Consider the following 57,671-nt stretch of genomic DNA (forward strand, 5'->3'; position numbering starts at 1 on the left):
TCAGCGGCGCCAGCATCAGACGCGCCAGCAGGCGACGCGCCCCGAGCATTTTCGCCAGCAGCGGCGCAAACAGGCCGATAAACCCGATGATGCCGACTGCGTTTACCAGCAGGGCACTCAATACAATCGCCAGCGTCAGCGCCGCCAGACGAGCCAGCGACAGCGCCAGCCCCAGGTTACGCGCCACGCCATCATCCAGCCCCATGAGCGTCAGGGGGCGCAGGAGCAGCAGCGTCAGCACGACGCCGCCAGCCAGCTGCGGCCAGAGGTGTTCTACAACGCTCCAGTCGGTCTGGGTGAGCGTGCCGGTACTCCACAGGAACATGCTTTGCAGCCGATCGTGATGGAACAGCACCAGCAGCTGGTTAATCGCCCCGCAGTACAGGCTCACCACCAGCCCGGCCAGAATAAGCGTCACAGGAGAAAGGCGCTTGCCCCAGGCCACGCCAAAGACCAGCGCCCCCACCACGCACGCTCCCGCGAGTGCCGCAAACTGCGAGGTTAACGCTCCCGGCAGCGCCCACAGCGTGGTGATAGTGATCCCAAGCTGCGCGCCGGTCGCGACGCCGAGCGTGGTTGGCTCTGCCAGCGGGTTACGTAAAACCTGCTGGAACAGCACGCCTACCAGCCCTAAGCCGGCCCCTACCAAAAGGGAGATCGCCAGACGCGGCAGCAGGCTGTAGTGGAACAGCATCTGCTGAATATTGTCGATATCCGGCGAGGCCAGAGCGGCCCCCCACTGCGCGCGTGGTAAGGCCGTGGAGAGGTTGAATCCGGTTAATACCAGCGCAACCAGAAAAAGCAGGGATAGCAGCAGCGCCGGGAAGCGGGCGATACGCGTACTCATGCTTTACCTCCCAGGGCGTTATCCAGCACGCGGGCAAAATGCATGGCCGACAGCGTCGCACCGTAGAACCAGACCGCCGGGACGCGCTGGAAGCGCCTCTCGCGCACAAACGGCATCGCCTGCCAGAGCGGGGTCGCCATCAGGGTTTGCATGTCGCGTTCGTTACCGTGGTCGAAACACAGCACGTCCACATCGCGAAACGCCGCCAGACGATCGATACCCACGGCGGTACTGCCCCAGAAGGTCATCTCTCCTTCCCAGGCATTGCGAATGCCGAAGCTGTCCAGCACCTCCTGGAACAGACAGTTTTTACCGAAGACCAGCATATGGCGGGCATCCAGCAGCGTCACCATCAGCAGTGGACGATCGCCCCGGTGAGCAAAGCGCGGCTTCAGGGAGTCTATCAGGGCATCAAATTCGTCGAGATGCCTTTTAGCCTCCGCTTCGCGGTTGAGGAAATGCGCCATCTCGTTAATCGAGTTTTTCGCCACAGCCAGCGGTTTTTTACCGTCGCTGAAGGCGAATCCACGTCCCGGCGCAATGCGCGCCAGGGTCTCCTCTGACGGGCCGTAGCCCGCGGACCAGAACAGGAACGAGGGTTTCATCTGGGTGAGCAGCTCAAGGTTTGGCTCCGTTCGCAGGCCGACGTCGATTACCGAGTCCGGCAGCTTTGGCTCATTCACCCAGAGGTTATAGTTAGGAATGTCCGCCACGCCATAGGGCGTGACGCCGAGCGCCATCATCAGTTCGACCGGCAGCCATTCCAGGGCCACAATACGGTGCGGATCGACGGCGGCAGCACGCGCCGTATTCATTTTGAACAGCAGCGGTGAGAGCGCCATCGCCGTCAGCAGGCGACGGCGGCTAATGCGTGTGTTATTAAGCATCAGTAGACAAAGCTCACCGGTGCAGCCCCGGCCGGGTGAGGCAGAATACCCATCGGAATACCGTAAATATGTTCCAGCGTTTCGCTGCGCATCAGCTCTGCCGGTGTCCCCTGGGCAATCATCTCGCCCCCGCGCAGCGCGACGAGGTAGTCACAATAGCGCGCGGCCATGTTGATATCGTGCAGGACCGCAATGACCGTCAGGCCACGCTGCTGGCTCAGGCGATGCACCAGCGCCAGGACGTCGACCTGATGCGCGATATCCAGCGCAGAGGTCGGTTCATCCAGCAGCAGACAGCGGCTGTCCTGCGCCACCAGCATCGCAATCCACGCGCGCTGACGTTCGCCGCCGGACAGGCTATCCACCAGACGGTGCGCCAGCGGTTTTAGCCCGACCAGCGCAATCGCCTCTTCCACCTTCTCTCTGTCGGCGACGCCAAAGCGCCCAAGCGCACCGTGCCACGGATAACGCCCAATCGCCACCAGCTCACGCACCGTCATCCCTTCCGCCTGCGGCAGCTGCTGCGGCAGATAGGCCACCTTGCGGGCAAAGGCTTTACTGCTCCAGCTCTCCAGCGGTTGGTCATCCAGCAGAATATCGCCTTCTGAAGGCGACTGATGGCGCCCCAGCATCTTGAGCAGCGTGGATTTACCGGAGCCGTTGTGACCAATCAGGCCCGTCACTTTACCGGCAGGGAACGTCAGAGAGAGCGGATGCAGCAGCGTGCGCCCGGGTACGCGAAAAGAGAGATGGTTGAGCGTAAAGGTGGTGTCGGGTTGCGTTTGAATATCCTGCATATCAGCCAACTTAAATAAAAGGGCACGGCGAACCGTGCCCGAAGAGAGATTAGAAGCGGAAGGTCGCGGTGGCAACAACCTGACGTTCAGCACCCCAGAAGCAGCCGTAGGTATTGAAGCAGCTGGCAACGTACTCACGATCGAACAGGTTGTTCACGTGCAGCGCCACGTTTGAACCAGCCATGCCAACGCGTGCCAGATCGTATCTGACCAGCGCATCAACCACGATGTAGCTGCCCACCTTGAAGGAGTTCGCCGGATCGCCATAGCTTGAACCCGTGTAACGCACGCCGGTACCCAGCGTCAGACCAGACAGCGCACCGTCAAACAGGGTGTAATCGCCCCACAACGATGCCATGTGTTTTGGCACCTGAGCAGGCGTGTTGCCTTTGTAGGTGGTATCCGTGGTGTATTCCGCATCGGTGTAGGTATAAGAACCCACCAGGTTGACGCTAGCAGAGAGGGCCGCTTTCGCTTCCAGTTCTACGCCACGCGCGCGGATTTCACCGCCCTGAACCGAGAAGAAGGAGCCCGCCGGGTCCGCCATCAGGTTGTTGGTTTTGGTCAGCTGGTACAACGCGCCGGTGACGACGATCGGACGATCGTTTGGCACGTATTTCACGCCCGCTTCGTACTGTTTGCCTTTAGACGGCGAGAACAGTTTGCCCTGGGCATCGGTCTGCGAAGCCGGTTCAAACGATTCGCTGTAGCTAAAGTACGGAGTTACGCCGTTATCAAACAGATAGTTAACGCCACCGCGCCAGGTGAACTGGGTATCATCACGTTTGGAGGTGGTGTTCGTTACGCGGTTGTAGGATTCCTGATCGGCCCAGTCATAACGGCCGCCCAGGGTTACCAGCACTTTATCCCACTGCGCCTGATCCTGAACGTACAGCCCCGTCTGTTTCTGACGGTTGAGGATCTGATATGGGCCGGAGGTCGCGGGATCTTTTGAGCTGAAATCAAAATCGCTGTTCACCGGATTGTAGAGATCCAGCAGCGGAACAGAGTCGTCGTAACCAAACCAGGAGTTGATGTCATTCCGCATGCGCATAAAGTCAACGCCGGTCAGCAGGACGTGGTCCACCTCGCCGGTTGAGAATTTGCTCTGCAGCTGGGTATCAACGGTAAAGTTCTGCAGCTTTTCGTTATCAACAACGTATTTACGCGCCAGATAATGGCCTTTGTCCGATGGCGCTAACGCGGCACACTGTTTGTTGCCGCTGTTTGCCGGGTCGGTACAAACGCCATAACCGTATACGCTGTTTTGCGAGGTTTTGTTCTCGGCAAAGCGCAGGTTCTGACGCACGGTAAAGGTATCGTTGAACTCGTGGTCGAAGCTGTATCCCACCATTTTCTGGTTACGGGAATAGGTATTGTTCTTCGCGCCTTCGTTGAAGTTCGTCGGCAGACGATCGCCGTTCGGCAGCGGATCAACCGTTCCCTCTTTTGGCAGCCAGCCGTAGTAGCCCGTTTCAGGCTCGTTCTGGAAGTAGGAGAGGAACGTGAAGGTGGTTTTGTCATCCGGACGCCAGGAGAACGATGGCGCAATGGCGTAACGCTGCTCTTCAGCACGCTCCTGCTGAGCGTTATTAGAACGCGCAACGCCCGTTAAGCGATAAGAGTAAACGCCGTCGTCGTCGATCGCATCGCTAAAGTCGAACCCGGTCTGGAACAGGCTATCCGTGCCGACTTTGAACTGGATCTCTTTCAGCGGCTCGGTTGTTGGGCGCTTACTGACCATGTTCAGCAAACCGCCCGGGCTGCTTTTGCCGTACAGAACGGAAACCGGACCGCGCATGATCTCGGCGCGCTCCAGCATATAAGGATCAATCACCGCGTCGTTATAGAAGTTCCCCTGCATTTTCATGCCGTCGAGGTAGTTATTCTGCGTCTGGCCATCGGCCGCGAAGCCGCGAATGATCAAATAGTCATAGGTGTTAGACGCGCCGCGCGTGCCTACCGCAACGCCCGGCGTATAGCTCAGGGCTTCTTTCACCGAACGCGGCTGATGCAGCGCCATCTCTTCGGCCGTGACCACAGAAATAGACTGTGGAACCTTTTGAATCGGGGTATCCGTTTTGGTCCCGGTCGCGGATTGCCGTGCGGCGATGGTCGCAGCAGGACCCCAGGCACTTTCCTGTGCCGCAGGTGCTGCGGTTACCGTAATGGTTTCTTCTTTTTTCGGGGCTTCGGCCGCGTGAGCATAAGCAGACATGCCGGCAACCGCTGTGGCGACGACGACCGCGAGCTTACGCAGCGACGTGTTCATTGGCTGAGCAGTATTGGAAAGCGCCATGTTGAATCTCTGATGTGAAAGTGAATGATAACGTAAACGAGAATTATTATTATGAGCGCCAGAATAATATGCGAAACGCTGGTTGCATAGCAAGCAGTAAGCGGCCCTATGAGAATTAAGGGTTTAAGAAATCATCAAGAGAAAACGAAGGGTTAATCAGAGTTAAAGCGAGGGTTAACGAAATGAGGTTTACGGGTAAAAAAAGCCCCCTTCCAGGGAAGAGGGCTTTAAAAGGTTAGTTACCGCCGAACATGTCTTTAATCCAGCCCGCGACACCGTCGCTGTCTTTCTTCTCATTCTGCTGCTGCGGCTGTTGCTGCTGCGGCTGCTGTGGTTGAGAAGACTGGTCGAACGGGTTACCCGTTGGCTGTTCTGGCTGGCTTTGCTGGCACAGCGAGTCCGGGTTTGCGGTCCAGACAGGCAGCGTACGCATTCCGCCACCGCAGACGAAGTTACCGGAGCTGTCCACGCCCATATCGACGATATCTTCCGGCGCGACCAGATTCAGCGGCACAGGAGACTGATTCGCCAGATAGCGCTGGTAAATCGACATCGCCCCGCTCGCGCCGTACAGCTTGGTCGGCTGGTTGTTGTCGCGGCCTACCCAGGTGATCACCACTTCGCGGCCATCAATACCGGCAAACCAGGTATCGACGTTGTTGTTGGTGGTCCCGGTTTTACCCGCAAGATGCAGACCCGGATACTTCGCGCCCAGCTGACGCCCGGTGCCGCGCTGCACGACCTGCTGCATCGTCCACAGCGTCATATAGGCAGCCTGAGCAGGAACGGCACGCTCCGCCTGCGGGAAGCTCTGATACAGCACGGAACCATCTTCGGCAATCACTGAGCGCAGGGCAGACAGCGGCGCGCGGTTGCCCCCGCTGGCAATGGTCTGGAATGCCTGGGCGACTTCGATCGGCGTCAGGTTAAGCGCGCCGAGGATCATCGCCGGCACCGGGTGCAGCTGATCTTTCGACACGCCCAGTTTTTGCCAGGTATCGACAATCGCCGGCAGTCCCAGCGACATGCCCAGGTTCACCGTTGGCACGTTCATGGAACGGGTTAACGCATCCACCAGCATGACCTGGCCGCTGAACTGTTTATCATCGTTCTGCGGTGACCAGACCTGGCCGTTAGGCTGGCGCAGGGAGATCGGCGCATCCGCAATCCAGGTATTCAGGCGATACTGATTTGGCTGGCTCAGGGCAGTGAGGTAGGTTGCCGGTTTTGCCAGAGAGCCGATTGAGCGACGCGCCTGCATAGCGCGGTTGTAGCCTGCAAACTGCGGCTCGGCACCGCCCACCATGGCGCGAACTTCGCCGGTGTTACGGTCAACCACCACCATCGCGGTTTCCAGATCGCTCAGCTTACGCTGTTTCTTCAGCGCCGGAATGCCTTCCACCGCCGCTTTTTCGGCCGCATCCTGCGCCACGGAGTCAAAGGTGGTGAAGATCTTCACGCCGGAGAGATCTTTGACCTTATCACCGAGCTTGCTTTGCAGCTCCTGACGCACCAGCTGCATAAACGCAGGCTGAGGCGAAATCACGCCGCCGCGCGGCTGAACGCCGAGCGGACGCGCGCTCAGCATGTCGTACAGCTCCTGGTCAATCACCTGCTGCTGTTGCAGCAGACGCAGAACGAGGTTACGACGCTCCAGCGCCAGTTTCGGGTTACGCCACGGGTTATAAATGGACGCCCCTTTCACCATGCCCACCAGCAGCGCCTGCTGGTCCAGGCTCAGCTCTTCTACCGGACGGCCAAAGTAGTACAGGCTCGCCAGCGGGAAGCCGCGGATTTCGTTATCGCCGCTCTGACCGAGGTACACCTCGTTCATGTACAGCTCAAGGATACGATCCTTGCTGTAGCGCGCATCCATCAGCACGGCCATGTAGGCTTCGTTCGCTTTACGCCAGTAAGAGCGTTCGCTGGAGAGGAACAGGTTCTTCACCAGCTGCTGGGTCAGCGTACTCGCTCCCTGCACGGTACGACCGGCAGTCAGGTTAGCCAGCACCGCACGGCCAATCGAGTAGAGGCTGATGCCATCATGCTCGTAGAAGTGACGGTCTTCGGTTGCCAGCAGGGTATCGACCAGCAGATCCGGGAAGCCGTTACGCGCCACGAACAGGCGCTGCTCGCCGTTTGCCGACGAAAGCATGGTGATCAGACGCGGATCGAGACGGAAGAAACCGAACTGACGGTTGTTATCCATGTTCTCGATGGTGTCCAGACGATCGCCGTCAAAGGTCAGACGCGCGCGCACCTGCCCCTCTTTGCTGTCCGGGAAATCAAACGGGCGACGGATCATCTCAATGCTGTTGGACTGCACGGTAAATTCGCCAGGCCGCGTCATTTTTGACACCTGACGATACTGGGTGGCTTCCAGCAGTTTAACCATCTCGTTCTTCGTGATGGACATATCTGGCTCGAGGTTCACCATACGGCCATACACTGCCGCAGGTAGCTGCCAGACTTTACCGTCGATACGGCTGCGGATCTTCTGATCCAGATACACGCCGTAAATCGCCATCAGCACGACAAAAACAATAAACAGCTTCAGCAGCAGCCAGAACCAGCCGCGCTTGCCCCGAGGCTTACGCCCTTTGCCTTTTCCATTACGCGGCATCGGTTCTTCATCCTCATAATCGTCTTCATAGTCATCGTCATAGTCCTCATCTCTGAGGCGACGACGGCTTACCTTTTCTTTCGCCGGACGCGTTGGTTTTCCCTTACGTCCTATTGGCTCGCGGTCATTCCCCGCCATGCTTTTTCTCCGCAACTTTCAGGCGCAAAGGCCAGATTTTCTTTTCTTTCACAGGCCTGTGAAAGAAGAAATCTCTCAAAATAAACTGCAAGACTTTCCTGTCAGGAAAGTCTTTAGTGTTTTCTCCCTCTCCCCGTGGGAGAGGGCTGGGGTGAGGGCATCAGGCCGCACTTTTCAGGCCGCACTCCCCTTTTACGAATACTTCTTCGTTCGCCGCGTCGGCGCCGTATTCGCCGGATCGTCCGGCCAGACATGTTTGGGATATCGCCCCTTCATCTCTTTCTGCACTTCACGGTAGCTTCCCGCCCAGAACGCCCCCAAATCTCGGGTGATTTGTAATGGACGATGCGCAGGCGACAGCAGCTCAAGCACTAACGGCACGCGCCCTTCCGCAATGGACGGCGTGGTGGCCTCACCAAACATCTCCTGCATCCGAACCGCCAGCGCCGGCGGGTTATCCTCATGATAACGGATGGCAATCCGGCTTCCGGTCGGCACAGTGTAATGCCCTGGCAGTTCACTATCCAGACGTTGACGTAATGACCAGTCCAGTAAATTCTGTAACGCGGTCTTAACATCAAGCGCCTTAAGGGCTCGCAGAGAGTGTACGCCGCTCATTTGCGGCAGTAGCCAGCGCTCAAGCGTAGCGAGCAGCGTCTCGTCATCCACCGCGGGCCAACTATAGTCCGGTAGCCACTTCGCGGCGCAGTGCAGACGAATGCGGTACTGCTCCGCTTCCGGCGTCCAGTTCAGGGCGCTCAGCCCTTTTTCCCGAATGCCGTTCAGCATCGCCTGATGAAGCTCGTCTTCCGACGGCTTCGCCAGCGGCTTCGTTCCTAACGTCAACTTACCAACCTGGCTGCGACGAAAGGCCTTCAGCGTGCCCTGGGCGTCATCCCATTCCACGGTATCAGATTGCTGAAGCAGCTGCGGACAGGCACGCGTCAGGGCGTCAATCTCTACGGCAATCGCCTGCAGGATGCGCGCATCCGGAGAATGGCTGCCCTGCAGCAACAGCGGGGCGATCAGCCATTCGTGACGCGTCAGCGCATCATCGCTGTCCAGCATCGCCCCCATGCCGTTTGCCAGCTGGTAGCGACCGTCCAGCCCGCGCCGACGCGCGATCCTGTCCGGGAAGGCCTGGGCCAGCAGGAAGGCAATCTTATCGCTGTCAGGCGCACCTCCCCGGCTATTCAGGCGTTTGCACAACTGCTGCGCCCGCTGCTGCCAGTTCCCCTGGCTGCGCGAAAACGCCTGCCCCAGATCGCTGCTGCCACCGCGAGGCGGCTCCTCAAGAATAGCCGCCAGTTTTGCCGCCGTGGCAATTTCATCATCCCCTTGCGCGGCCACCAGCATCGCGGCCAGACGCGGATCGTTGCCCAGCGCCGCCATTTTCTGGCCGCGCGCCGTCAGACGCCCGCCTTCCAGCGCGCCAAGCTGCGTCAGCAACGTGCGCGCAGCGGTGAGGTTTACGACAGGAGGAGGATTAAGCCAGGTGAGCTGTTCAGGGTTCGGGCAGCCCCACTGGAGCAGATCCATCACCAGGCCAGACAAATCGCTTTGTAAAATTTCCGGCGTGCTTTGCTGTGCGGCGCGTTCAGCCTGCTCCGCGCTGGTCAAATGCAGGCATATGCCCGGCTCAAGACGCCCCGCGCGGCCCGCGCGCTGCACCATCGACGCCTGGCTGATGCGCTGCGTCAGGAGTTTAGTCAGCCCGGAACGCGGGTCAAAGCTTGCCACCCTCTCCTGCGCGCTATCCACCACCAGGCGAATGCCTTCAATGGTCAAACTGGTTTCAGCAATGTTGGTTGCCAGCACCACCTTGCGCTGCCCCGCCGGTGCCGGAAGAATCGCTTTACGCTGATCCTGTAGCGACAACGCGCCGTAGAGTGGGCAAAGCAGCACGTCGCCGCCTACGCGGGTAGAAAGCTGCTCCTGCACGCGCTGGATTTCGCCCACGCCCGGCAAAAACAGCAGCAGGGAACCGGCTTCCTGGCGCAGCAGCTCAGCCGTGGCAATGGCGACGGCCTCGTCAAAACGCTGATGGGAGGGAAGCGGCTGATAGCGGCGTTCAACCGGAAACGCCCGCCCCTCTGAGCTGATGACCGGCGCATCGGGTAACGCCTGCCGTAGCCGCTCGTTGTCCAGCGTAGCCGACATAATAAGCAGCCGGAGATCGTCGCGCAGCCCCTGCTGCACGTCCAGCAACAGCGCCAGGGCCAGATCCGCCTGCAGGCTGCGCTCGTGAAATTCATCCAGGATCACCAGCCCGACGCCGGTCAGCTCCGGATCGTTTTGCAGCATGCGGGTGAGAATACCCTCGGTGACCACTTCAAGACGCGTGGTCGGGCCAACGCAGGTCTCGGCACGCATCCTGTAACCTACCGTTTCGCCCGGTTTTTCATTCAGCAGTTCCGCCAGACGCTGCGCCACGTTGCGCGCGGCCAGCCTGCGCGGCTCCAGCAGGATAATTTTCCCGCTGATGTTTCCGTCTTTCAGAATCTGCAGCGGCAGCCAGGTGGACTTCCCCGCGCCCGTAGGGGCATTCAGCAAAACCTGCGGGGCATGGTGTAAGGCAGCGAGAAGCTCAGGAAGAATGACGGCGACCGGCAATGAGGACACTAACAGCTCCAGAGGGTTAACATTAATCGGCGTACATTGTAGCATCGGCGCATATCATTACCGAGTCCTCCGTATGCCTGAGTCGAAACGGCTGTTTTTTGCCATTGAATTGCCCACCGCGATACAGCGTCAAATTGTCCGCTGGCGCGCCGATTGCTTTCCGCCGGAAGCGGGCCGCCCTGTCGCGGCGGCCAACCTGCACCTGACGCTGGCCTTTTTGGGCGACGTCAGCGCCGAAAAGCAGCGGGCGTTAGCCGTAATGGCCGGGCGTATTGCCCAGCCGGAATTTACGCTGCACCTCGACGACGCGGGTCAGTGGCTGCGTTCGCGCGTGGTCTGGCTGGGCACGCGCCAGCCGCCGCGCGGATTGTTACAGCTGGCGAATATGCTGCGCGCGCAGGCGGCGCGCAGCGGCTGTTATCAGAGCCCACAGCCGTTTCATCCACATATCACGCTGCTGCGCGATGCCGGTCAGGCCGTTGCCATCCCGCCGCCGGGTTTTCACTGGGCCTTTCCGGTCAATGGATTTGCGCTTTACGAATCCGTCTTTGCACAGGGACGCACCCGCTATACGCCGCTACAGCGCTGGACGCTGGGCAACACCGAAAGGAATTCCGATGAAGTTTAGTCCTCCCCTGCAGCACGCCACGCTTATCCAACGCTACAAACGCTTCCTCGCCGACGTGATCACCCCCGAAGGGGTTCAGCTCACCCTGCACTGCCCCAATACCGGCGCCATGACGGGGTGTGCGACGCCAGGTGACAGAATCTGGTATTCCACATCAGAAAATAATAAACGCAAATATGCCCATACCTGGGAAATGACCGAAACCCAAAACGGGGCATTTATTTGCGTTAACACCCTGCGCGCAAATCAGCTGGTTAAGGAAGCGCTGACCCTTGGCGCCATTCCCGAACTGGTGGGATATGGCACCCATAAAAGTGAAGTGAAATATGGCGATGAAGGCAGCAGAATTGACTTCATGTTACAGGCGGAAGACAGGCCCGAGTGCTATATTGAAGTAAAATCAGTGACGTTAGCGGAACAGGAAAATGGCTACTTCCCGGATGCGGTAACGCTGCGTGGCCAGAAGCATCTGCGAGAGCTAATGAGTGTTGCGGCGGCGGGCAAACGCGCCGTATTGCTGTTTGCGGTGTTGCATTCAGCCATTGAACGTTTCTCCCCTGCCCGCCATATTGATCCTAAATACGCGCAATTGTTGAATGAGGCACAAAAGCAGGGGGTAGAGGTTTTCGCTTATAAAGCGGAACTTTCTGCCGATAATATGACTCTGAGATCGTCTCTTCCCATTGTCTTATAAGGGATTAGACGATTGACGAATAAGTGTTCTGGCCGCGTGCGCAAATACGCTTTTCCTCACAGGCTTGTCAAGTGTTACGTTTAGATAATTGCCATACGGAAAAGCATCTGCTATTTATAGCGACCTGATTTTTCCCCCAACACGGGGATCGATAGTGCGTGTTAAGGAGAAGCAACATGCAAGAAGGGCAAAACCGTAAAACATCGTCCCTGAGTATTCTCGCCATCGCTGGGGTGGAGCCGTATCAAGAGAAGCCGGGCGAAGAGTATATGAACGAAGCCCAGCTGTCGCACTTCAAGCGTATTCTTGAAGCATGGCGTAATCAACTCAGGGATGAAGTCGATCGCACCGTTACTCATATGCAGGATGAAGCTGCTAACTTCCCGGATCCGGTAGACCGTGCCGCTCAGGAAGAAGAGTTCAGCCTCGAACTGCGTAACCGTGACCGCGAACGCAAACTGATCAAAAAGATCGAGAAAACGCTGAAAAAAGTCGAAGACGAAGATTTTGGCTACTGCGAATCCTGCGGTGTTGAAATTGGCATTCGTCGCCTGGAAGCGCGTCCAACCGCCGATCTGTGCATCGACTGTAAAACGCTGGCCGAAATCCGCGAAAAACAGATGGCCGGTTAATACCAGCGCTGTTTACACACTCCAAAGGCGGGAGTCTCTCCCGCCTTGTTACTGTTGATATGTCTGAATCACACTATATTGGGCGCTTCGCGCCATCTCCTTCCGGTGAATTACACTTCGGCTCATTAATTGCCGCGCTCGGCAGCTACCTGCAGGCTCGCGCCCGCCTGGGAAAATGGCTCGTACGCATTGAAGATATTGACCCTCCGCGTGAAGTTCCCGGTGCTGCAGAGACGATTCTGCGTCAGCTGGAACATTACGGTCTTCACTGGGATGACGAGGTGCTCTGGCAGTCAAAACGTCACGAGGCTTATCGGGAACGTCTGGCCTGGCTTCGCGATCGGGGGCTTTCCTATAACTGCACCTGCACCCGCGCGCGTATCCAGAGCGTGGGTGGCGTCTATGACGGCCACTGCCGCACGCTTAATCTTCCCCCGGAAAATGCCGCCGTACGTATAAAGCAGCGCTCCCCTGTGACGCGCTTTACCGATCTCCTCTCCGGTGAGATTCATGCCGATGAACGTCTGGCGCGTGAGGACTTTATTATTCACCGCCGTGACGGCCTGTTTGCCTATAACCTGGCGGTGGTCGTCGACGATCGTTTCCAGGGCGTGACGGAAATTGTGCGCGGGGCGGATCTGGTCGAACCGACCGTGCGACAAATATCGCTCTATCATCAGTTTGGCTGGACGGCACCGGACTACATTCATCTGCCGCTGGCGGTCAATGCGCAGGGCTTTAAATTGTCAAAGCAGAACCACGCCCCGGCCCTGCCAGACGGCGATCCGCGTCCTGTTTTGATCGACGCGCTGCGATTTCTCAACCAGAATGTAACCAACGAATGGCAGGATCTGCGAATTGACGAACTGCTGAAAATGGCCGTTGCCAACTGGACGCTCGCGGCAGTGCCAAAAATCCAGCATTCTCAAATGCGTTGCGCTGAGCTATGATTAGCCGCTTTTTTCATAACAAAACACACTACGAGGTGTACCATTTTTACCCGAGTCGCTAATTTTTGCCGTAAAGTGCTAAGCCGCGAAGAGAGCATGGCGAACGATGCTATTGCACAGCCACACATGTCGGTTATTCCGCGTGAGCAGCACACTATTTCCCGCAAAGATATCAGTGAAAATGCCCTCAAGGTGCTCTATCGTCTGAATAAAGCGGGCTACGAGGCCTATCTCGTGGGCGGTGGAGTACGTGATTTACTGCTGGGCAAAAAACCAAAAGATTTCGACGTGACGACCAGCGCCACGCCTGAGCAGGTGCGCAAATTATTCCGCAACTGCCGTCTCGTTGGCCGCCGTTTCCGTCTGGCTCACGTCATGTTTGGGCCGGAAATTATCGAAGTGGCGACTTTCCGCGGCCATCACGAAGCGGGCGTATCGGATCGCACGACTTCCCAGCAGGGCCAGAACGGCATGCTGCTGCGCGATAATATCTTCGGCTCTATCGAAGAAGATGCCCAGCGCCGCGATTTCACCATCAACAGCCTTTACTACAGCGTGGCAGATTTCACCGTGCGCGATTACGTCGGCGGCATGCAGGACCTGAAAGAAGGTCTGATCCGTCTGATCGGCACGCCGGAAACGCGCTATCGTGAAGATCCCGTGCGTATGCTGCGCGCCGTGCGTTTCGCCGCCAAGCTGGATATGCGCATCAGCCCGGAAACGGCAGAGCCGATTCCGCGTCTGGCTACGCTGATTAACGACGTGCCGCCTGCCCGCCTGTTCGAAGAGGCGCTGAAGCTGCTGCAGGCTGGCCACGGCTTTGAAACCTACAATCTGCTGCGCGAATACAACCTGTTCCAGCCGCTGTTCCCGACCATTACCCGCTACTTCACCGAAAGCGGTGACAGCCCAATGGAGCGGATGATTGCGCAGGTGCTGAAAAATACCGATACCCGTATTCGCAACGACATGCGCGTCAATCCGGCGTTCCTGTTTGCGGCGATGTTCTGGTATCCGCTGCTGGAAACGGCCCAGCGAATTACCCAGGAGAGCGGGCTTGCCTACTATGATGCCTTCGCGCTGGCCGCAAACGACGTGCTGGACGAAGGATGCCGTACGCTCGCTATTCCAAAACGTATTACCACGCTGGTGCGCGATATCTGGCAGCTTCAGCTGCGCATGTCCCGTCGTCAGGGCAAACGCGCCTGGAAGCTGATGGAGCATCCAAAATTCCGCGCCGCCTTCGATCTGCTGTCGCTGCGTGCTGAAATTGAACGCAACCAGGAGCTGCAGCGCCTGGCGCAGTGGTGGGCCGAATTCCAGGTTTCCGCCCCGCCGGAGCAAAAAGATATGCTCACCGGGCTGGATGAAGAGCCGGAACCGCGTCGCCGTCATCGTCGTCCGCGCAAACGCGCGCCGCGTCGTGAAGGGACAGCATGACCCTCGCGTATATCGCCATCGGCAGCAATTTAGCCTCTCCGCTGGAGCAGGTTAACGCTGCCGTACAGGCGCTGGGGGAGATCCCGCAAAGCAAGATCGTGGCGGTCTCCTCTTTCTACCGCACGCCGCCGCTGGGTCCGCAGGATCAGCCTGATTATCTGAACGCCGCCGTGGTGCTTGAAACTGCTCTGAATGCCGAAACGCTGCTGGATAACACCCAGCGCATCGAACTGCAGCAGGGCCGCGTACGCAAAGAAGAACGCTGGGGACCGCGCACGCTGGACCTCGACATTATGCTGTTTGGGCACGAGACCATTAACACTGAACGTCTCACCGTTCCGCATTACGACATGAAAAATCGCGGGTTTATGCTCTGGCCGCTGTTTGAAGTCGCCCCCGATCTCATCTTCCCGGACGGCATCTCGCTCAAGTCCATTCTGGACAACCTCAACGCGGAAAGACCCGCCCGCTGGTGATCCGGTTCCCCTGCCGATTAACCTCAAAATAATTGTGGCTAACAGGCTACCTAAAATCATTGTTCCCCCGAATGTTACTGTTAGAATGCGCAAAGATTCGCTTTTGGGCTATCAGGAAACAGTATGAAACCAACCACCATCTCCTTACTGCAGAAATGCAAACAGGAAAAAAAACGCTTCGCCACCATCACCGCGTATGACTACAGCTTCGCCAAACTCTTTGCCGAAGAGGGTATCAACGTCATGCTGGTCGGAGATTCGTTAGGGATGACGGTACAAGGACATGATTCCACCCTGCCGGTCACGGTTGAGGATATCGCTTACCACACGCGTGCGGTGCGCCGCGGAGCTCCAGCCTGCCTGCTGCTTTCCGATCTGCCGTTTATGGCCTATGCCACGCCGGAGCAGGCATTCGAAAACGCGGCAGCGGTCATGCGTGCTGGCGCTAACATGGTCAAAATTGAAGGCGGCGCCTGGCTGGTGGATACGGTGAAGATGCTCACCGAGCGCGCCGTGCCGGTGTGCGGCCATTTGGGCTTGACGCCGCAGTCCGTCAACATCTTTGGTGGATATAAAGTGCAGGGCCGCGGCGATGCAGCCCAGACGCTGCTGGATGATGCTCTGGCGCTGGAAGCCGCAGGTGCACAGCTGCTGGTGCTGGAGTGCGTGCCGGTTGAGCTGGCGAAGCGTATTACTGAAGCCCTGTCCATTCCGGTGATTGGTATCGGTGCAGGCAACGTGACCGACGGTCAGATTCTGGTGATGCACGACGCCTTTGGCATCACCGGCGGGCATATTCCGAAGTTTGCCAAAAATTTCCTCACCGAAGCGGGCGACATGCGCGCTGCGGTCAGGCAGTATATTGCCGACGTTGAATCCGGTGTTTACCCGGGTGAAGAACACAGTTTCCATTAAGGAGTCTCGTTGTGCTAATCATTGAAACCCTGCCGCTGCTGCGCCAGCATATCCGCCGCGCGCGTCAGGAAGGTAAACGTATCGCACTGGTCCCGACCATGGGCAACCTGCATGACGGCCATATGAAGCTGGTTGACGAAGCAAGAGCCCGTGCAGATATCGTGGTGGTCAGTATCTTCGTTAACCCAATGCAGTTTGACCGCGCCGACGATCTGGCACGCTATCCGCGCACCCTGCAGGAAGATTGCGAGAAGCTCAAAAAACGCCATGCGGATATTGTCTTCTCTCCGGCACCGGCGGATGTCTATCCTCAGGGTACCGATGAGGCCACTTACGTTGACGTACCGGGCATTTCCACCATGCTGGAAGGCGCAAGCCGCCCGGGTCATTTCCGCGGCGTATCGACCATCGTCAGCAAGCTGTTCAACCTGGTGCAGCCGGACGTTGCCTGCTTCGGTGAGAAAGATTTCCAGCAGCTGGCGCTGATCCGCAAGATGGTTGCGGACATGGGTTACGATATCGAGATTGTCGGCGTACCGATTGTACGCGCGAAAGACGGTCTGGCGCTCAGCTCGCGAAATGGCTACCTGACCGCGGACCAGCGTAAAATCGCGCCGGGCTTAAGCAAGGTCATGAACACCATGGCAGAACAGCTGCTGGCGAAAGAGTTAACGGCCGAAGAGATTATTGCTCTGGCTGAACAGGCGCTGAACGATAAAGGCTTCCGCGCTGATGATATTCAAATTCGCGATGCCGACACGCTTCTGGAGCTTACACAGACCAGCAAACGTGCGGTGATTCTGGTGGCGGCATGGCTTGGTCAGGCCCGCCTAATCGACAACAAAGTGGTTGAACTGGCGTAGGTTTCTCTACCCGGAAGATGAAAGGTAAACGTAATGATTCGCAAAATGCTGCAAGGTAAGCTTCACCGTGTGAAAGTCACCCAGGCCGACCTGCACTATGAAGGCTCCTGCGCCATCGACCAGGATTTCCTTGATGCTGCGGGCATCCTTGAAAACGAAGCGATTGATATCTGGAACGTTAACAACGGCAAACGTTTCTCAACCTACGCCATCGCCGCCGAGCGCGGGTCTAAAATCATCTCCGTTAACGGCGCGGCAGCGCACTGCGCGGACGTGGGCGATATAGTGATTATTGCCAGCTTCGTGATGATGTCTGATGAAGAAGCACGCCGCTGGCAGCCGAAAGTTGCCTACTTTGAAGGCGACAACGACATGAAACGTACCGCGAAGGCGATTCCGGTTCAGGTTGCTTAAGCACTATCCCTGCGGCTGATTGCTGATCAGCCGCGACATTGTCTCCAGCGAATCCGTTCTTAAGATGTACAGGCGTTTCAGTAAGAATGGATTATCCCCCGGCTTCACCTTCCCTTTCACCGTCGTCACCGCCAGATGAAAACCGGCATCATTCGCCGCCTTTATCGCTTTATTGTCGTAGCCGCCAAACGGATAGGAAAGATAGAGCACGCGTGGATTAAACTGCGCCAACGCGCGACGCGAGCGTTCAAAATCAAACAAAATCACGTGATAGCTGCGGCTCAGTAAAATCGGGTGTTTATACCCGTCTACGCGGTGCAGGAAGTGGGTGTGAGACTGAATATCGAACACATCCTGAATCCCCTTAATCTCCTGCACGCTCATAAACTGCAGCGATTTTGGATCCCACTTCTGCGGATGGCCTTTTATACGGGAAGAGATAATAAACGCGGTAGCCTTGAAGCCGTACTCTTTCAGCACAGGATAGGCATAGCGGCTGACGGATTTCAGGCCGTCGTCAAAGGTAATCACCACCGATTTTGCAGGCAGGTTCATTTTGTTACGCACGTACCCTTCAAGCTGGTACATCGTCAGGGTGGTATAACCCTGATCGCGTAACCAGGCCATCTGGTTGTTGAACGCACGTACGCTGGTGGTCGTGGACGTATGTCGAAAACGGGTGTTCTCTTCATCACGCAGAATATGATGGTAGGTCAGAATCGGAAGCCCATTATCTTCCTGCGCATCCAGGCTGCTGATCCACGCCAGACGATTGCCGATGCGGATCTGGAACCAGGTCTGATTCAGACGGTCTTTCAGTTTATTCAGTATCGGATAGCGCAGATTGGCGCTTAACGTGCCGAAAGGCGCGCTGCCGCTCGACGGCGCGTTATACACCGGCGTGTCTTTCCAGGTAATGAGGTTCTGATTGCTCAGGGGCTTATTGAGATCCCCGAGGCTGTCCTCGACGCGCTGTTTCCCCTGAACCGGCTCCAGGTGCCCCTTGTCGATAAACCCCGTGCCAAAACCGAAGCGAAATTCGTAGTAGTCCGCCGCCGCGGGCACAACGGCCAGGATCTGCCCGGCGCGCACGTTACCGACGTTGATCACGCTGTTCCCCACCTGCGCCCAGATCGCCGCGTCTTCGGTGGTTTGCATGTACTGGGCAGGCAGCGTTTGCTGACTGAGTAAACTGGCTGAGCTGACGCCGGAAATGAGCATCAATAGCAAGAAAAGAATGCGCGGTAGCATGGTGTCTTAATCGGTGCGGAAAACTGCCGCTATTGTAACAAATGAGACATCAATACCAACGTTTAATTCTTATACAAATCGTGGAGCAGGACGAAAGGAGGATTTTTTTGCTGCTGATGCCACAAGCTGCTGACGCCCGGAACGCCCTGCGCCACGATGGCCTGGCGAAACTCAGCGCTGCTTAAGGATCCACGCTGCGGATACATTAAGGCCAGCAGGGAGAGGTTAATACCCGAGATCACTTCACAGCACGCGTGCTTATGGCTCAGCAACGCGGCTGCGCGGTAAGGCGCCGCGCCCGATTTATCGGTAAGAAAAATCACGCCATCGCCGGTGTCGGTTTCATGCAGGGCATCGCACATCATGCGGCTCAGCATGTTGGTGCTCAACCCGCGCCAGTAGTTTACCGCCCGGCACTGCACCAGCGGGCCAAATCTGGCTTCAAGCTTATCCAGCATTTCCTGCGCCTGTTCATCGTGGCAGGTGATAACCCATCCCAGCATAACTCCCTCCTTAGCAGGCAAGTAGTTTAGCGGAGTGAAGGTTAGCTTACGGTGATAACTGTCAAAGAAAGTGCCCGGCAAACAGAACGTCACCGGGCAAAAGATTAGCTGCGCAGCCCGCGTCCGCGCTGGATAAGCGACCAGCAGAGCAGGTAGAAGGCGATGATAAACACCACCAGCACAGCCACCGTGGTAAACAGCGGCACATCGCTGATGCCGAGGAAGCCAAAGCGGAACCCGCTGATCATGTAGACAATCGGGTTCAGGTGCGACAGCGCCTGCCAGAACGGTGGCAGCAGCGTCAGGGAGTAGAACACCCCGCCGAGATAGGTCAGCGGCGTCAGCACGAAGGTCGGGATCAGGCTGATGTCGTCAAACGTTTTGGCGAACACGGCGTTCAGCAGACCGGCCAGCGAGAAGAGGATCGCCGTCAGGAGCAGCGTCAGCGCGACAAAGAGCCACGAGTGGACCTGGAACGGCACAAAGAACAGCGAAATCGCCGTGACCAGGATCCCCACGCACAGCCCGCGCGCCACGCCGCCGCCGACATAACCCGCGATAATGACGTGCGTCGGCACCGGCGCGACCAGCAGCTCTTCAATATTGCGCTGGAACTTGGCGCTGAAGAATGACGACGCCACGTTGGCGTAGGCATTAGTGATCACCGCCATCATGATCAGGCCCGGCACGATAAACTGCATATAGGTAAAGCCGTGCATCTCACCAATTCGGGAACCAATCAGGTTACCGAAGATAATGAAATAGAGCGTCATCGTGATAACTGGCGGCACCAGGGTTTGCACCCAGATACGCATAAAGCGGTTAATCTCTTTCGCCCAGATACTTTTCAGCGCGACCCAGTAAAGATGCGTCATGCCTTGTCTCCTTGTTTGTCATGTACCAGAGAGACAAACAGCTCTTCCAGTCGGTTCGCTTTGTTACGCATACTTAAGACCTGAATCCCCTGCGCGCTCAGCTGTGAGAACACGCTGTTAATCCCCTGCTCGCGCAGCACTTCCACTTCCAGCGTCGAGGTATCCACCAGACGATAGTTGTAACCTTCAAGTTTTGGCAGCGCGCTTTTCGCCGCCAGATCGAGAATGAAGGTTTCGGATTTCAGCTTGGAGAGCAGATTCTTCATCGAGGTGTTTTCCACCAGCTCGCCGTGCTGAATGATGCCGATGTTGCGGCACAGCATTTCAGCCTCTTCCAGGTAGTGGGTGGTCAGAATAATGGTGGTACCTTTGTCGTTGAGATCTTTCAGGAAGCCCCACATGGAACGACGAAGTTCGATATCGACACCCGCAGTCGGCTCATCGAGGATCAGCAGCTTTGGCTCGTGCATCAGCGCACGGGCGATCATCAGGCGGCGCTTCATCCCGCCGGACAACATGCGCGCGCGTTCGTTACGCTTTTCCCACAGATCGAGCTGCTTAAGGTATTTTTCGCTACGCTCCAGGGCCTCTTTACGCTCAACGCCGTAATAGCCCGCCTGGTTAACCACGATCTGCTGCACCGTCTCGAACGGGTTGAAGTTGAACTCCTGCGGTACCAGCCCCAGCTGGCGTTTGGCGTTCACCACATCTTTTTGCAGGTCGTACCCAAAGACGCTCACCCGGCCGGACGTTTTATTGACCAGCGAGCTGATAATCCCAATGGTGGTCGATTTCCCCGCCCCGTTCGGCCCCAGAAGCGCGTAAAAATCACCGGCCTCTACTTTAAGATCTATTCCGCGTAGCGCCTGAACGCCACCCGGATAGGTTTTTTTAAGCTGCTCAAGCTCCAGTGCAATTGCCATGAAATTAACTTACCTTCAGTTCTTACACACGTTGTGTGGTTTCATTAAAAGTCGGGTTACCCTATAGTAGCGCAACGCAATAACTCGGTTACAGGTCGCTAACCTCCATGAACAACATAGATACACTCATCAGCAACAATGCACTATGGTCAAAAATGCTGGTGGAGGAAGACCCCGGATTTTTTGGAAAACTCGCGCAGGCGCAGAACCCACGCTTTCTCTGGATTGGATGTTCCGACAGCCGCGTACCGGCGGAGCGCCTGACCGGCCTTGAACCCGGCGAACTGTTTGTTCACCGCAATGTCGCCAATCTCGTGATTCACACCGATCTCAACTGTCTTTCTGTTGTTCAGTATGCCGTGGACGTTCTGCAAGTCGAGCACATCATCATTTGCGGCCATTATGGCTGCGGCGGCGTGCAGGCGGCGGTTGAAAACACGGAGCTGGGGCTCATTGATAACTGGCTACTGCACATCCGCGATATCTGGTTCAAACATAGCTCACTGCTGGGCGAAATGCCGCAGGAGCGTCGCATGGATACCCTATGCGAACTCAACGTGATGGAGCAGGTGTATAACCTGGGCCACTCAACGATCATGCAATCAGCGTGGAAACGCGGGCAGAAGGTTTCTATCCACGGCTGGGCGTACGGTATTCACGATGGCCTGCTGCGCAATCTGGAAGTGACCGCCACCAACCGCGAAACGCTGGAGCAGCGCTACCGTTCGGGGATTGCCAACCTTCAGCTTAAGCATGTGAACCATAAATAAAGCCGGGGATGTTCTCCCTCTCCCTGTGGGAGAGGGCCGGGGCGAGGGCATCAGCCCGCCATTACTCGTCCAGCAATACCACTTTCCCAACATACGGCAGATGACGATAACGCTGCGCGTAGTCAATGCCGTAACCGACGACGAATTCGTCCGGAATCGAGAAGCCCACGAACTCTACCGGCACCTGCACTTCACGACGGTCAGGTTTATCCAGCAGCGTACAAATCGCCAGAGATTTTGGTTCACGCAGGCTCAGAATCTCGCGCACTTTTGACAGCGTGTTGCCGGAGTCGATGATGTCCTCAACGATCAACACATCTTTGCCACGAATATCTTCATCCAGATCTTTCAGGATTTTCACATCACGGGTAGTGGACATGCCGCTGCCGTAGCTGGAGGCGGTCATAAAATCGACCTCATGGGGCACATGCACTTCACGGCACAGGTCTGCCATGAACATGAAAGAGCCGCGCAACAGACCGACCAGCACCATTTCGCTGCCGCTGTCCTTGTAATGTTCGGTGATTTGACGACCCAGTTCGGCGATACGCGCTTTGATCTCGGCTTCCGGGATCATCACTTCAACAGTATGTTTCATATTACTAACCAAATGATTTTAATGAAAATCTCTCAATGCTGGTGAATTCATCTCCGGCATCGATACGCAAGCCCGCCATTATATCAGCAAATGGATAACCCTGGCGTATGAGTTATAAAAAGCAAATATTGTGATTCCGATCACACTTGTTAATACCTATAATTAGTTGCTAGCAAATTATTAACAAAAACTGACGAGTACACTTTCTATGGCTGAAACAAACTCTAAACAGCCGCGTCTACTGGTGACATTAACAGCCGCATTCGCAGCCTTCTGCGCGCTGTATCTGTTAATCGGTGGCGTCTGGCTGGTCGCTTTAGGCGGCTCCTGGTACTACCCGATAGCGGGTCTGGTTATGGTTGCCGTAACCGTCCTGCTGTTGCGTAGAAAACAATCTGCACTGTGGCTGTATGCCGCCCTCCTTCTTGCCACCATGATCTGGGGCGTCTGGGAAGTCGGGTTTGACTTCTGGGCACTGACGCCGCGCAGCGACATCCTGGTATTCTTCGGTATCTGGCTGATCCTGCCGTTCGTGTGGCGTCGCCTGATTGTACCTTCCAGCGGTGCGGTGGCGGGCCTGGTTGTTGCCCTGCTGATTACCGGCGGCATCCTGACCTGGGCCGGTTTTAACGATCCACAGGAGATCAACGGTACGCTGAACGCGGAATCCACGCCTGCTGCGGCTATCTCTCAGGTGGCGGACGGCGACTGGCCTGCGTATGGTCGTAACCAGGAAGGTCAACGCTACTCTCCGCTGAAGCAGATCAACGCGGACAACGTGAAGAACCTGAAGGAAGCCTGGGTATTCCGTACCGGCGATGTGAAGATGCCGAACGATCCGGGCGAGCTGACCAACGAAGTCACGCCGATTAAAGTCGGCAATATGCTCTACCTGTGTACGGCGCACCAGCGTCTGTTCGCGCTCGACGCGGCCACCGGTAAAGAGAAATGGCACTTCGATCCGCAGCTGAACTCCAACCCGTCCTTCCAGCACGTCACCTGTCGTGGCGTCTCTTACCACGAAGCGCGCGCCGAGAATGCCAGCCCGGAAGTGGTTGCCGACTGTCCTCGCCGCATTATGCTGCCGGTGAACGATGGCCGTCTGTTCGCCATCAACGCCGAAACGGGCAAGCTGTGCGAAACCTTTGCCAACAAAGGTATCCTGAACCTGCAGACCAACATGCCGGACACCACGCCGGGTCTGTATGAGCCAACCTCACCGCCAATCATCACCGATAAAACCATCGTGATTGCCGGTTCGGTAACGGATAACTTCTCCACGCGTGAAACCTCCGGCGTTATCCGTGGTTTCGACGTGAACACCGGTAAACTGCTGTGGGCCTTCGACCCGGGCGCGAAAGATCCAAACGCGATCCCGTCGGACGAGCACACCTTTACCTTTAACTCGCCAAACTCCTGGGCACCAGCGGCGTATGACGCGAAGCTGGACCTGGTCTACCTGCCAATGGGTGTGACCACGCCAGATATCTGGGGCGGTAACCGCACGCCGGAGCAGGAGCGTTATGCAAGCGCTATCGTGGCGCTGAACGCGACCACCGGCAAGCTGGCGTGGAGCTATCAGACCGTTCACCACGATCTGTGGGATATGGATATGCCGTCCCAGCCGACGCTGGCGGACATTACCGTTGACGGCAAAACCGTTCCGGTGATTTACGCTCCGGCCAAGACGGGCAACATCTTCGTCCTGGATCGCAGCAACGGTAAGCTGGTTGTGCCAGCACCGGAAAAACCGGTTCCGCAGGGCGCGGCGAAAGGCGATTACGTCAGCAAAACCCAGCCGTTCTCTGACCTGAGCTTCCGTCCGAAGAAAGACCTCAGCGGTGCAGACATGTGGGGTGCCACCATGTTTGACCAGCTGGTATGCCGCGTGATGTTCCACCAGCTGCGCTATGAGGGCATCTTCACGCCGCCGTCTGAGCAGGGCACGCTGGTCTTCCCGGGTAACCTGGGGATGTTCGAGTGGGGCGGGATCTCCGTCGACCCGAACCGTCAGGTGGCGATTGCCAACCCGATGGCGCTGCCGTTCGTTTCCCGTCTGATCCCACGCGGTCCGGGTAACCCAATGGAGCAGCCGAAAGACGCGAAAGGCAGCGGTACCGAAGCCGGTATTCAGCCGCAGTACGGCGTGCCGTTTGGCGTAACGCTGAACCCGTTCCTGTCTCCGTTTGGTCTGCCGTGTAAACAGCCGGCCTGGGGTTATATCTCCGGTCTGGATCTGAAAACCAACCAGATCGTGTGGAAAAAACGTATTGGTACGCCACAGGACAGCATGCCGTTCCCGATGCCGGTTCCGGTGCCGTTCAATATGGGTATGCCGATGCTGGGTGGCCCAATTTCCACCGCCGGTAACGTGCTGTTCATCGCGGCAACCGCAGATAACTACCTGCGCGCGTACAACATGACCAACGGTGAAAAACTGTGGCAGGGCCGTCTGCCGGCTGGTGGACAGGCCACGCCGATGACCTATGAAGTGAATGGCAAGCAGTACGTTGTCATCTCAGCGGGCGGTCACGGTTCGTTTGGCACGAAGATGGGCGACTACATCGTCGCGTATGCGTTGCCTGACGATGCTAAGTAACTAAAAGAGCCGGGTGGCGGCTACGCCTTACCCGGCCTACGGAAAGATGCAAAACGGCAACTTCGGTTGCCGTTTTTGTGTTTGTTCCCTCTCCCCGTGGGAGAGGGCCAGGGTGAGGGCATCAGGCCGCACTGTTTTAAACAGTGAACCCGAGCATCATCCCCGTATCTTCATGCTCCAGCAGGTGGCAGTGCGCCATATAGGCAAACTCCTTCGGCGCCTCGTGGTCAAACTTCACCAGCACCTCGCTGACGCCACCCTCCACTCTCACCGTATCTTTCCAGCCCGCGCGATGCGCATCCGGCGCTTTACCGTTCTCTGTGAGAATGCGGAACTGTGTGCCGTGGATATGGAACGGATGCAGCATCATGTCCCCTTCGCCTGAAATCACCCAGCGCTCAAACTGCCCTTTTGTCGCAGCAAACATCGGCGTATTCATGTCGAACGCTTTGCCGTTGATCATATTGGCGTTGTGGAAATCAAAGCCATGGTCGCCGTGATTCATGTTTCCCATGCCGCCCATTTTGCCGTGGTCCATATTCATGTGTCCCATCATCTGGCCGTGCTGCATCCCCGCCATCGCCTTATCGCCATATTTCGCCATCAGCGCCTGCATGCCCATCATATCAAGCATCGGGTTCATGGAGAGCTGCAGCCTGCGCTGCGTAAGCCCCTCCAGCGACGGGAGAGCTGGCAAAGTGGTTAACGTATCAGGCAGCGTGCCGGATGCGGCCACCAGCAGCGGCTGAATATGCAGCACCGGATGCGGCTTATCAAACGGTGCGACCGCCATCCCCATCTGGCTCACCGGCAGCGTCACGAGGTCAAACGGCTTGCCGTCGCTGATATCCACCAGCACCTCAAAGCGTTCGCCCATGAGCATCGGCAGCTCGCTCACCTTCACCGGCTCCGGCAGCAGGCCGCCGTCGCTGGCTACCACATACAGCGGGCGTTTATCGCTGGCGGCAAAATTCAGCGAACGTGCGTTACAGCCGTTGAGCAGGCGCAGGCGCAGCCAGCCTTTCGGCGCGGCATGCTGCGGGTAGATAGCGCCGTTGGTCAGCAGCGTGTCGCCAAACAAGCCTACCGCCGCGCTCATCACGTCCAGCTGGTAGTCAATTTGCCCGTCAGCGTTGAATTTCTTGTCCTGCACAATCACCGGTACGTCGTCGATGCCCCACTGTTTCGGCAGGCGCAGCAGGCGGCTTTCGTCGTCTTCAATTAGCACCAGCCCCGCCAGCCCCATCGCCACCTGATGGCCCGTTTTGCCATGCTGATGCGGATGGAACCAGCAGGTCGCCGCGCGCTGATCGGGCGTAAAGGTGACGCTGCGCGTGCCGCCCGCGTTGATGATGCCCTGCGGCCCGCCGTCCACCTCGCCCGGCACTTCCAGCCCGTGCCAGTGCAGCGTCGTCTCTTCCGACAGTGTGTTATGGATATCGACGGTAACGGTTTTTCCTTTGCGCAGCTGGAGCGCCGGGCCAAGGAGATTTCCGTTATAGCCCCAGGTTGTGGCGGTATTTGCACCAAAGGTCGTTTTGCCCGATTGCACCACAAGCTGGATACGGCTTCGCGCATCAGCGGTCACTAAATCAGGGATGGGTAAGGCTGGCCTGTCAGCCGCGAGAACCGCGCGGCTCCAGAGAGGTAATGCGCTGGCAGCCCCCAGCACAGCGGAATATTTTAAAAAATCACGACGTTGCATGTTCATTTCCTTATTTCCTGCAGGCGATCTTTTGAGCATAAACCCTCCCCTTACCGGAAGGTCAAGTAAAGCGGCAATAATAAAGATCGTCGCACCGGCATCAAGTATGCTAACGTTAATTTTCCGTGAAGAAGTGGTAGAAGCAATGAAGACGTTTTTCAGGACAATTTTGTTCGGAAGCCTGATGGCAATGTGTGCGAACAGCTATGCGCTAAGTGAAAATGAAGCGGAAGATATGGCCGATTTAACGGCGGTTTTTGTATTCCTGAAAAATGATTGTGGCTACCAGAATTTACCCAACGGGCAGATTCGCCGCGCGCTGGTCTTTTTTGCCCAGCAAAACCAGTGGGATCTCAGCAACTACGACAGCTTCGACATGAAGGCGCTCGGCGAAGACAGCTACCGTGACTTGAGCGGTATTGGTATTCCCACTGCCAAAAAATGTAAAGCGCTGGCTCGCGACTCACTCAGCCTGCTCGCCTACGTCAAATAACCTTCCCGACGCCCCCTGTTGAACCTATAGCCGTGCAACCACGGTTATAGTTAGCTATCATGTTTCGCTCATTTTTTATGAGCGTAATGGATGTTTACACAGGAGGAGTCCGCGTATGGCCGACCACACGTTGTGGCATGAAACACTGCATGACCAGTTTGGTCAGTACTTTGCCGTTGATAACGTGCTCTATCATGAGAAAACCGATCACCAGGATCTCATCATCTTCGAAAACGCCGCCTTTGGCCGCGTGATGGCGCTGGACGGCGTGGTGCAAACCACCGAGCGCGACGAGTTTATCTATCACGAAATGATGACCCACGTTCCGCTGCTGGCGCACGGACACGCGAAGCATGTCCTGATTATCGGCGGTGGCGACGGCGCAATGCTGCGTGAAGTGTCCCGCCATCGTTCCATTGAAACCATCACCATGGTGGAAATCGACGCGGGCGTCGTCTCATTCTGCCGCCAGTACCTGCCCAACCACAATGCCGGCAGCTATGACGATCCGCGCTTTAGCCTGGTGATTGACGACGGCGTTAACTTTGTTAACCAGACCTCGCAGACCTTTGACGTCATAATCTCCGACTGCACCGACCCTATCGGCCCCGGCGCGTCGCTGTTTACCTCCTCCTTCTACGAAGGCTGCAAGCGCTGCCTGAACCCGGGCGGGATCTTCGTCGCACAAAATGGCGTCTGCTTCCTGCAGCAGGATGAAGCGCTCGACAGCCATCGTAAGCTCAGCACCTATTTCGAGGACGTCAGCTTCTATCAGGCGGCCATTCCGACGTACTACGGCGGGATCATGACCTTTGCCTGGGCGACGGATAACGACGTGCTGCGCCATCTATCCACCGAAATTATTCAGGCCCGTTTTCATCAGGCCGGTCTTCAGTGCCGATACTACAATCCGGCTATTCATACCGCAGCGTTTGCGCTGCCACAGTACCTGCAGGACGCATTATCCACTAAGGGGGTGAGCTAATTGAAAAAGCTTAAACTGCATGGCTTTAACAACCTGACGAAAAGCCTGAGTTTTTGTATTTACGATATCTGCTATGCCAAAACAGCGGAAGAACGCGATGGTTACATCGCCTATATCGACGAACTCTACAACGCCAACCGTCTGACCGAGATCCTGTCAGAAACCTGTTCCATTATTGGCGCAAACATCCTGAACATCGCCCGACAGGATTATGAACCCCAGGGCGCCAGCGTGACTATTCTGGTCAGCGAAGAGCCGGTCGACCCGAAGCTTATCGACAAAACGGAACATCCGGGCCCGCTGCCGGAAGTGGTCGTGGCCCACCTGGATAAAAGCCATATCTGCGTACATACCTACCCGGAGAGTCACCCGGAAGGCGGGCTGTGTACGTTCCGCGCCGATATTGAAGTGTCGACCTGCGGCGTGATTTCCCCGCTGAACGCGCTGAACTATTTAATTCACCAGCTGGAATCGGACATCGTCACCATTGACTACCGCGTGCGTGGTTTTACCCGCGATATCAACGGCATGAAGCATTTCATCGACCACGAGATCAACTCCATCCAGAACTTTATGTCCGAGGACATGAAATCGCTGTACGACATGATGGACGTGAACGTGTATCAGGAAAATATCTTCCATACCAAGATGTTACTGAAGGAATTCGACCTTAAGCACTATATGTTCCACACGAAGCCGGAAGATTTGAGCGAAGAAGAGCGTAAGGCAATTACTGACCTGCTCTGGAAAGAGATGCGCGAGATCTACTACGGCCGCAATATTCCGACCGTGTAAAAGTAAACCGGAGCAGGGATGCTCCGGTCTGTTATTTCTGTTTCATGAAGTCGCGGTAAGCATTTACCACCTGAAGGAAATCCTCTACGCCGCACATCGACAGACTTTCTTCGTCGTAGTAGCTCATACCCTCTTCCATCTCGTCACCTGAAAACTCGAGCTGGTTGGCACGCACCATGACCTCTTCACCATCCATCCACAGCGTATATTCATGCCCGGCGCGCTGCCAGGATCGTTCACTGCCTTTCACCGTATTTGCCGCCTGTTCAACCTCATCAAGAAGTGCGAGATTTTCTTTCACCTCTTCGTTAAACCAGTGTCCAACGGCTTCGTGGCCCATCGACATACGCACTTTCACCACTCCGGTGATGTCGCGCAGAAATTCGTAATCCATAGTGTTTTCCTCTGCAAAGCCATTAAGGTAATTATCGCAGCAGCGAGGAAGAAAAAAAGCGGGAGAGGTGGGAGGAATGAAAATAAAAAGGTGAGAGCAAGACCCTGCGGCCTGATGCCCTCACCCCGTCCCTCTCCCACAGAAGAGGGTGCAAACACTAAAAACCGTCTCATAGAGACGGTTTTGCTGTTTATACTGCCGTCTGGAAGATAACCCCGTCGGCCTTCTCGGTGTACTGAGAAAGCTGGTCGAAGTTCAGATAGCGATAGGTATCCACCGCGGTCTTATCCACCTGAGCCACAAAGGTCTGGTACTCTTCCGGCGTTGGCAGTTTGCCAATCAGCGCCGCAACCGCCGCCAGCTCCGCAGAGGCCAGGAATACGTTCGCACCGGTACCTAAACGGTTCGGGAAGTTACGGGTAGAGGTGGAAACCACCGTCGCACCGTCGGCTACGCGCGCCTGGTTGCCCATACACAGGGAACAGCCAGGGATTTCGATACGCGCACCGCTCTTACCAAACACGCTGTAGTAGCCCTCTTCGGTCAGCTGAGCCGCGTCCATACGGGTTGGCGGTGCCACCCACAGACGGGTTGGCAGCTGGCCTTTGTGGGTATCCAGCAGCTTACCGGCAGCACGGAAGTGACCGATGTTGGTCATGCAGGATCCGATGAACACTTCGTCGATCTTCTCGCCCTGAACCTCAGACAGCGGACGCGCGTCGTCAGGATCGTTCGGTGCGCAAAGGATTGGCTCTTTGATATCCGCCAGATCGATGTCGATCACCGCCGCGTACTCTGCGTCAGCATCGGCTTCCAGCAGCTGCGGATCGGCCAGCCATTTTTCCATGCCCTGAATACGGCGCTCCAGCGTACGACGGTCGCCGTAGCCTTCTGCAATCATCCACTTCAGCAGCACGATGTTGGAGGTCAGATACTCAATAATCGGCTCTTTGTTCAGCTTGATGGTACAGCCCGCCGCAGAACGCTCGGCGGAGGCATCGGTCAGCTCGAACGCCTGCTCAACTTTCAGGTCCGGCAGACCTTCAATTTCCAGAATGCGGCCAGAGAAGATGTTTTTCTTCCCTTTCTTCTCAACGGTCAGCAGGCCCTGTTTAATCGCATACAGCGGGATCGCGTGAACCAGGTCGCGCAGGGTGATACCCGGCTGCATTTTACCTTTGAAGCGCACCAGTACCGATTCCGGCATATCCAGCGGCATCACGCCGGTCGCAGCAGCAAACGCCACCAGACCGGAGCCCGCCGGGAAAGAGATACCGATTGGGAAACGGGTATGGGAGTCACCGCCGGTACCGACGGTATCCGGCAGCAGCATGCGGTTCAGCCAGGAGTGGATGACGCCGTCACCCGGACGCAGAGACACGCCGCCGCGGTTCATGATGAAGTCTGGCAGCGTGTGGTGCGTGGTCACGTCAACCGGCTTCGGATAGGCCGCCGTGTGGCAGAAGGACTGCATCACCAGGTCAGAAGAGAAGCCCAGGCACGCCAGGTCTTTCAGTTCGTCACGGGTCATTGGGCCAGTGGTGTCCTGAGAGCCCACGGAGGTCATCTTCGGCTCGCAGTACGCGCCTGGACGAATACCGGCTACGCCGCACGCGCGGCCAACCATTTTCTGCGCCAGCGAGTAGCCGCGGTCGCTTTCCGCCACGTCTTTCGCCTGACGGAACACGTCTGAGTGCGGCAGACCGAGCGCTTCGCACGCTTTGGTGGTCAGGCCACGACCGATGATCAGCGGGATACGGCCACCGGCGCGCACTTCGTCGATCAGCACGTCGGTTTTCAGCTCGAAGCTTGCCAGCAGCTCGTTGGTTTCGTGGTTACGCACTTCGCCTTTATACGGGTAAACGTCAATCACGTCGCCCATGTTCAGGTTTGACACATCCACTTCGATCGGCAGTGCGCCTGCATCTTCCATGGTGTTGAAGAAGATTGGCGCAATTTTTCCGCCGAGGCACAGACCACCGCCGCGCTTGTTTGGCACGTGCGGAATGTCGTCGCCCATGAACCACAGCACGGAGTTGGTTGCGGACTTACGGGAAGAACCGGTACCCACAACGTCACCCACGTAGGCCAGCGGGAACCCTTTTTTCTGCAGAGCTTCGATCTGTTTGATCGGGCCGACGCTGCCCGGCTGATCCGGCTCAATACCTTCACGGGCGTTTTTCAGCATCGCCAGGGCGTGCAGAGGGATATCCGGGCGAGACCACGCGTCCGGCGCCGGTGAGAGGTCATCGGTGTTGGTTTCACCGGTCACTTTAAAGACGGTAACGGTGATTTTTTCAGCCAGAGCAGGACGGTTCAGGAACCATTCGGCATCAGCCCAGGACTGCATCACCTGCTTCGCATAGACGTTGCCTGCTTTGGCTTTTTCTTCCACATCGTAGAAGTTATCGAACATCAGCAGCGTGGAAGAGAGCGCTTTAGCGGCAATTGGTGCCAGCTTGTCGTTATCCAGCGCGTCAATCAGCGGATGAATGTTGTAACCACCCTGCATGGTGCCGAGCAGTTCAATGGCTTTTTCAGGAGTAACCAGTGGGGAGGTGGCTTCGCCTTTGGCGATAGCAGCAAGGAATCCGGCTTTTACGTAGGCAGCTTCATCTACGCCAGGCGGTACGCGGTTGATCAGCAGATCTAACAGGAATTCTTCTTCGCCCTTAGGCGGGTTCTTCAGCAGCTCGACGAGCGCGGCCATTTGGGTTGCATCTAAAGGTTTGGGTACAATTCCCTCGGCGGCACGTTCTGCTACGTGCTTACGGTATTCTTCTAGCACGACGGTTCTCCTCGCTCTCATTGTCATATGCGGCGGGCGTTCTCTTCACGCTCCTGTGAGACAGCAGTTTGTAGGGTAAATGCCCGATACCGCGTCGGGCAGCATAGCAGGATTTCTGCACAGTGTTAATCCGTTTACAAAAAAGCAACATTAAAAAATTTGCTGAATCGTTAAGCATGGTGTAGCGGGAATTTGGGGGATCATTTTGCGATATCTTCTGCACCGTGACGCTTCAGTTTTTTCTTCATCAGATATAATTGTGTAATAAATACTCACACTCTTTATCCGGACGCCCCGGACGCTTCCCAATAAAAGTCAAAACAGTAAAAGACGGGTGAATAATACTCACGCCAACCGTAACGCCTCACGGCACAGCGCTTGTCTCGTTGGAGTCATTTTATGAAGTTGCCCTTTAAGCCACATCTGCTCGTCCTTTTGTGCAGTGCCGGGCTGTTTGCCGCCTCGGGCGTCATGTTTGTCAAAGGCCGCGCCACGGAGCCCGCAGCGCCGGCCCCCGTCGCACAACAACCGGCTGCACCGGCAGCGCCTGCCGCAGCCCAGCCCGCCCCTGTTGTCGCGCCAGCCTACACTGCCGCGCAAATCGATCAATGGGTTGCTCCCATCGCGCTCTACCCGGATGCCCTGCTGTCGCAAATTTTAATGGCGTCGACCTATCCGGCCAACGTGATCCAGGCGGCGCAGTGGTCCAAAGACAACCCTAAAATGGAAGGGGACGCCGCGATTCAGGCCGTTGCCAGCCAGCCCTGGGATCCAAGCGTAAAATCGCTGGTCGCATTTCCTCAGCTTATGTCCCTGATGGGTGAAAACCCGCCGTGGGTACAAAATCTGGGTGATGCGTTTCTCGCGCAGCCGAAGGACGTGATGGATTCCGTTCAGCGCCTGCGCGCGCTGGCGCAGAAGACAGGCGCTTTACAATCCACTCCCCAGCAGACGGTCACCACCGTGACAAAACCGGCGCCAGCGAAAACCAGCACCGCTGAGGCAACGACAACCACGACGTCCGCGCCCGCCCCAACGGTAATCAAAATTGAATCTGCCGATCCGCAGGTTGTTTACGTCCCCACCTATAACCCCAATACGGTTTACGGGACCTGGCCAAACGCCGCCTATCCGCCCACCTATCTCCCGCCTACACCCGGGGAGCAGTTTGGCAACAGCTTCGTAAACGGTTTAGGCTTCAGCCTGGGCGTCGCCACAACCTATGCCATCTTCAGCAGCATCGACTGGGATGATGACGATGACTGGGATCATCACCATGGCGACTGGGATAATCACGGCGGCTATAACCGCAACGGTGATAACAATATCAATATCAACGTTGAGAACTTCAATAAAATCAGCGGACAGCGTCTGACGGACGCCAACCGCAACTGGCAGCACAACCCGGCCTATCGGGAAGGCGTGCCCTACCCGACTAACCAGCTCAACACTCGCTTCCACGCCACCAACACGGCAACAGGGCTCAGCTCAACGCAGCAAAAACCGGTTAACCGCGATACCCAGCGTCAGGCCGCGCTGAGCCAGATGGAGAAGTCCACGGGTAAAACCTTCCCCCAAACGGCGCGCACCGGAACGAAAGACGTGCAGCGTCAGGCCTCAGGCGAACAGCTGAAGCAGATTTCGCAGCGCAACAACTACCGTGGCTACGACACTAAACCGCAGACGGCGAAGCGGAGCACCACGCAGCAGCGAGAAAACCGCCAGACCACCGCGCAGAGACAAGAGAAGCGGGTTGCACAGCCCGCGCAGCAACGCTCTCTCCAGCAGCGAAGCAGCCAGCCCCGGGCCAATGCACTGAGCGGTAACGACAGCCGCTCGGCGAACTGGCAGGCGCAGCAGCAGCGCGGTGCGCAAAGCAGACAGCTCGCTGCGCGCCAGCAGCAGCCGCGTCAGGCGTCTGGTGGACGTGCTGAACGCCGTGAAATTCGACATCGCTAAGGGAACCGACATGAAACGTAAACTACTCAGCGGAATGGTGTTATTCATGCTTTCGGCCTCGGTGATGGCGCAGCAGTCTTTTAGCACGCCCGATCGGGCAACCGATGCGCTGACCAAAGCCATCAGTGAGCAAAATGAGAGCGCGATGACCAACCTGCTTGGTGACAACTGGCGCGATTTTCTGCCCCCTGAGGGCGTTGATCCGGATGCTGTCGATCGCTTCCTGCGCGACTGGAACGTCCGTCATACCACGGTTGTCGAAGGGGATACGGCGCATCTGGTTGTCGGAGACAGCGGCTGGCAGCTTCCCATCCCGGTGATCAAAACCTCTGCAGGCTGGCAGTTCGACATCAAAGAAGGGGCAGAAGAGATCCTGACCCGCGAAATCGGGCGGAACGAGCTCGCCGCCATTGAAGCCTTACATGCCTATGTTGATGCGCAGCAAAGCTATTTTGCGATGAACCAGAAATACGCGCAGAAGATTGTCAGCTCGAAAGGCAAAAAAGACGGTTTGTACTGGCCAGCCTCGCCCGGCGAAGCGCCCAGCCCGCTCGGCCCGGCATTTAGCCCGAAAGAGCCTGGTACCGGCTATCACGGCTATCGCTTCCGCATCCTGCCGGATAATGACGGTTTCGCGATGGTCGCCTGGCCGGTCAGCTACGGTCAGACGGGCGTCATGAGCTTTGTGATAAACCAGGAGGATAAGGTGTATCAGTCCGATCTCGGCAGCGATTCAGAGCAGAAAGCTCGGGCGCTAGCCGCCTATAGCCCTGATAAAACCTGGCAGCCCGTGGCCCCCTAAACGCAGCGCATAAAAAAAGCGGCCATTGGCCGCTTTTTTTCATCTGAAGAAATTTATTTCTTCTTCGCTTTCGCGTTTGGCAGGTCGGTGATGCTGCCTTCAAACACTTCTGCCGCCAGGCCCACGGACTCGTGCAGAGTCGGGTGAGCGTGGATGGTCAGCGCGATGTCTTCAGCGTCACAGCCCATTTCGATAGCCAGACCGATTTCACCCAGCAGCTCGCCGCCGTTGGTACCGACAATCGCACCACCGATGACGCGGTGAGTCTCTTTGTCGAAGATCAGTTTGGTCATACCGTCAGCGCAGTCGGAAGCGATAGCGCGGCCAGAAGCAGCCCACGGGAAGGTGGCGGTTTCGTAGCTGATGCCTTTCTCTTTCGCTTCTTTCTCAGTCAGACCCACCCATGCAACTTCTGGCTCGGTGTATGCGATAGATGGAATAACTTTCGGATCGAAGTAGTGCTTCATGCCGGCGATAACTTCAGCGGCAACGTGACCTTCGTGAACACCTTTGTGCGCCAGCATTGGCTGACCGACGATATCGCCGATAGCAAAGATGTGCGGCACGTTAGTGCGCAGCTGCTTGTCAACGCGGATAAAGCCACGGTCGTCCACTTCCACGCCAGCTTTGCCCGCGTCGAGGTTTTTACCGTTCGGCACGCGGCCGATAGCCACCAGCACGGCGTCGTAACGCTGTGGTTCGGATGGGGCTTTTTTGCCTTCCATGGAAACGTAAATACCGTCTTCTTTCGCTTCAACGGCAGTCACTTTGGTTTCCAGCATCAGGTTGAATTTCTTGCTGATGCGTTTGGTGAAGACTTTAACGATGTCTTTGTCGGCAGCCGGGATAACCTGGTCGAACATTTCAACCACGTCGATCTCTGAACCCAGAGCATGGTACACGGTACCCATTTCCAGACCGATGATACCGCCGCCCATGACCAGCAGACGCTTAGGAACGGTTTTCAGCTCCAGCGCATCGGTGGAATCCCACACGCGTGGATCTTCATGCGGAATGAATGGCAGTTCGATTGGGCGAGAGCCTGCCGCGATGATCGCGTTGTCGAAGTTGATCACGGTTTTGCCGTTTTCGCCTTCCACTTCCAGGGTGTTCGCACCGGTGAATTTACCCAGACCGTTTACCACTTTCACTTTACGGCCTTTGGCCATACCCGCCAGACCGCCGGTCAGCTGAGTGATAACTTTCTCTTTCCAGGTACGAATTTTGTCGATATCGGTTTTCGGCTCGCCGAAGACGATACCGTGTTCAGCCAGCGCTTTGGCTTCTTCGATAACTTTCGCTACGTGCAGCAGCGCTTTAGAAGGGATACAGCCGACGTTCAGACAAACACCGCCGAGGGTGCTGTAACGTTCTACGATGACGGTTTCCAGACCTAAATCCGCTGCACGGAATGCTGCGGAGTAACCTGCCGGGCCTGCCCCAAGTACTACGACCTGAGTTTTGATTTCTGTGCTCATCATGACCTCTTAATTTATACCCGTCGTCCACCGGGTCGTTCTATCCGCCCGCAGTTTACAAAATTGTTAACAATTTTGAAACAACAAACGGCTCACGAATTGTCGCTTTCGCCAATAACCTCACAAACACCATGAGATTATCAGAAAAAAGCCGGCCGACTGGCCGGCTTTTCGATTACATCACCAGGCGGCGAATGTCGCTCAGCATGTTGTTGATGATGGTGATGAAGCGCGCACCATCAGCACCGTCGATCACGCGGTGGTCGAAGGACAGAGAGATTGGCATCATCAGACGCGGCACGAACTCTTTGCCATTCCACACCGGCTCCATCGCGGACTTGGACACACCGAGGATAGCCACTTCCGGCGCGTTAACAATCGGTGCGAAGTGGGTGGTACCCAGGCCGCCGATGCTGGAGATAGTGAAGCAGCCGCCCTGCATTTCGCCGGCAGTCAGCTTACCATCACGCGCTTTCTTGGAGATCACGGTCAGTTCACGGGACAGCTCAGTGATGCTCTTCTTGTTCACGTCTTTGAAGACCGGAACAACCAGACCATTTGGCGTATCAACCGCAACACCGATGTTGATGTATTTCTTCAGCGTCAGCTTCTGGCCGTCTTCGGACAGGGAGCTGTTGAAGCGTGGCATCTGCTCAAGGGCAGCGGCAACGGCTTTCATGATGAAGACTACTGGGGTGAATTTCACGTCCAGTTTGCGCTTCTCAGCTTCAGCGTTCTGCTGTTTACGGAACGCTTCCAGATCGGTGATATCGGTTTTGTCGAAGTGCGTAACGTGCGGGATCATCACCCAGTTACGGCTCAGGTTAGCACCAGAGATTTTCTGGATGCGGCCCAGCTCCACTTCTTCGATTTCGCCGAACTTGCTGAAGTCCACTTTCGGCCATGGCAGCATGCCCGGGATACCGCCGCCAGCGGCTGCAGCTGGTGCAGCTTCGGCGCGTTTCACCGCGTCTTTCACGTAGGTCTGAACGTCTTCGCGCAGGATACGACCCTTACGGCCGGTTCCTTTCACTTTCGCCAGGTTCACACCGAACTCGCGCGCCAGGCGACGAATCAGCGGGGTCGCGTGGACGTAAGCGTCGTTTTCAGCGAACTCAGATTTTTCTGCTTTAGCAGCAGGGGCAGCGGCTGGTTTAGCAGCCTGAGCCGGTGCTGGAGCAGCCGCGGCAGCCGGAGCTGCGGCAGGCGCAGCGCCTTCCACTTCGAAGACCATGATCAGAGAGCCGGTAGACACTTTGTCGCCGGTGCTGATCTTGATCTCTTTAACGGTACCCGCGAACGGCGCCGGCACTTCCATAGAAGCTTTGTCGCCTTCAACGGTGATCAGTGACTGTTCAGCGGCAACTTTGTCGCCCACTTTCACCATCACTTCGGTCACTTCAACTTCGTCACCGCCGATGTCCGGTACGTTAACGTCTTTCGCGCCGCCAGCAGCTGCTGGTGCAGCAGCCGGAGCCGGAGCAGCGGCCTGCGCAGGCGCGGCAGCAGGTGCAGCACCCGCCACTTCGAAGATCATGATAAGCGACCCGGTAGACACTTTGTCGCCGGTGTTGATCTTGATCTCTTTAACGGTACCCGCGAACGGAGCCGGCACTTCCATAGAGGCTTTGTCGCCTTCTACGGTGATCAGTGACTGCTCAGCCGCAACGGTGTCGCCCACTTTCACCAGGATTTCAGTGACTTCAACTTCGTCACCGCCGATGTCAGGCACGTTCACTTCTTTCGCGCTCGCGGCAGCTGCTGGAGCAGCGGCGGCCGGAGCGGCTTTCTTCTCTTCCTGCGCAGGTGCAGCAGCTGCTGCACCGTCGGCGGAATCGAAAATCATGATCAGTTTGCCAGTCTCGGTTTTATCGCCAACAGAGACTTTGATCTCTTTAACGATGCCAGCCTGAGGAGACGGGACTTCCATAGAGGCTTTGTCGCCTTCTACGGTGATCAGCGACTGTTCAGCTTCAACTTTGTCGCCTACTTTGACCAGGATCTCGGTGATTTCAACTTCATCAGCCCCGATGTCCGGTACATTGATTTCGATAGCCATTATTCTTTTACCTCTTACGCCAGACGCGGGTTAACTTTTTCTGCATCGATGTTGAATTTGGTGATTGCGTCCGCAACCACTTTCTTATCGATTTCGCCACGTTTAGCCAGTTCGCCCAGTGCTGCTACAACCACGTAAGAAGCATCAACTTCGAAGTGGTGACGCAGGTTTTCGCGGCTGTCAGAACGACCGAAGCCGTCAGTACCCAGAACGCGATAATCATCAGCTGGAACGTAAGTACGAACCTGCTCAGCGAACAGTTTCATATAGTCAGTAGACGCCACCGCTGGCGCGTCGTTCATCACCTGAGCGATGTACGGAACGCGTGGAGTTTCCAGTGGGTGCAGCATGTTCCAGCGCTCACAATCCTGGCCATCACGCGCCAGTTCAGTGAAGGAGGTCACAGAGTACACGTCGGAACCCACGCCGTAGTCTTTCGCCAGGATCTGCGCTGCTTCACGTACGTGACGCAGGATAGAGCCGGAGCCCAGCAGCTGAACTTTACCTTTGCTACCTTCGATGGTTTCGAGTTTATAGATACCTTTACGGATACCTTCCTCGGCACCTGCTGGCATTGCCGGCATGTGGTAGTTTTCGTTCAGGGTGGTGATGTAGTAGTAAATGTTCTCTTGCGCTTCACCGTACATGCGCTGCAGACCGTCATGCATGATGACTGCCACTTCGTACGCGTAAGACGGGTCGTAAGAGATACAGTTAGGGATAGTCAGAGACTGAATGTGGCTGTGGCCATCTTCGTGCTGCAGACCTTCACCGTTCAGAGTCGTACGACCGGAGGTACCGCCTACCAGGAAGCCGCGAGCCTGCTGGTCGCCTGCCTGCCAGCACAGGTCACCGATACGCTGGAACCCGAACATGGAGTAGTAGATGTAGAACGGGATCATCGGCAGGTTGTTGGTGCTGTAAGAGGTCGCAGCAGCCAGCCAGGATGCGCCTGCGCCCAGCTCGTTGATACCTTCCTGCAGGATCTGACCTTTCTCGTCTTCTTTGTAGTATGCAACCTGCTCACGGTCCTGCGGGGTGTACTGCTGGCCGTTCGGGCTGTAGATACCGATCTGACGGAACAGACCTTCCATACCGAAAGTACGCGCTTCGTCGGCGATGATTGGAACCAGACGATCTTTGATCGACTTGTTCTTCAGCATCACGTTCAGGGCACGAACGAAAGCGATGGTGGTGGAGATCTCTTTGTTCTGCTCTTCCAGCAGCTGAGAGAAGTCTTCCAGCGCTGGCAGTTCCAGCTTCTCGGTGAAGTTAGGCTGACGAGCTGGCAGGTAGCCTTTCAGCGCCTGACGACGTTCGTGCAGGTACTTGTGCTCTTCAGAACCTTCCGGGAAGGTGATGTAAGACAGGTTTTCTACCTGCTCATCGGTCACTGGAACGTTGAAACGGTCGCGGATATAACGCACGCCGTCCATGTTCATTTTCTTAACCTGGTGAGCGATGTTTTTACCTTCTGCGGTATCACCCATGCCGTAACCTTTGATGGTATGGGCCAGGATTACAGTCGCTTTACCTTTGGTTTCGCGCGCTTTTTTCAGTGCAGCGTAGACTTTCTTCGGATCGTGACCACCGCGGTTCAGGGCCCAGATCTGCTCATCAGTCCAGTCTGCAACCAGTGCTGCGGTTTCAGGATATTTACCGAAGAAGTGCTCACGAACGTAGGCACCGTCTTTGGATTTGAAGGTCTGGTAGTCGCCGTCAACGGTTTCGTTCATCAGCTGGATCAGTTTACCGCTGGTATCTTTACGCAGCAGCTCATCCCAACGACCGCCCCACATGACTTTGATCACGTTCCAGCCAGCACCTGCGAAGATGCCTTCCAGTTCGTTGATGATCTTGCCGTTACCGGTTACCGGACCATCCAGACGCTGCAGGTTACAGTTGATGATGAAGCACAGGTTGTCCAGCTTCTCACGGGTTGCGATGGTGATCGCACCTTTGGATTCTGGCTCATCCATTTCGCCGTCGCCCAGGAAGGCGTAAACGGTCTGCTCAGAGGTGTCTTTCAAACCACGGTGTTCCAGGTATTTCAGGAATTTAGCCTGGTAGATCGCACCGATTGGGCCCAGACCCATAGATACGGTCGGGAACTGCCAGAATTCAGGCATCAGTTTAGGGTGCGGGTAAGAAGACAGACCTTTACCGTGTACTTCCTGACGGAAGTTGTTCATCTGCTCTTCAGTCAGACGACCTTCCAGGAATGCACGTGCATAGATGCCCGGAGAGATGTGGCCCTGGAAGTACACCAGATCGCCGCCGTCTTTCTCGTTCGCTGCACGGAAGAAGTGGTTGAAGCACACTTCGTAAACGGTCGCAGAAGACTGGAAGGACGCCATGTGGCCACCCAGTTCCAGGTCTTTCTTGGATGCGCGCAGAACGGTCATGATGGCGTTCCAGCGGATTGCAGAACGGATACGACGTTCCAGATCCAGATTGCCCGGGTATTCCGGTTCGTCTTCGACGGCAATCGTGTTTACGTAGTTGCTAGCCCCTGCACCTGAAGCAACCTTCACACCGCCTTTGCGGGCTTCAGAAAGCAGCTGATCAATCAGATACTGAGCGCGCTCAACACCTTCTTCACGGATGACCGATTCGATCGCCTGTAGCCAGTCGCGAGTTTCGATCGGATCCACGTCATTTTGGAGACGTTCTGACATGGGGGTATTCCTTATCTATCTAATACGTTGATTTGTCTGGAACCTGTCCCATTGTGCTCTTGGGCAAGAACACAATAAGACAGGTTCTGCGTTTAGTTGCCGCGCTCTAAAAGTACCTGGCGCTTAATCCTTTCGTTGCTGTATGCGGCGTAATGAACGTTCGCGACGCGATTGTTCACGGCTGCGGTCCAGCAAGATTTCCTCAATGAAAGCCAGATGGCGGTGCGACGCTTCGCGCGCCTGCTCCGGTTCCCCGGCCATTATCGCCTCGAATACTCGGGTGCGATGGTTGCTTACCAGTGGGAGCATGTCCCGACGGGCATACAACAATTCAAAATTCTGACGAACGTTCTGGGCCAGCATGGGCTCCATGCAGCGTAGCAGATGGAGGAGCACCACGTTGTGGGCCGCTTCGGTGACGGCAATTTGATACTGGACGACGGCGCTAGACTCGGCGTCTAAGTCGCCGGACTGCTGTGCCCGTTCAATGGCCTGATGCAGTTCGCGGATACGCACGCGATCTTCATCAGTGCTGCGAAGGGCGGCGTAATAGGCCGCAATACCTTCAAGCGCGTGACGGGTCTCAAGCAGATCAAACTGGGATTCTGGGTGGTCAGAGAGAAGTTCTACCAGCGGATCGCTGAAGCTCTGCCACAGGCTGTTTTGCACAAAGGTTCCGCCGCCCTGGCGACGAAGCAGCAAGCCCTTTGCTTCGAGACGTTGAATCGCCTCACGCAGAGAGGGACGTGAAACGTCGAACTGTTTTGCCAGCTCGCGTTCTGGCGGAAGTTTCTCACCCGGGCGCAGAGTCCCTTCGAGGATTAAAAACTCCAGCTGCTGCTCAATCACATCAGATAGTTTTGGTTGGCGAATTTTGCTGTAGGCCATATTCCCTGTCTTACGCCTTTTTGCCCGGAGTCAATTGGTCTTACCAATTTCTATTTCGTATCGCTAAAGTAACAAAGTATTCACCTTCTGTCCATATTGGTTTTGATTGAAATCAGTAAACCCTGCACATTTTAACAACCTTACAGAAATAACGTTTCAGAAATGTAACTTTGCACAAATGAGTTGATTACTCCCAAAGAGGGAGTTTTAACCATAATGAAACGAGGGTTTTTGCAATCTGAAGCGATTCAACAAGGCAAATAATGAAAATTCGCCCACTTATGGCGCATTTCTATTCTATAGGTTGGGTTAGAACGAATTAGCGGGCCGATTTACAAATGCTTTCTTTTTATTCAAGTCGTCATCACCCTTTCATAAAGCAGGTGCATTCGCTGGCGCTTACCACTATTCTTGCGCTTACGGAAGTCATCTCCGCTTTTTTCGGTCTCGTTAACCGTAAAGAAATAAATACAGATATGGATTTTCATAATTACACACGCACAGCGTGAACATAACAACCACACACGAGGTTTCAAATGGAAGCTCAACAGCACGGCGATCAGCTAAAGCGCGGGCTTAAAAACCGCCATATACAGCTCATCGCACTGGGCGGTGCGATTGGTACCGGCCTGTTTCTGGGCAGCGCGTCCGTTATCCAGTCAGCCGGTCCCGGCATTATTTTGGGTTACGCGATAGCCGGTTTTATTGCCTTTCTGATTATGCGCCAGCTGGGTGAAATGGTCGTTGAAGAGCCGGTCGCAGGCTCCTTCAGCCACTTTGCCTATAAATACTGGGGCAGCTTTGCCGGTTTTGCCTCGGGCTGGAACTACTGGGTGCTGTACGTTCTGGTTGCCATGGCTGAGCTTACCGCCGTCGGGAAATACATTCAGTTCTGGTATCCCGAGATCCCAACCTGGGCCTCCGCAGCGGCTTTCTTCGTTATTATTAACGCCATTAACCTGACCAACGTAAAAGTGTTCGGGGAAATGGAGTTCTGGTTTGCCATTATTAAGGTGATTGCCGTAGTGGCGATGATCATCTTCGGCGGCTGGCTGCTGTTCAGCGGCAACGGCGGCCCGCAGGCAACCGTGCGCAACCTCTGGGAACAGGGCGGATTCCTGCCTCACGGCATGACCGGCCTGGTAATGATGATGGCCATTATCATGTTCTCCTTCGGCGGCCTGGAGCTGGTGGGCATCACCGCCGCGGAAGCCGACAACCCGGAGCAGAGCATTCCAAAAGCCACTAACCAGGTTATCTACCGCATCCTGATCTTCTACGTGGGCTCGCTGGCCGTGCTGCTCTCCCTGCTGCCGTGGACGCGCGTGACCGCTGACACCAGCCCGTTTGTGCTGATCTTCCACGAGCTGGGCGATACCTTTGTAGCAAACGCACTCAACGTGGTTGTTCTGACCGCAGCGCTCTCCGTTTACAACAGCTGCGTATACTGCAACAGCCGTATGCTGTTCGGCCTGGCCCAGCAGGGCAACGCGCCAAAAGCGCTGCTCAACGTTGATAAGCGCGGCGTGCCGGTAAACACCATTCTGGTTTCGGCGGTTGTGACCGCGCTGTGCGTGCTCATTAACTACCTGGCACCGGAATCGGCGTTTGGCCTGCTGATGGCGCTGGTGGTCTCTGCCCTGGTCATCAACTGGGCGATGATCAGCCTGGCGCACATGAAGTTCCGCCGCGCCAAGCAGCAGCAGGGCGTCACCACCCGCTTCCCTGCCCTGCTTTACCCGCTGGGCAACTGGGTGTGCCTGGTGTTCATGGCGGCCGTGCTGGTGATCATGCTGATCACCCCGGGTATGGCGATTTCCGTCTACCTGATCCCGGTCTGGATTGCGATCCTTGGCGTGGGCTATCTGTTCAGCCAGAAAAGCCGTAATGCTATGAAAGCACACTAAGCCTCTCTCCGCGGCGCCTGCTTTTGCGGGTGCCGCGCGTTGTTACCTCCCTCACACTTTCACGCCCACAGCGCATTTATCCATATCACCGCCCTGATACTGCAACGCATATATTCCTTTGCCAGCAAATAATTCTCTCCATACCGTAAACCGGAGAGCTGTCGATGGATAACAACACACTGTCAGTAAAAGAAAAGATCGGCTATGGGATGGGCGACGCGGGATGCAACATCATCTTCGGCGCCATCATGCTGTTTGTTAACTATTTTTATACGGATATTTTTGGCCTCGCCCCTGCGCTGGTCGGCGTGCTGCTGCTTTCCGTCCGCGTAATTGACGCCGTAACGGACCCGATCATGGGCGCGATTGCCGACCGTACCCGCAGTAAATATGGCCGATTTCGTCCATGGCTGCTGTGGATCGCCTTCCCCTACGCGCTGTTCAGCATTCTGATGTTCACCACGCCGGAGTGGAGCTATAACAGCAAAGTTATCTATGCGTTTGTCACCTACTTCCTGCTCTCTTTAACCTATACGGCCATCAACATTCCCTACTGCTCGCTGGGCGGGGTAATCACCAACGATCCAAAAGAGCGCGTGGCCTGCCAGTCGTATCGCTTCGTGCTGGTCGGCATCGCCACGCTGTTGCTCTCATTAACGCTGCTGCCGATGGCCGACTGGTTTGGCGGGGATAACAAGGCCAAAGGCTACCAGATGGCGATGACCGTGCTGGCGCTAATTGGAACCTGCATGTTCCTGTTCTGCTTCGCCACCGTGCGCGAGCGCGTGCGCCCGGCGGTACAGACCAACGACGAACTGAAAAACGATCTGAAAGACGTGTGGAAGAACGACCAGTGGGTACGCATTCTGCTCCTGACCCTGTGCAACGTCTGCCCGGGCTTTATCCGCATGGCGGCCACCATGTATTACGTCACCTGGGTGATGGGCCAGAGCACCCACTTCGCCACGCTGTTTATCAGCCTGGGCGTGGTCGGTATGATGCTCGGCAGCGTGCTGGCAAAAGTGCTGACCGACCGCTGGTGTAAGCTCAAGGTCTTCTTCTGGACCAATATCGTGCTGGCGATTTTCTCAACCGCCTTTTATTTCTTCGACCCGAAAGCCACCGTCACCATCGTAGTGCTCTACTTCCTGCTGAACATCCTGCACCAGATCCCGTCTCCGCTGCACTGGTCGCTCATGGCCGACGTGGACGACTACGGTGAGTGGAAGACCGGTAAACGCATCACCGGGATTAGCTTCTCCGGCAACATCTTCTTCCTGAAGTTGGGGCTGGCGATTGCCGGGGCGATGGTCGGCTTCCTGCTCTCCTGGTACGGCTATGACGCGGGCGCAAAAGCGCAGAGCGCGGACGCCATCAACGGGATCGTGCTGCTGTTTACCGTTATTCCCGGCGTTGGATACTTGATTACCGCGGGCGTGGTGCGCCTGCTGAAAGTGGACCGCGAAACCATGAAGCAGATCCAGTCCGATCTGGAAAAGCGTCGCAATAACTACCGCGAGCTGAATGATTATCAGGAACTGAAAGTCGCTGAGACTAAATAAGGAAAGCCGAATGCAAACCTGGCCAAACCCGTTTATTGAACAACGCGCCGACCCGTACATTTTACGCCACGAGGGGCAGTACTACTTTATCGCCTCCGTGCCGGAGTACGACAGGCTGGTGATCCGCCGCGCAGAGTCTCTGGAAGGCTTACGTAATGCCGAAGAAGTGGTGGTCTGGCGCAAACCCGACACCGGTCCGATGAGCCAGCTGATCTGGGCGCCGGAACTGCATCACATTGACGGGAAGTGGTACATCTATTTTGCTGCGACGCACACCCAGGCGCTCGACGCGCTCGGTATGTTCCAGCACCGTATGTTTGCCATTGAATGTGCCGACGGCGATCCGCTCACCGGCACGTGGGTTGAGAAAGGGCAAATCAAAACGCCTTTCGATACCTTCGCTCTGGACGCTACCACCTTTGTTCATCAGGGGAAACGCTGGTATCTGTGGGCGCAAAAAGCGCCGGACATCAACGGCAACTCCAATCTTTATCTCTGTGAAATGGAGAACCCGTGGACGCTGAAAGGCGAGCCGGTGATGCTCAGCAAGCCGGAGTATGACTGGGAGCGTCGCGGGTTTTGGGTCAACGAAGGCCCGGCGGTGCTGGTTCATGGCGATAAGCTGTTTATGAGCTATTCCGCCAGCGCTACCGACGAGAATTACTGCATGGGTCTACTGTGGATAGACCTGAATGCCGATCCGCAAAACCCGGCAAACTGGCACAAATCCCCGCGTCCGGTGTTCGTTACCAGCTATGAAAATCGCCAGTACGGCCCGGGCCACAACAGCTTTACGCAAACGCCGGAAGGGGAAGATGTGCTGGTGTATCACGCGCGGAATTACACCGAAATTGAGGGCGACCCGCTGTACGATCCGAATCGCCATACCCGACTGAAGCTCGTCCGCTGGAATGAAAACGGGATGCCTGATTTCGGCATCCCGCCCGCGGATACGTTTTAGCCTTTGCGGCGCGCTGGCCTACACCAGCGTGCCGTAAATCGTCAGCAGCGCCACGATCACCACCACCACAAACGACGTTTTCTTCGCCATGGCGACAGCGGCCTTCGGCGTTTCAATCTTGTCGGTATGCGGTTCACGCGCCAGCGAGAACTGCGCCAGACGCGTTAACACCTGGTACTGCGACGTATGGCGATCGGCAAGAGAAGCGAACCAAGCGGGCAGCGCTTTTTCACCGTGACCAATTAACGCGTACACCACGCCTACCAGACGCACCGGGAGCCAGTCGAGCACGTGCAGGATGGCGTCAATGCCGGACTGCAGACGTTCATGCGGCGTCAGATAACGGGCAAGCCAGGTCTGCCAGGCGCGCAGGAACGCATATCCCATCAGCAGCACCGGCCCCAGCGGGCCACCCACTACAAACCAGAACAGCGGCGCAAGATAGTAACGGAAGTTAATCCACAGCAGCGCGTTTTGCAGCTCGCGCAGGAATTCGCGCTCGTCGCAGTCCGGCGGCACGCCGTGGATCATGGTTAGTTCGCTCGCCATGGCACCGCGCGCATGGGCATCGTCACGGGAGGCGGCTTTCAGGTATGCGTGATAATGTAAACGCACCTTGCCCGCACCAATGCACAGCACCCCAAGCAGGATCCACACCACCAGCAGCGGCACGTTGAAAAAGAGTCCGTACAGCGAGCGCAGGAGCAGGAACGTAATGACCATCACCCCTGCCATCATCAGCAGCGTGCGCAGCATGGAAAAATGTTTGATACGGCGGAACAACACCTCCAGCCGGTGATCCAGATGCCAGTGCTCGCCGAGCTTGAACAGGCGTTCAGCGATGATAACCAGCAGCATGGTAAACAACGTCATGGTATCTCCTTATTCTGACGACGCGGTGAGCATGGCGCGAAATCGGGGCCAGTCAAAGGCCGGGCCGGGATCGGTTTTTCTCTCCGGGGCAATATCACTGTGTCCCGTGATATTGTCGGCGATAGCCGGGTAGAGGCCGATAAGCGTGCGGGTCACTGCCGCTAGCTGTTGATACTGTGAATCGGTGTAGGGCGTGGTATCCGTGCCTTCCAGTTCAATCCCGATAGAAAAATCGTTGCACCGTTCGCGCCCGTGATACATCGACACCCCGGCATGCCAGGCGCGCTTATCAAAGGGAACATACTGAACCACTTCACCATCGCGACGAATCAGGCAGTGAGCCGATACGCGCAGATGTGCAATTTCAGCAAAGAAGGGATGAGCATCGGGATCAATCGTTCCCGTGAATAACGCATCGATCCACGGGCCGCCAAATTCACCCGGCGGGAGACTAATATTATGAACCACCAGCAGTGTGGGCTTTTCATCCTCCGGGCGGCAATCGTGGTGCGGCGAGGGCACACGCCGCGCATCCACCAGCCATCCGTTTTCTAACAACATGCTGGAACTCCTTCTGTATGGTGCAATGACTCGGTTCAGAGTAGCATGTTTCAATATTATGATTCGTTACCAATTTGGAGTTTTATCATGCCGCCTCGCCGCTACAACCCCGACCACCGACGTGAAGCGCTTCTGGAACGTATTAATATGGATATTCCGGCAAGCGTCTCCCATGCTTTGAAAGAAGATCTGGGCGGTGACGTTAACGCTGATAAGGATATTACCGCACAATTGTTGCCAAAAGAGACGCGCTCCCACGCGGTCATTATCACCCGTGAAGAGGGCGTTTTTTGCGGCAAGCGTTGGGTTGAAGAGGTCTTTACCCAGCTGGCGGGTGATGATGTGCAGATTATCTGGCACGTTGAAGACGGCGATGCAATTACGGCAAACCAGCCGCTGTTCGAACTGGACGGTCCTTCCCGCGTCTTGCTGACCGGCGAACGTACCGCGCTCAATTTTGTACAAACGCTCTCTGGCGTGGCCAGTGAAGTGCGTCGCTACGTTGACCTGCTGGCCGGTACCCGCACCCAGCTGCTGGATACCCGCAAAACGCTGCCAGGCCTGCGCACCGCGCTGAAGTATGCGGTGCTCTGCGGCGGCGGCGCAAACCATCGTCTGGGCTTATCCGACGCCTTCCTGATTAAAGAGAACCACATTATTGCCTCCGGCTCCGTGCGTCAGGCGGTGGAGAAAGCCTTCTGGCTGCACCCGGATGTGCCTGTCGAGGTAGAAGTCGAAAGCCTGGAAGAGCTGGAGCAGGCGATTAAGGCCGGGGCCGATATCATCATGCTCGATAACTTCGAAACAGAGCAGATGCGCGAGGCGGTAAAACTGACTAACGGCCGGGCCCAGCTTGAAGTATCCGGGAACGTCACTTTCGAAACGATCCGTGAATTCGCCGAAACCGGCGTGGATTACATCTCCGTCGGCGCGCTGACCAAACACGTTCGCGCTCTCGACCTCTCAATGCGCTTCAAATAACGCATTCTCCCCTCTCCACCCGGAGAGGGGAATTTCAGCCCCGCTCGCAGATCCGCTGTTCTGCCCTGCAACACTGAAAAAATTCTCGGAAGCCTCCTTCCCGTTCCCTTTTTTGCCTCTCGTTTCTGCTCTTTCCCGCTGACAAAGTAGCGCCACTTTGCATAAGGAGCAGATATGAACAGACAACAAGGATTCACACTCATTGAGCTGATGGTGGTCATTGGCATCATTGCGATTCTGAGCGCCATCGGCGTTCCCGCCTATCAGAACTACCTGCGCAAGGCGGCGCTGACCGATATGCTGCAAACCTTTGTTCCCTACCGTACGGCCATTGAGCTTTGCGCACTGGATCACGGTGGCGTGGAGAGCTGCGACGCCGGCAGTAACGGTATTCCTTCCCCCACCACGACGCGCTACGTTTCGGGAATGAACGTGGCAAAAGGGACCGTGACCTTAACAGGACAGGAGAGTCTTAACGGGCTGACGGTAACCATGACGCCACGGTGGAGCGATGGCAACGGTATGACGGGCTGGACGCGTGACTGCAATATCAGCGCGGACAGCGCCCTGAAACAGGCCTGCGAAGACGTTTTCCGCTTCGACAATAACTGAGGAGCGGATAATGAATACCGATCAACTCGTGGCGCTTTGTCAGCGCCATCACGCTCTGCTGCTCACCAGCGACAGTGACATGGTCAGCATCGCCGTCGTGGGCAGCCCCGCGGCTGAACTCATGGAGGCGCTGCGTTTCGCGACCCAGAAACGGATTGATATTGAGTGCTGGAGCGCTGAGCGCATGGAAAAACACCGGCAGCTAACGTCACAATCGCATCTGCCCGTCGTTTCGCAAACACACTCGACGGTGGATATCCTCAATTACACGCTGCAGCAGGCAATCAGCCAACGCGCCTCCGACATTCATATCGAACCGATGGAGCACGCATGCCAGATCCGTTTGCGCATCGACGGGGTTCTTTGCCCCCAGCCTCCGCTTTCCGCCTCGCTGGCCAGCCTGTTCAGCGCTCGTTTAAAGGTGCTGGGTAATCTGGATATTGCAGAACGTCGTTTACCTCAGGACGGTCAGTTTACGATTGAGCTGGCAAACGCGCCGGTCTCGTTTCGGATCGCGACGCTTCCCTGCAGCGGTGGTGAGAAAATTGTGCTGCGTCTGCTGCATCAGGTTCAGCAGGCTCTTGAGCCGAAAGCGCTTGGTATGAGTGCAGAACAACTGGCCTGTTTTAATGAGGTCCTCCACCAGCCGCAGGGGTTGATTCTGGTCACCGGCCCTACCGGCAGCGGCAAAACCGTGACGCTGTACAGCGCGCTGCAGGCGCGTAACACCCCTGACGTCAACATCTGTAGCGTAGAGGATCCCATTGAGATCCCCCTTGCGGGATTAAACCAGACGCAGATTAATCCCCGGGCGGGTTTAACATTCCAGAGCGTGCTGAGGGCGCTGCTGCGTCAGGATCCAGACATCATTATGGTCGGTGAAATCCGTGACGGCGAAACGGCAGAAATTGCCATTAATGCCGCTCAGACCGGTCATCTGGTGCTGTCAACGCTGCACACCAACTCGACGACGGAAACCCTGATTCGCCTGGAGCAGATGGGCGTCGCGCGCTGGATGATATCTTCCGCGCTGTCGATGGTGATTGCCCAGAGACTGGTCCGGCGTTTGTGTCCGCACTGTCGCCGGGAAGCCAGCGAGCATGCTGAATTACCGCGCGCCGTATGGTCCAGACCACTTCCTCGCTGGCAGCCCACCGGCTGCGATCGCTGTTATCATGGTTTTTATGGCCGCGTGGCCATTTTTGAAGTACTCGCGATCGACAATGACCTGCGTCAGGCCATTGCCAGCGGGGCGGGAATCGAAGTGATAGAGGCGAGCGCCCGGCAGGCGGGAATGATTTCTCTTTTTGAGCACGGCTGCATGGCCGTCGAGCAAGGGCTGACCACGATCGAAGAGCTGGTGCGCGTGCTGGGAATGCCGGATGGCTGCTAATCAGCTCTGGCGCTGGCGAGCGCTCACCAAAGAAGGAGAACTCCGAAGCGGAACGCTCTGGGCCACAGACCGCACTGCCGCCTTCACCAGGCTGATGCGCAGCGATCTCCATCCTCTGGCGCTGACCCGATGCGCTCAGCGACACCGCTGGCGGCCGCATCACTGCTGCGAGATGTTTCGCCAGCTCGCAACGCTTCTGCAGGCGGGGCTGACGTTGTCCCACAGCCTGCAGATGCTGGCAGAGCAACATCCGTTAAAACCGTGGCAGGCGCTGCTGCAAAGCATTGCCGATGAGCTCAGTGAGGGTTCCCCCTTTTCTGATTCGCTAAAAAAGTGGCCAGCCGTTTTTAGCCCGCTGCATATCTCGATGGTGAAAACCGGTGAGCTCACAGGAAAGCTGGAGGAGTGCTGCCGCCAGCTCGCGCAGCAGCAAAAAGCGCAGCAGCAGCTCAGAGAGAAGGTGAAAAAGGCCCTGCGCTACCCGGCGATCGTCCTGACGCTGGCCGTACTCGTGGTGCTGGCGATGGTCATTCTGGTCTTACCCGAGTTTGCCGCGATCTACAAAACGTTTAACACGCCGCTCCCGATGCTGACGCAAATGGTCATGGGGATGGCCGCATTTATCCAGTCCTATGCCCTCGCGTTATTCGCCACGTCATTAACGCCCTTAGCCGCCGCCTGGGTACTGCGGCAGAACCCTCGCTGGCAGCGCATGCTGATGCACATGCCCGTGATGGGCGCGCTGGCAAAAGGACAAAAACTGGGACACATCTTTACCGTGCTGTCGCTCACGCAGCAGGCCGGTATCCCCTTTTTACAGGGCCTGGAGAGCGCAGAGGAGACCGTTGAAAGTTGTTACTGGCGGGGGATACTCTGCTGCGTTCGGGAGGACATTGAAAAAGGTCTCCCCGTCTGGTCATCCTTTCAGAAAGCAGCCATCTTTACCCCGCTGTGTATTCAGCTTTTACGAACCGGTGAAATGTCAGGTGCGCTGGACATCATGCTGGCAAACCTCGCCCGGCATCACACGGAACAGACCTTTCAGCGGGCAGATAATCTGGCGGCACTTCTCGAGCCGGTGCTTCTGATTGTGACAGGGGTCATCATCGGCACGCTAGTGGTGGCAATGTACCTGCCGATTTTCCATCTGGGGGATGCGATGAGCGCGGGGTAGTTGAACAGTGCTGGCGCACGGGCATGCGCCAGCCGAAGCCATTACAGGCTATTGAATACGCGGTTTTCCTGTTCCTGAACGCGAATAAACGTCGTACGTTTAGTCAGTTCTTTCAGGCGGGATGCCCCAACGTAGGTGCAGGCCGAGCGCAGGCCGCCGAGGATATCGCGCGCGGTGTATTCAACCGGGCCGCGCAGAGGCAGCTTAACGGTTTTGCCTTCTGCCGCACGGTATTTTGCCACGCCACCGACGTGACGGGTCATCGCGGATTCAGAGCTCATGCCGTAGAACAGCATAAATTTCTCGCCATTCTCTTCAACAACGGTACCGCCGCTCTCTTCGTGGCCTGCCAGCATACCGCCGAGCATCACGAAGTCCGCGCCGCCGCCGAAGGCTTTCGCAACATCGCCCGGCGTGGTACAGCCGCCATCGCTGATGATCTGGCCGCCGAGACCGTGCGCCGCATCGGCACATTCAATGACGGCGGAAAGCTGCGGATAACCGACGCCGGTTTTGACGCGTGTCGTGCACACGGAGCCAGGGCCAATACCCACTTTCACGATATCTGCGCCGGAAAGGATCAGCTCTTCACACATTTCACCGGTCACCACGTTGCCCGCGATGATGGTTTTCGTCGGCCAGGCCTCGCGCGCCTTGCTGACAAACTGCACAAAGTGCTCGGAGTAACCGTTCGCCACGTCAATACAGACGAAGTTGAGCGCCGGGTTAGCATTCAGGATCTGTTTGGTCTTCTCGAAATCCGCATCGGAGGTACCGGTGGAGACCATCACATGCTTCACCACGTCAACAGACGCGGACGCAACAAACGCATTCCACTCTTCAGGGCTGTAATGCTTGTGCACGGCGGTAAGAATGTCGAACTGTGCCAGGGCGGTTGCCATCTCAAAGGTTCCCACAGTATCCATGTTGGCAGCGATGATCGGCACGCCAGACCAGGTCTGACCGGAATGCTTAAAGGTGAATTGACGTTCGAGTTCAACGTCTGAGCGACTTTTCAGTGTAGAGCGTTTAGGGCGGATAAGAACGTCTTTGAAACCTAACTTCAGATCTTCTTCGATACGCATGTGCGGATTCCTGGGGTTAGAGGCAAATATGTTAAAAGCACAACTCCAGTGACGTTATCATACGCACTAATACCTGCTCCGCAAGACTGCGAAATTCTCTTTTTTTACGCTACAATCCTATAAATTTACCTGGTAAAAAGCCGGGAAACAGGACCAAACAGTTGCTGGCGCACCTAAGAGTTTTAATCAACTGATTTTAATAATGAATAATTCCCAGGATTTGAATTAATGGGGTATATCGTCGCATTAACCGGCGGCATCGGTAGTGGCAAAAGTACCGTTGCGGACGCGTTCTCTCGTTTGGGTATCACGATTATTGATGCCGATATCATTGCCCGCCAGGTGGTAGAGCCCAATACACCCGCGCTAAAGGTCATCGCAGAACATTTTGGTCAGGCAGTCATCAATGCCGATGGCACACTGAATCGCCGTCAGCTTCGCGAATGCATTTTTTCTGATTCTGCGGAAAAAACCTGGCTTAATGCCCTGCTCCACCCCATCATCCACCAGGAAACTCAACGTCAGATAGCCGCAGCCCGCTCGCCCTATGTCCTGTGGGTGGTTCCGCTACTGGTTGAAAATCAGCTGCAGAAGAAAGCCGATCGTGTGCTGGTGATTGATGTCGCACCCGAAACGCAAATCCAGAGAACCATGGCGCGCGATCGCGTCTCGCGGGAGCATGCTGAACAAATTCTTGCCGCTCAGGCTACGCGCGCTCAGCGCCTTGCCGTGGCGGATGATGTTATTGATAATAACGGCGCACCAGATGCCATTGCATCGGATGTTGCCCGTCTGCACGCGCAGTATCTGACGTTCGCCGCGCAGGCCGTTGCACAGGAAAAACCATAATGTCGACACACATCCTTTTTGAGCATCCGCTCAACGAAAAAATGCGCACCTGGCTGCGCATCGAATTTCTTATTCAACAACTTTCACAACATCTGCCTGTTAACGATCATGCCACGGCGCTGCACTTCTTCCGCAACGTGGGCGATCTGCTGGATGTGATTGAACGCGGCGATGTCCGTACAGAATTACTCAAAGAGCTGGAGCGCCAGCAGCGTAAATTGCAGGCATGGACAGAAGTTCCCGGCGTAGATCAGAGCCGTATCGACGCGCTCCGCCAGCAGTTGAAAAGCAGTAGCACCGTCCTGATGGCCGCGCCGCGCGTCGGGCAGTTTTTGCGTGAAGACCGCCTGATTGGCCTGGTGCGCCAGCGTCTGAGCATTCCTGGCGGCTGCTGCAGCTTCGACCTGCCGACGCTGCATATGTGGCTACATATGCCACAGGCGCAGCGTGACGCACAGGTGAACAGCTGGCTGGCAAGCCTGGAGCCAATGCACCAGACGCTGTCGCTGATCCTCGATCTGATCCGTAACTCTGCGCCGTTCCGCAAGCAAACCAGCCTGAATGGTTTCTTCCAGGATAACGGTGATGATGCCGATCTTCTGCGTCTCAACCTGTCTCTTGGCGAACAGCTTTACCCACAGATTTCCGGGCATAAGAGCCGCTTTGCGATTCGCTTTATGCCGCTGGACAGTGAAAATGGCACCGTGCCGGAACGTCTCGATTTTGAACTGGCCTGTTGTTAAGGAGTGCCGATGTCTGATGTCACCACCGTAAGCTGCCCAACCTGTGGCAAAACCGTTGTCTGGGGCGAAGTGAGTCCGTTCCGCCCATTCTGCTGCAAACGCTGTCAGCTTATTGACCTGGGCGAATGGGCGGCGGAAGAGAAACGCATTCCAAGCGAAGGCGATCTATCGGACAGCGATGACTGGAGTGAAACCCAGCAGTAATCTGTAAAGCCTGCTGGCGCTTCGCTCAGCAGGCCTACGGTTGTGCGACTAACCGCAGGATCACGGGCTCATTAGCCGGTGGGAATTTTTCGGCATCACTTGCCTGAAGTTCCACCCAGTTACCCGGCTGTCCCTCTTTTCCCCAGGGTTCACCCTCCCAGTTTTCCACCAGCCAGAACCACAGCGTGATGTGCCTGTCCGGGAACTGGTATTCAAGCTTATCAAACAGCGTTGCGCCAAGCGGGGTGATCCCCACCTCTTCCTGAAGCTCCCGAACCAGCGCCTCTTCCGGCGTTTCTCCTGACTCGATTTTACCGCCCGGAAACTCCCACTTGTTCGCCATATGGGCGTCGGCAGCGCGCTGGGTGATAAAGATTTGGTTTTGCGGGTTGCGAATAATCCCGACGGCAATTTGCAGTATTTTCATATTGTCACTTCCATAAAAAAGGCGCAGAAATCTGCGCCTTTTTGTTTTTTTATGAACTCAGCTCAGACGGCCGTGGCACGCCTTGTACTTTTTACCGGAACCACACGGGCACGGATCGTTACGACCCACTTTACGATCGCCGGTCTGTGCGGCGATCGCCGCTGCGGCTTCGCTGTCGTCGGTCTGATGACTCAGCTGCTGCATTTGTGCCAGACGCTCGGCTTCTTCACGACGCTGCTGCTCCATCGCTTCCACTTCTTCCGGCATACGCACCTGAACCTTGCTCAGGGTGCTGATCACTTCGTACTTCAGTGACTCCAGCATAGAGGCAAACATGGAGAAGGATTCACGCTTGTATTCCTGCTTCGGATCTTTCTGCGCATAGCCACGCAGGTGAATACCCTGACGCAGGTAGTCCATCGCCGCCAGGTGCTCTTTCCACAGGGAGTCCAGCGTCTGCAACATCACGCCTTTTTCGAAGTGACGCATCATTTCAGCGCCAACAACCTCTTCCTTACGCTTGTAGACGTCCAGCGCGGTTTCAAAGATACGTTCACGCAGGGTCTCTTCGTGCAGCTCAGGCTCTTTATCCAGCCACTCTTTGATTGGCAGATCGAGGTCAAAGTCATTTTTCAGACGTTCCTGCAGGCCTTCGATATCCCACATCTCTTCCAGAGACTGCGGTGGAATATGCGCGTCGATGGTGGCTTTAAACACATCTTCACGAATGCTGTTGATGGTTTCGCTCACGTCGGACACGTCCAGCAGTTCGTTACGCTGGGTGTAGATCGCACGACGCTGATCGTTAGCCACATCATCATATTCCAGCAGCTGCTTACGAATATCAAAGTTGCGGCTTTCCACTTTACGCTGTGCGTTAGCGATCGCTTTAGTCACCCACGGGTGCTCAATGGCTTCGCCTGGTTTCATCCCCAGCTTACGCATCATGCCGGACACGCGGTCGGAGGCGAAAATACGCATCAGCGCATCTTCCATAGACAGGTAGAAGCGGGATGAACCGGCATCACCCTGACGACCCGCACGGCCACGCAGCTGGTTATCGATACGACGAGATTCATGACGCTCTGTACCGATGATGTGCAGACCGCCGGAAGCCAGAACGGCGTCATGACGAACCTGCCAGTCGGCTTTGATCTGGGCAATCTGTTCTGGCGTTGGGTTTTCCAGCTCCGCCACTTCAGCCTGCCAGCTACCGCCCAGCATAATATCGGTACCACGACCCGCCATGTTGGTGGCGATGGTCACGGCAGCGGGATAACCCGCCTGCGCAACAATGTCCGCTTCTTTTGCGTGGAATTTAGCGTTCAGAACGTTGTGTTTGATACCCGCTTTAGTCAGCTCGTGAGAAACCACTTCGGATTTCTCGATGGAGATGGTCCCCACCAGAACCGGCTGACCATTCGCAGTACGGTCGCGAATATCTTCGATGATCGCCTGAATTTTTTCCGCTTCGGTCATGTACACCAGGTCCGGCATATCCTTACGGATCATTGGACGGTTGGTTGGAACGACCACGGTATCCAGCTTGTAGATGGAGCTGAATTCAAACGCTTCGGTATCAGCAGTACCGGTCATCCCCGCCAGCTTCTCGTACAGACGGAAGTAGTTCTGGAAGGTGATAGACGCCAGCGTCTGGTTTTCATTCTGAATATCCACACCTTCTTTGGCTTCCACAGCCTGGTGCAGACCGTCAGACCAGCGACGTCCCTGCATGGTACGGCCGGTGTGTTCATCGACGATGATCACTTCGCCATCTTTAACGATGTAATCGACGTCGCGGGTGAACAGCGCGTGGGCGCGCAGTGCGGCGGTCACGTGGTGCATCAGCATGATGTTGCTTGGGGAGTACAGGGACTCGCCCTCTTCCATGATGCCTTCAGCCACCAGCAGTTCTTCAATTTTCACCAGACCACGTTCGGTCAGGTTCACCTGGCGCGCTTTTTCATCTACGGAGAAGTGGCCTTCACCCTGGAAGGTATCCGAGTCCTCTTTCTCCTGACGCAGCAGGTGTGGAATGATTTTGTCGACTTTACGGTACATCTCGGAGCTGTCTTCAGCCGGGCCGGAGATGATCAGCGGGGTACGCGCTTCATCGATCAGGATGGAGTCCACCTCATCCACCAGCGCATAGTGCAGTTTACGCTGTACGCGCTCTTCCGGGCTGAACGCCATGTTGTCACGCAGGTAGTCGAAGCCGTATTCGTTGTTGGTGCCGTAGGTGATGTCCGCGTTATACGCTTCGCGCTTGGCTGGCGCAGGTAGGCCGGACATGTTGATACCGACGGTCATACCGAGGAATTCGAACAGTGGGCGGTTGTTTTCGGCGTCACGCTGCGCCAGATAGTCGTTGACGGTAACGACGTGAACGCCTTTACCGGTCAGCGCGTTCAGGTAAGCCGGCAGCGTTGCGGTCAGGGTTTTACCTTCACCGGTACGCATTTCCGCGATGCAGCGCTCGTTGAGCACCATACCACCCAGTAGCTGGACGTCGAAGTGACGCATGCCGAATACGCGCTTACTCGCTTCGCGCACGACAGCAAACGCTTCCGG

The 57,671-nt window shown here is 56.3% G+C and carries 49 protein-coding genes (2 of these 49 cut by a window edge); 26 read left to right on the forward strand and 23 right to left on the reverse strand.

Annotated elements, in window-relative coordinates; translation table 11 throughout:
* The 6 genes from fhuB to hrpB all read right to left on the reverse strand — a co-directional run.
* On the reverse strand, window positions 1–847 hold the start of the coding sequence (gene fhuB / locus ACJ69_RS13290; protein ID WP_059347164.1) for a Fe(3+)-hydroxamate ABC transporter permease FhuB. 1,136 nt of this gene lie to the left of the window's left edge; only the first 847 of its 1,983 coding nucleotides appear in the window; the start codon lies at window positions 845–847; its stop codon lies off the left edge, out of view.
* The gene (fhuD, locus tag ACJ69_RS13295) at window positions 844–1,734 is read right to left on the reverse strand and encodes a Fe(3+)-hydroxamate ABC transporter substrate-binding protein FhuD (RefSeq protein WP_059347165.1); all 891 of its coding nucleotides are present in this window, start codon (window positions 1,732–1,734) and stop codon (window positions 844–846) included. Before fhuD ends, fhuB begins: the two co-directional genes overlap by 4 nt.
* Window positions 1,734–2,531 carry a Fe3+-hydroxamate ABC transporter ATP-binding protein FhuC gene (fhuC, locus tag ACJ69_RS13300; protein WP_059347166.1) on the reverse strand — a complete coding sequence of 266 codons (798 nt, stop codon included), beginning with the start codon at window positions 2,529–2,531 and terminating at the stop codon, window positions 1,734–1,736. Before fhuC ends, fhuD begins: the two co-directional genes overlap by 1 nt.
* 49 nt (window positions 2,532–2,580) lie before the next feature.
* Window positions 2,581–4,830: a ferrichrome porin FhuA gene (gene fhuA, locus ACJ69_RS13305; RefSeq protein ID WP_059347167.1), complete on the reverse strand. Its 2,250-nt coding sequence runs from the start codon at window positions 4,828–4,830 to the stop codon at window positions 2,581–2,583.
* A gap of 235 nt (window positions 4,831–5,065) precedes the next feature.
* Window positions 5,066–7,591: a bifunctional glycosyl transferase/transpeptidase gene (gene mrcB, locus ACJ69_RS13310; protein WP_029741214.1), complete on the reverse strand. Its 2,526-nt coding sequence runs from the start codon at window positions 7,589–7,591 to the stop codon at window positions 5,066–5,068.
* A 192-nt stretch (window positions 7,592–7,783) separates the two neighbouring features.
* Window positions 7,784–10,213 (reverse strand): ATP-dependent helicase HrpB, encoded by a 2,430-nt coding sequence (gene hrpB / locus ACJ69_RS13315; protein WP_059347168.1) that lies wholly within the window; start codon window positions 10,211–10,213, stop codon window positions 7,784–7,786.
* A 73-nt stretch (window positions 10,214–10,286) separates the two neighbouring features.
* Here hrpB and thpR point away from each other — a divergent pair, with 73 nt between their 5' ends.
* The 9 genes from thpR to panD all read left to right on the forward strand — a co-directional run bounded on the left by thpR (window position 10,287) and on the right by panD (window position 17,225).
* A complete protein-coding gene (gene thpR / locus ACJ69_RS13320; RefSeq protein WP_059347169.1) occupies window positions 10,287–10,841 on the forward strand; it encodes an RNA 2',3'-cyclic phosphodiesterase in 555 nt (184 codons plus the stop codon).
* Window positions 10,831–11,535, forward strand: a complete 705-nt coding sequence (gene sfsA / locus ACJ69_RS13325) for a DNA/RNA nuclease SfsA (protein ID WP_059347170.1) — start codon at window positions 10,831–10,833, stop codon at window positions 11,533–11,535. The genes thpR and sfsA overlap by 11 nt, the downstream gene beginning before the upstream one ends.
* Window positions 11,536–11,711: 176 nt before the next feature.
* Entirely contained in the window at window positions 11,712–12,167 is a 456-nt protein-coding gene (dksA, locus tag ACJ69_RS13330) for an RNA polymerase-binding protein DksA (RefSeq protein WP_001155232.1), read from the forward strand.
* A gap of 59 nt (window positions 12,168–12,226) precedes the next feature.
* Window positions 12,227–13,117, forward strand: a complete 891-nt coding sequence (gluQRS, locus tag ACJ69_RS13335) for a tRNA glutamyl-Q(34) synthetase GluQRS (RefSeq protein ID WP_032642510.1) — start codon at window positions 12,227–12,229, stop codon at window positions 13,115–13,117.
* Window positions 13,118–13,159: 42 nt separating this feature from the next.
* Entirely contained in the window at window positions 13,160–14,557 is a 1,398-nt protein-coding gene (gene pcnB / locus ACJ69_RS13340; RefSeq protein WP_071886572.1) for a polynucleotide adenylyltransferase PcnB, read from the forward strand.
* Window positions 14,554–15,033 (forward strand): 2-amino-4-hydroxy-6-hydroxymethyldihydropteridine diphosphokinase, encoded by a 480-nt coding sequence (folK, locus tag ACJ69_RS13345; protein ID WP_054829714.1) that lies wholly within the window; start codon window positions 14,554–14,556, stop codon window positions 15,031–15,033. The genes pcnB and folK overlap by 4 nt, the downstream gene beginning before the upstream one ends.
* Before the next feature lie 123 nt (window positions 15,034–15,156).
* Window positions 15,157–15,948: a 3-methyl-2-oxobutanoate hydroxymethyltransferase gene (panB, locus tag ACJ69_RS13350; protein WP_023310432.1), complete on the forward strand. Its 792-nt coding sequence runs from the start codon at window positions 15,157–15,159 to the stop codon at window positions 15,946–15,948.
* An 11-nt stretch (window positions 15,949–15,959) separates the two neighbouring features.
* Complete coding sequence (gene panC, locus ACJ69_RS13355) at window positions 15,960–16,811, forward strand: pantoate--beta-alanine ligase (protein ID WP_023310431.1); 852 nt, start codon at window positions 15,960–15,962, stop codon at window positions 16,809–16,811.
* 33 nt (window positions 16,812–16,844) lie between these two features.
* Entirely contained in the window at window positions 16,845–17,225 is a 381-nt protein-coding gene (panD, locus tag ACJ69_RS13360; RefSeq protein ID WP_006810068.1) for an aspartate 1-decarboxylase, read from the forward strand.
* Window positions 17,226–17,228: 3 nt separating this feature from the next.
* On the opposite strand, the gene ACJ69_RS13365 is transcribed toward panD, so the two are convergent.
* From ACJ69_RS13365 to ACJ69_RS13380, 4 genes are all read right to left on the reverse strand, one after another.
* Complete coding sequence (locus ACJ69_RS13365) at window positions 17,229–18,476, reverse strand: polysaccharide deacetylase family protein (RefSeq protein WP_038417646.1); 1,248 nt, start codon at window positions 18,474–18,476, stop codon at window positions 17,229–17,231.
* Window positions 18,477–18,538: 62 nt separating this feature from the next.
* A complete protein-coding gene (locus tag ACJ69_RS13370; protein WP_023310429.1) occupies window positions 18,539–18,979 on the reverse strand; it encodes a PTS sugar transporter subunit IIA in 441 nt (146 codons plus the stop codon).
* 104 nt (window positions 18,980–19,083) lie between these two features.
* Window positions 19,084–19,854, reverse strand: coding sequence for an ABC transporter permease (locus ACJ69_RS13375; protein ID WP_029741906.1), 771 nt, complete (start codon window positions 19,852–19,854; stop codon window positions 19,084–19,086).
* The gene (locus tag ACJ69_RS13380; RefSeq protein ID WP_003856300.1) at window positions 19,851–20,777 is read right to left on the reverse strand and encodes an ABC transporter ATP-binding protein; all 927 of its coding nucleotides are present in this window, start codon (window positions 20,775–20,777) and stop codon (window positions 19,851–19,853) included. The genes ACJ69_RS13375 and ACJ69_RS13380 overlap by 4 nt, the downstream gene beginning before the upstream one ends.
* 107 nt (window positions 20,778–20,884) lie before the next feature.
* Between ACJ69_RS13380 and can the strand changes: the two genes are divergently transcribed.
* On the forward strand, window positions 20,885–21,547 hold the full coding sequence (gene can, locus ACJ69_RS13385; protein ID WP_008501947.1) for a carbonate dehydratase: 663 nt from the start codon (window positions 20,885–20,887) through the stop codon (window positions 21,545–21,547).
* Window positions 21,548–21,608: 61 nt separating this feature from the next.
* Here can and hpt read toward each other — a convergent pair whose 3' ends face one another.
* Complete coding sequence (hpt, locus tag ACJ69_RS13390; RefSeq protein ID WP_008501948.1) at window positions 21,609–22,145, reverse strand: hypoxanthine phosphoribosyltransferase; 537 nt, start codon at window positions 22,143–22,145, stop codon at window positions 21,609–21,611.
* Window positions 22,146–22,353: 208 nt separating this feature from the next.
* On the opposite strand from hpt, the gene ACJ69_RS13395 reads away from it, so the two are divergent.
* A complete protein-coding gene (locus tag ACJ69_RS13395) occupies window positions 22,354–24,744 on the forward strand; it encodes a glucose/quinate/shikimate family membrane-bound PQQ-dependent dehydrogenase (protein ID WP_059347172.1) in 2,391 nt (796 codons plus the stop codon).
* Window positions 24,745–24,880: 136 nt separating this feature from the next.
* Here the strand turns inward: ACJ69_RS13395 and cueO are convergent, their stop codons facing one another.
* Entirely contained in the window at window positions 24,881–26,449 is a 1,569-nt protein-coding gene (gene cueO / locus ACJ69_RS13400) for a multicopper oxidase CueO (protein ID WP_059347834.1), read from the reverse strand.
* A gap of 145 nt (window positions 26,450–26,594) precedes the next feature.
* Between cueO and ACJ69_RS13405 the strand changes: the two genes are divergently transcribed.
* The 3 genes from ACJ69_RS13405 (at window position 26,595) to speD (ending at window position 28,722) form a co-directional block, all read left to right on the forward strand.
* Window positions 26,595–26,942, forward strand: a complete 348-nt coding sequence (locus ACJ69_RS13405) for a YacC family pilotin-like protein (RefSeq protein WP_014882582.1) — start codon at window positions 26,595–26,597, stop codon at window positions 26,940–26,942.
* A 115-nt stretch (window positions 26,943–27,057) separates the two neighbouring features.
* Window positions 27,058–27,927 carry a polyamine aminopropyltransferase gene (gene speE / locus ACJ69_RS13410; protein ID WP_039265690.1) on the forward strand — a complete coding sequence of 290 codons (870 nt, stop codon included), beginning with the start codon at window positions 27,058–27,060 and terminating at the stop codon, window positions 27,925–27,927.
* Window positions 27,928–28,722, forward strand: coding sequence for an adenosylmethionine decarboxylase (gene speD, locus ACJ69_RS13415; protein ID WP_059347173.1), 795 nt, complete (start codon window positions 27,928–27,930; stop codon window positions 28,720–28,722).
* Between the two features lie 31 nt (window positions 28,723–28,753).
* Here the strand turns inward: speD and yacL are convergent, their stop codons facing one another.
* Both yacL and acnB read right to left on the reverse strand, forming a co-directional pair.
* Complete coding sequence (yacL, locus tag ACJ69_RS13420) at window positions 28,754–29,116, reverse strand: protein YacL (protein ID WP_023310423.1); 363 nt, start codon at window positions 29,114–29,116, stop codon at window positions 28,754–28,756.
* 190 nt (window positions 29,117–29,306) lie between these two features.
* A complete protein-coding gene (acnB, locus tag ACJ69_RS13425; protein ID WP_059347174.1) occupies window positions 29,307–31,904 on the reverse strand; it encodes a bifunctional aconitate hydratase 2/2-methylisocitrate dehydratase in 2,598 nt (865 codons plus the stop codon).
* Between the two features lie 399 nt (window positions 31,905–32,303).
* Here acnB and ACJ69_RS13430 point away from each other — a divergent pair, with 399 nt between their 5' ends.
* On the forward strand, window positions 32,304–33,863 hold the full coding sequence (locus ACJ69_RS13430) for a DUF3300 domain-containing protein (RefSeq protein ID WP_059347175.1): 1,560 nt from the start codon (window positions 32,304–32,306) through the stop codon (window positions 33,861–33,863).
* 10 nt (window positions 33,864–33,873) lie between these two features.
* Window positions 33,874–34,665 carry a DUF2950 family protein gene (locus tag ACJ69_RS13435; protein WP_059347835.1) on the forward strand — a complete coding sequence of 264 codons (792 nt, stop codon included), beginning with the start codon at window positions 33,874–33,876 and terminating at the stop codon, window positions 34,663–34,665.
* A 53-nt stretch (window positions 34,666–34,718) separates the two neighbouring features.
* On the opposite strand, the gene lpdA is transcribed toward ACJ69_RS13435, so the two are convergent.
* The 4 genes from lpdA to pdhR all read right to left on the reverse strand — a co-directional run bounded on the left by lpdA (window position 34,719) and on the right by pdhR (window position 41,768).
* Window positions 34,719–36,143 carry a dihydrolipoyl dehydrogenase gene (gene lpdA, locus ACJ69_RS13440; RefSeq protein ID WP_003856313.1) on the reverse strand — a complete coding sequence of 475 codons (1,425 nt, stop codon included), beginning with the start codon at window positions 36,141–36,143 and terminating at the stop codon, window positions 34,719–34,721.
* A 175-nt stretch (window positions 36,144–36,318) separates the two neighbouring features.
* Window positions 36,319–38,202 (reverse strand): pyruvate dehydrogenase complex dihydrolipoyllysine-residue acetyltransferase, encoded by a 1,884-nt coding sequence (gene aceF / locus ACJ69_RS13445; protein WP_059347176.1) that lies wholly within the window; start codon window positions 38,200–38,202, stop codon window positions 36,319–36,321.
* A gap of 14 nt (window positions 38,203–38,216) precedes the next feature.
* Entirely contained in the window at window positions 38,217–40,880 is a 2,664-nt protein-coding gene (gene aceE, locus ACJ69_RS13450; RefSeq protein ID WP_023310418.1) for a pyruvate dehydrogenase (acetyl-transferring), homodimeric type, read from the reverse strand.
* A 123-nt stretch (window positions 40,881–41,003) separates the two neighbouring features.
* Entirely contained in the window at window positions 41,004–41,768 is a 765-nt protein-coding gene (gene pdhR, locus ACJ69_RS13455) for a pyruvate dehydrogenase complex transcriptional repressor PdhR (protein WP_008501960.1), read from the reverse strand.
* A 536-nt stretch (window positions 41,769–42,304) separates the two neighbouring features.
* On the opposite strand from pdhR, the gene aroP reads away from it, so the two are divergent.
* The 3 genes from aroP (at window position 42,305) to ACJ69_RS13475 (ending at window position 46,198) form a co-directional block, all read left to right on the forward strand.
* A complete protein-coding gene (gene aroP / locus ACJ69_RS13465) occupies window positions 42,305–43,675 on the forward strand; it encodes an aromatic amino acid transporter AroP (protein ID WP_054829520.1) in 1,371 nt (456 codons plus the stop codon).
* 164 nt (window positions 43,676–43,839) lie between these two features.
* Window positions 43,840–45,237 carry a glycoside-pentoside-hexuronide (GPH):cation symporter gene (locus ACJ69_RS13470; RefSeq protein ID WP_059347178.1) on the forward strand — a complete coding sequence of 466 codons (1,398 nt, stop codon included), beginning with the start codon at window positions 43,840–43,842 and terminating at the stop codon, window positions 45,235–45,237.
* Window positions 45,238–45,247: 10 nt separating this feature from the next.
* Window positions 45,248–46,198, forward strand: coding sequence for a glycoside hydrolase family 43 protein (locus tag ACJ69_RS13475; protein ID WP_059347179.1), 951 nt, complete (start codon window positions 45,248–45,250; stop codon window positions 46,196–46,198).
* 18 nt (window positions 46,199–46,216) lie between these two features.
* On the opposite strand, the gene ampE is transcribed toward ACJ69_RS13475, so the two are convergent.
* Entirely contained in the window at window positions 46,217–47,071 is an 855-nt protein-coding gene (gene ampE, locus ACJ69_RS13480; RefSeq protein WP_059347180.1) for a beta-lactamase regulator AmpE, read from the reverse strand.
* A gap of 9 nt (window positions 47,072–47,080) precedes the next feature.
* On the reverse strand, window positions 47,081–47,632 hold the full coding sequence (gene ampD, locus ACJ69_RS13485) for a 1,6-anhydro-N-acetylmuramyl-L-alanine amidase AmpD (RefSeq protein WP_047646641.1): 552 nt from the start codon (window positions 47,630–47,632) through the stop codon (window positions 47,081–47,083).
* An 87-nt stretch (window positions 47,633–47,719) separates the two neighbouring features.
* Between ampD and nadC the strand changes: the two genes are divergently transcribed.
* The 4 genes from nadC (at window position 47,720) to hofC (ending at window position 51,792) form a co-directional block, all read left to right on the forward strand.
* Window positions 47,720–48,613 (forward strand): carboxylating nicotinate-nucleotide diphosphorylase, encoded by an 894-nt coding sequence (nadC, locus tag ACJ69_RS13490; RefSeq protein WP_038417651.1) that lies wholly within the window; start codon window positions 47,720–47,722, stop codon window positions 48,611–48,613.
* A 174-nt stretch (window positions 48,614–48,787) separates the two neighbouring features.
* Window positions 48,788–49,225 (forward strand): prepilin peptidase-dependent pilin, encoded by a 438-nt coding sequence (gene ppdD / locus ACJ69_RS13495; RefSeq protein ID WP_029741237.1) that lies wholly within the window; start codon window positions 48,788–48,790, stop codon window positions 49,223–49,225.
* A gap of 10 nt (window positions 49,226–49,235) precedes the next feature.
* Window positions 49,236–50,618: a type II secretion system protein GspE gene (gspE, locus tag ACJ69_RS13500; protein WP_054829519.1), complete on the forward strand. Its 1,383-nt coding sequence runs from the start codon at window positions 49,236–49,238 to the stop codon at window positions 50,616–50,618.
* Entirely contained in the window at window positions 50,608–51,792 is a 1,185-nt protein-coding gene (hofC, locus tag ACJ69_RS13505) for a protein transport protein HofC (RefSeq protein WP_059347181.1), read from the forward strand. Before gspE ends, hofC begins: the two co-directional genes overlap by 11 nt.
* Window positions 51,793–51,833: 41 nt before the next feature.
* Here the strand turns inward: hofC and ACJ69_RS13510 are convergent, their stop codons facing one another.
* Window positions 51,834–52,877 carry a GMP reductase gene (locus tag ACJ69_RS13510; protein WP_054829518.1) on the reverse strand — a complete coding sequence of 348 codons (1,044 nt, stop codon included), beginning with the start codon at window positions 52,875–52,877 and terminating at the stop codon, window positions 51,834–51,836.
* Between the two features lie 228 nt (window positions 52,878–53,105).
* Between ACJ69_RS13510 and coaE the strand changes: the two genes are divergently transcribed.
* Genes coaE through yacG form a run of 3 tightly spaced genes read left to right on the forward strand, consistent with a single transcriptional unit; the run spans window position 53,106 to window position 54,673 of the window.
* Window positions 53,106–53,726, forward strand: coding sequence for a dephospho-CoA kinase (gene coaE / locus ACJ69_RS13515; RefSeq protein ID WP_054829517.1), 621 nt, complete (start codon window positions 53,106–53,108; stop codon window positions 53,724–53,726).
* Complete coding sequence (gene zapD / locus ACJ69_RS13520) at window positions 53,726–54,469, forward strand: cell division protein ZapD (RefSeq protein ID WP_029741233.1); 744 nt, start codon at window positions 53,726–53,728, stop codon at window positions 54,467–54,469. Before coaE ends, zapD begins: the two co-directional genes overlap by 1 nt.
* Before the next feature lie 9 nt (window positions 54,470–54,478).
* A complete protein-coding gene (gene yacG, locus ACJ69_RS13525) occupies window positions 54,479–54,673 on the forward strand; it encodes a DNA gyrase inhibitor YacG (protein ID WP_023310404.1) in 195 nt (64 codons plus the stop codon).
* Between the two features lie 34 nt (window positions 54,674–54,707).
* On the opposite strand, the gene mutT is transcribed toward yacG, so the two are convergent.
* The gene (gene mutT / locus ACJ69_RS13530; protein ID WP_023310403.1) at window positions 54,708–55,100 is read right to left on the reverse strand and encodes an 8-oxo-dGTP diphosphatase MutT; all 393 of its coding nucleotides are present in this window, start codon (window positions 55,098–55,100) and stop codon (window positions 54,708–54,710) included.
* Window positions 55,101–55,157: 57 nt separating this feature from the next.
* Window positions 55,158–57,671, reverse strand: partial view of a preprotein translocase subunit SecA gene (secA, locus tag ACJ69_RS13535; protein ID WP_023310402.1) — the 3' portion only. The gene runs 192 nt beyond the window's last position; 2,514 of the gene's 2,706 nt are visible here — the last part of the coding sequence; its start codon lies off the right edge, out of view — the gene reads right to left on this strand; its stop codon occupies window positions 55,158–55,160.

Origin of the sequence: Enterobacter asburiae (genome assembly GCF_001521715.1) — a bacterium.
Lineage (GTDB): Bacteria > Pseudomonadota > Gammaproteobacteria > Enterobacterales > Enterobacteriaceae > Enterobacter > Enterobacter asburiae.

Bases quoted from the DNA above. Each gene is read 5' to 3' on its own strand.
- fhuD (WP_059347165.1), bottom strand. From the start codon at position 1,734: ATGCTTAATAACACACGCATTAGCCGCCGTCGCCTGCTGACGGCGATG.
- fhuC (WP_059347166.1), bottom strand. From the start codon at position 2,531: ATGCAGGATATTCAAACGCAACCCGACACCACCTTTACGCTCAACCAT.
- fhuA (WP_059347167.1), bottom strand. From the start codon at position 4,830: ATGGCGCTTTCCAATACTGCTCAGCCAATGAACACGTCGCTGCGTAAG.
- mrcB (WP_029741214.1), bottom strand. From the start codon at position 7,591: ATGGCGGGGAATGACCGCGAGCCAATAGGACGTAAGGGAAAACCAACG.
- thpR (WP_059347169.1), top strand. From the start codon at position 10,287: ATGCCTGAGTCGAAACGGCTGTTTTTTGCCATTGAATTGCCCACCGCG.
- sfsA (WP_059347170.1), top strand. From the start codon at position 10,831: ATGAAGTTTAGTCCTCCCCTGCAGCACGCCACGCTTATCCAACGCTAC.
- dksA (WP_001155232.1), top strand. From the start codon at position 11,712: ATGCAAGAAGGGCAAAACCGTAAAACATCGTCCCTGAGTATTCTCGCC.
- gluQRS (WP_032642510.1), top strand. From the start codon at position 12,227: ATGTCTGAATCACACTATATTGGGCGCTTCGCGCCATCTCCTTCCGGT.
- folK (WP_054829714.1), top strand. From the start codon at position 14,554: ATGACCCTCGCGTATATCGCCATCGGCAGCAATTTAGCCTCTCCGCTG.
- panB (WP_023310432.1), top strand. From the start codon at position 15,157: ATGAAACCAACCACCATCTCCTTACTGCAGAAATGCAAACAGGAAAAA.
- panD (WP_006810068.1), top strand. From the start codon at position 16,845: ATGATTCGCAAAATGCTGCAAGGTAAGCTTCACCGTGTGAAAGTCACC.
- ACJ69_RS13365 (WP_038417646.1), bottom strand. From the start codon at position 18,476: ATGCTACCGCGCATTCTTTTCTTGCTATTGATGCTCATTTCCGGCGTC.
- ACJ69_RS13370 (WP_023310429.1), bottom strand. From the start codon at position 18,979: ATGCTGGGATGGGTTATCACCTGCCACGATGAACAGGCGCAGGAAATG.
- ACJ69_RS13375 (WP_029741906.1), bottom strand. From the start codon at position 19,854: ATGACGCATCTTTACTGGGTCGCGCTGAAAAGTATCTGGGCGAAAGAG.
- ACJ69_RS13380 (WP_003856300.1), bottom strand. From the start codon at position 20,777: ATGGCAATTGCACTGGAGCTTGAGCAGCTTAAAAAAACCTATCCGGGT.
- can (WP_008501947.1), top strand. From the start codon at position 20,885: ATGAACAACATAGATACACTCATCAGCAACAATGCACTATGGTCAAAA.
- hpt (WP_008501948.1), bottom strand. From the start codon at position 22,145: ATGAAACATACTGTTGAAGTGATGATCCCGGAAGCCGAGATCAAAGCG.
- ACJ69_RS13395 (WP_059347172.1), top strand. From the start codon at position 22,354: ATGGCTGAAACAAACTCTAAACAGCCGCGTCTACTGGTGACATTAACA.
- cueO (WP_059347834.1), bottom strand. From the start codon at position 26,449: ATGCAACGTCGTGATTTTTTAAAATATTCCGCTGTGCTGGGGGCTGCC.
- ACJ69_RS13405 (WP_014882582.1), top strand. From the start codon at position 26,595: ATGAAGACGTTTTTCAGGACAATTTTGTTCGGAAGCCTGATGGCAATG.
- speE (WP_039265690.1), top strand. From the start codon at position 27,058: ATGGCCGACCACACGTTGTGGCATGAAACACTGCATGACCAGTTTGGT.
- yacL (WP_023310423.1), bottom strand. From the start codon at position 29,116: ATGGATTACGAATTTCTGCGCGACATCACCGGAGTGGTGAAAGTGCGT.
- ACJ69_RS13430 (WP_059347175.1), top strand. From the start codon at position 32,304: ATGAAGTTGCCCTTTAAGCCACATCTGCTCGTCCTTTTGTGCAGTGCC.
- ACJ69_RS13435 (WP_059347835.1), top strand. From the start codon at position 33,874: ATGAAACGTAAACTACTCAGCGGAATGGTGTTATTCATGCTTTCGGCC.
- lpdA (WP_003856313.1), bottom strand. From the start codon at position 36,143: ATGAGCACAGAAATCAAAACTCAGGTCGTAGTACTTGGGGCAGGCCCG.
- aceF (WP_059347176.1), bottom strand. From the start codon at position 38,202: ATGGCTATCGAAATCAATGTACCGGACATCGGGGCTGATGAAGTTGAA.
- aceE (WP_023310418.1), bottom strand. From the start codon at position 40,880: ATGTCAGAACGTCTCCAAAATGACGTGGATCCGATCGAAACTCGCGAC.
- pdhR (WP_008501960.1), bottom strand. From the start codon at position 41,768: ATGGCCTACAGCAAAATTCGCCAACCAAAACTATCTGATGTGATTGAG.
- aroP (WP_054829520.1), top strand. From the start codon at position 42,305: ATGGAAGCTCAACAGCACGGCGATCAGCTAAAGCGCGGGCTTAAAAAC.
- ACJ69_RS13470 (WP_059347178.1), top strand. From the start codon at position 43,840: ATGGATAACAACACACTGTCAGTAAAAGAAAAGATCGGCTATGGGATG.
- ACJ69_RS13475 (WP_059347179.1), top strand. From the start codon at position 45,248: ATGCAAACCTGGCCAAACCCGTTTATTGAACAACGCGCCGACCCGTAC.
- ampE (WP_059347180.1), bottom strand. From the start codon at position 47,071: ATGACGTTGTTTACCATGCTGCTGGTTATCATCGCTGAACGCCTGTTC.
- ampD (WP_047646641.1), bottom strand. From the start codon at position 47,632: ATGTTGTTAGAAAACGGATGGCTGGTGGATGCGCGGCGTGTGCCCTCG.
- nadC (WP_038417651.1), top strand. From the start codon at position 47,720: ATGCCGCCTCGCCGCTACAACCCCGACCACCGACGTGAAGCGCTTCTG.
- ppdD (WP_029741237.1), top strand. From the start codon at position 48,788: ATGAACAGACAACAAGGATTCACACTCATTGAGCTGATGGTGGTCATT.
- gspE (WP_054829519.1), top strand. From the start codon at position 49,236: ATGAATACCGATCAACTCGTGGCGCTTTGTCAGCGCCATCACGCTCTG.
- hofC (WP_059347181.1), top strand. From the start codon at position 50,608: ATGGCTGCTAATCAGCTCTGGCGCTGGCGAGCGCTCACCAAAGAAGGA.
- ACJ69_RS13510 (WP_054829518.1), bottom strand. From the start codon at position 52,877: ATGCGTATCGAAGAAGATCTGAAGTTAGGTTTCAAAGACGTTCTTATC.
- coaE (WP_054829517.1), top strand. From the start codon at position 53,106: ATGGGGTATATCGTCGCATTAACCGGCGGCATCGGTAGTGGCAAAAGT.
- zapD (WP_029741233.1), top strand. From the start codon at position 53,726: ATGTCGACACACATCCTTTTTGAGCATCCGCTCAACGAAAAAATGCGC.
- yacG (WP_023310404.1), top strand. From the start codon at position 54,479: ATGTCTGATGTCACCACCGTAAGCTGCCCAACCTGTGGCAAAACCGTT.
- mutT (WP_023310403.1), bottom strand. From the start codon at position 55,100: ATGAAAATACTGCAAATTGCCGTCGGGATTATTCGCAACCCGCAAAAC.